Origin of the sequence: Pseudokineococcus sp. 5B2Z-1 (assembly GCF_037482305.1) — a bacterium.
Taxonomy (GTDB): domain Bacteria; phylum Actinomycetota; class Actinomycetes; order Actinomycetales; family Quadrisphaeraceae; genus Pseudokineococcus.
The window spans coordinates 675,361-716,398 of record NZ_JBBHZG010000002.1 but is presented as its reverse complement, the minus strand read 5'-3'; the positions used below and the strand labels follow the sequence as shown (position 1 = coordinate 716,398).

Annotated in this window: 36 protein-coding genes; 8 read left to right on the top strand and 28 right to left on the bottom strand. The window is 78.3% G+C overall.

Annotated features, from left to right (window positions below; genetic code table 11):
• The first annotated feature begins 92 nt into the window (after positions 1-92).
• Together WDV85_RS07390 and WDV85_RS07385 are read left to right on the top strand one after the other, a co-directional pair.
• Entirely contained in the window at positions 93-1,304 is a 1,212-nt protein-coding gene (locus tag WDV85_RS07390) for a cupin domain-containing protein (protein WP_445263259.1), read from the top strand.
• Positions 1,301-2,383: a sucrase ferredoxin gene (locus tag WDV85_RS07385; RefSeq protein ID WP_339570016.1), complete on the top strand. Its 1,083-nt coding sequence runs from the start codon at positions 1,301-1,303 to the stop codon at positions 2,381-2,383. The genes WDV85_RS07390 and WDV85_RS07385 overlap by 4 nt, the downstream gene beginning before the upstream one ends.
• A gap of 46 nt (positions 2,384-2,429) precedes the next feature.
• On the opposite strand, the gene ispF is transcribed toward WDV85_RS07385, so the two are convergent.
• From ispF to WDV85_RS07370, 3 genes are all read right to left on the bottom strand, one after another.
• The gene (gene ispF, locus WDV85_RS07380; protein WP_339570015.1) at positions 2,430-2,963 is read right to left on the bottom strand and encodes a 2-C-methyl-D-erythritol 2,4-cyclodiphosphate synthase; all 534 of its coding nucleotides are present in this window, start codon (positions 2,961-2,963) and stop codon (positions 2,430-2,432) included.
• Positions 2,960-3,649: a 2-C-methyl-D-erythritol 4-phosphate cytidylyltransferase gene (gene ispD / locus WDV85_RS07375; protein ID WP_445263258.1), complete on the bottom strand. Its 690-nt coding sequence runs from the start codon at positions 3,647-3,649 to the stop codon at positions 2,960-2,962. The genes ispF and ispD overlap by 4 nt, the downstream gene beginning before the upstream one ends.
• Positions 3,650-3,783: 134 nt before the next feature.
• Entirely contained in the window at positions 3,784-4,266 is a 483-nt protein-coding gene (locus tag WDV85_RS07370; protein ID WP_171203480.1) for a CarD family transcriptional regulator, read from the bottom strand.
• Between the two features lie 250 nt (positions 4,267-4,516).
• Between WDV85_RS07370 and WDV85_RS07365 the strand changes: the two genes are divergently transcribed.
• Positions 4,517-5,113, top strand: coding sequence for a hypothetical protein (locus tag WDV85_RS07365; protein ID WP_339570014.1), 597 nt, complete (start codon positions 4,517-4,519; stop codon positions 5,111-5,113).
• Positions 5,114-5,226: 113 nt separating this feature from the next.
• Here WDV85_RS07365 and WDV85_RS07360 read toward each other — a convergent pair whose 3' ends face one another.
• From WDV85_RS07360 to WDV85_RS07350, 3 genes are all read right to left on the bottom strand, one after another.
• Positions 5,227-5,658, bottom strand: coding sequence for a VOC family protein (locus tag WDV85_RS07360; protein ID WP_339570013.1), 432 nt, complete (start codon positions 5,656-5,658; stop codon positions 5,227-5,229).
• Between the two features lie 116 nt (positions 5,659-5,774).
• Positions 5,775-6,458, bottom strand: a complete 684-nt coding sequence (locus tag WDV85_RS07355) for a response regulator transcription factor (RefSeq protein ID WP_339570012.1) — start codon at positions 6,456-6,458, stop codon at positions 5,775-5,777.
• Positions 6,459-6,523: 65 nt separating this feature from the next.
• Complete coding sequence (locus tag WDV85_RS07350) at positions 6,524-7,717, bottom strand: sensor histidine kinase (RefSeq protein WP_339570011.1); 1,194 nt, start codon at positions 7,715-7,717, stop codon at positions 6,524-6,526.
• Between the two features lie 122 nt (positions 7,718-7,839).
• Here WDV85_RS07350 and phoU point away from each other — a divergent pair, with 122 nt between their 5' ends.
• The gene (phoU, locus tag WDV85_RS07345) at positions 7,840-8,505 is read left to right on the top strand and encodes a phosphate signaling complex protein PhoU (protein ID WP_171203484.1); all 666 of its coding nucleotides are present in this window, start codon (positions 7,840-7,842) and stop codon (positions 8,503-8,505) included.
• Between the two features lie 105 nt (positions 8,506-8,610).
• Here the strand turns inward: phoU and WDV85_RS07340 are convergent, their stop codons facing one another.
• Together WDV85_RS07340 and mshA are read right to left on the bottom strand one after the other, a co-directional pair.
• Positions 8,611-9,387: a phosphoglyceromutase gene (locus WDV85_RS07340; protein WP_171203485.1), complete on the bottom strand. Its 777-nt coding sequence runs from the start codon at positions 9,385-9,387 to the stop codon at positions 8,611-8,613.
• A gap of 28 nt (positions 9,388-9,415) precedes the next feature.
• On the bottom strand, positions 9,416-10,744 hold the full coding sequence (gene mshA, locus WDV85_RS07335) for a D-inositol-3-phosphate glycosyltransferase (RefSeq protein WP_339570010.1): 1,329 nt from the start codon (positions 10,742-10,744) through the stop codon (positions 9,416-9,418).
• A gap of 92 nt (positions 10,745-10,836) precedes the next feature.
• On the opposite strand from mshA, the gene WDV85_RS07330 reads away from it, so the two are divergent.
• Positions 10,837-11,688, top strand: coding sequence for a class I SAM-dependent methyltransferase (locus WDV85_RS07330; protein ID WP_445263257.1), 852 nt, complete (start codon positions 10,837-10,839; stop codon positions 11,686-11,688).
• 178 nt (positions 11,689-11,866) lie between these two features.
• Here the strand turns inward: WDV85_RS07330 and WDV85_RS07325 are convergent, their stop codons facing one another.
• The 3 genes from WDV85_RS07325 to WDV85_RS07315 all read right to left on the bottom strand — a co-directional run bounded on the left by WDV85_RS07325 (position 11,867) and on the right by WDV85_RS07315 (position 13,720).
• Positions 11,867-12,181, bottom strand: a complete 315-nt coding sequence (locus WDV85_RS07325; protein ID WP_339570008.1) for a DUF2516 family protein — start codon at positions 12,179-12,181, stop codon at positions 11,867-11,869.
• 91 nt (positions 12,182-12,272) lie between these two features.
• On the bottom strand, positions 12,273-12,707 hold the full coding sequence (dtd, locus tag WDV85_RS07320) for a D-aminoacyl-tRNA deacylase (protein WP_445263212.1): 435 nt from the start codon (positions 12,705-12,707) through the stop codon (positions 12,273-12,275).
• On the bottom strand, positions 12,704-13,720 hold the full coding sequence (locus WDV85_RS07315; protein ID WP_339570006.1) for an asparaginase: 1,017 nt from the start codon (positions 13,718-13,720) through the stop codon (positions 12,704-12,706). Before WDV85_RS07315 ends, dtd begins: the two co-directional genes overlap by 4 nt.
• 131 nt (positions 13,721-13,851) lie before the next feature.
• Between WDV85_RS07315 and WDV85_RS07310 the strand changes: the two genes are divergently transcribed.
• On the top strand, positions 13,852-14,676 hold the full coding sequence (locus WDV85_RS07310; protein WP_339570005.1) for an MOSC domain-containing protein: 825 nt from the start codon (positions 13,852-13,854) through the stop codon (positions 14,674-14,676).
• Between the two features lie 25 nt (positions 14,677-14,701).
• Here the strand turns inward: WDV85_RS07310 and hrpA are convergent, their stop codons facing one another.
• The 13 genes from hrpA to dacB all read right to left on the bottom strand — a co-directional run bounded on the left by hrpA (position 14,702) and on the right by dacB (position 34,190).
• On the bottom strand, positions 14,702-19,093 hold the full coding sequence (gene hrpA / locus WDV85_RS07305; RefSeq protein WP_339570004.1) for an ATP-dependent RNA helicase HrpA: 4,392 nt from the start codon (positions 19,091-19,093) through the stop codon (positions 14,702-14,704).
• Positions 19,094-19,131: 38 nt separating this feature from the next.
• Entirely contained in the window at positions 19,132-19,587 is a 456-nt protein-coding gene (locus WDV85_RS07300) for a hypothetical protein (RefSeq protein ID WP_339570003.1), read from the bottom strand.
• Between the two features lie 168 nt (positions 19,588-19,755).
• On the bottom strand, positions 19,756-20,889 hold the full coding sequence (locus tag WDV85_RS07295; RefSeq protein ID WP_339570002.1) for an ATP-binding protein: 1,134 nt from the start codon (positions 20,887-20,889) through the stop codon (positions 19,756-19,758).
• A gap of 72 nt (positions 20,890-20,961) precedes the next feature.
• Positions 20,962-21,441 carry a DUF3180 family protein gene (locus tag WDV85_RS07290; RefSeq protein WP_339570001.1) on the bottom strand — a complete coding sequence of 160 codons (480 nt, stop codon included), beginning with the start codon at positions 21,439-21,441 and terminating at the stop codon, positions 20,962-20,964.
• On the bottom strand, positions 21,438-22,454 hold the full coding sequence (gene folB, locus WDV85_RS07285; protein WP_339570000.1) for a dihydroneopterin aldolase: 1,017 nt from the start codon (positions 22,452-22,454) through the stop codon (positions 21,438-21,440). The genes WDV85_RS07290 and folB overlap by 4 nt, the downstream gene beginning before the upstream one ends.
• Positions 22,451-23,281: a dihydropteroate synthase gene (folP, locus tag WDV85_RS07280; RefSeq protein WP_445263256.1), complete on the bottom strand. Its 831-nt coding sequence runs from the start codon at positions 23,279-23,281 to the stop codon at positions 22,451-22,453. Before folP ends, folB begins: the two co-directional genes overlap by 4 nt.
• Positions 23,282-23,418: 137 nt before the next feature.
• On the bottom strand, positions 23,419-24,027 hold the full coding sequence (gene folE, locus WDV85_RS07275) for a GTP cyclohydrolase I FolE (protein ID WP_445263255.1): 609 nt from the start codon (positions 24,025-24,027) through the stop codon (positions 23,419-23,421).
• Between the two features lie 44 nt (positions 24,028-24,071).
• Complete coding sequence (gene ftsH / locus WDV85_RS07270) at positions 24,072-26,165, bottom strand: ATP-dependent zinc metalloprotease FtsH (protein ID WP_339569998.1); 2,094 nt, start codon at positions 26,163-26,165, stop codon at positions 24,072-24,074.
• 160 nt (positions 26,166-26,325) lie between these two features.
• Complete coding sequence (locus tag WDV85_RS07265) at positions 26,326-29,439, bottom strand: FAD-binding and (Fe-S)-binding domain-containing protein (protein WP_339569997.1); 3,114 nt, start codon at positions 29,437-29,439, stop codon at positions 26,326-26,328.
• Positions 29,440-29,512: 73 nt separating this feature from the next.
• Positions 29,513-30,067 (bottom strand): hypoxanthine phosphoribosyltransferase, encoded by a 555-nt coding sequence (gene hpt / locus WDV85_RS07260; RefSeq protein ID WP_298801168.1) that lies wholly within the window; start codon positions 30,065-30,067, stop codon positions 29,513-29,515.
• Between the two features lie 114 nt (positions 30,068-30,181).
• The gene (gene tilS / locus WDV85_RS07255) at positions 30,182-31,252 is read right to left on the bottom strand and encodes a tRNA lysidine(34) synthetase TilS (RefSeq protein WP_445263254.1); all 1,071 of its coding nucleotides are present in this window, start codon (positions 31,250-31,252) and stop codon (positions 30,182-30,184) included.
• A gap of 112 nt (positions 31,253-31,364) precedes the next feature.
• The gene (locus tag WDV85_RS07250; protein ID WP_339569995.1) at positions 31,365-32,549 is read right to left on the bottom strand and encodes a zinc-dependent metalloprotease; all 1,185 of its coding nucleotides are present in this window, start codon (positions 32,547-32,549) and stop codon (positions 31,365-31,367) included.
• Positions 32,550-32,696: 147 nt separating this feature from the next.
• Positions 32,697-34,190 carry a D-alanyl-D-alanine carboxypeptidase/D-alanyl-D-alanine endopeptidase gene (gene dacB / locus WDV85_RS07245; protein WP_339569994.1) on the bottom strand — a complete coding sequence of 498 codons (1,494 nt, stop codon included), beginning with the start codon at positions 34,188-34,190 and terminating at the stop codon, positions 32,697-32,699.
• Positions 34,191-34,561: 371 nt separating this feature from the next.
• On the opposite strand from dacB, the gene WDV85_RS07240 reads away from it, so the two are divergent.
• Positions 34,562-35,053, top strand: coding sequence for an inorganic diphosphatase (locus WDV85_RS07240; RefSeq protein WP_171203933.1), 492 nt, complete (start codon positions 34,562-34,564; stop codon positions 35,051-35,053).
• 150 nt (positions 35,054-35,203) lie between these two features.
• Here the strand turns inward: WDV85_RS07240 and WDV85_RS07235 are convergent, their stop codons facing one another.
• The gene (locus WDV85_RS07235; protein ID WP_339569993.1) at positions 35,204-35,695 is read right to left on the bottom strand and encodes a MarR family winged helix-turn-helix transcriptional regulator; all 492 of its coding nucleotides are present in this window, start codon (positions 35,693-35,695) and stop codon (positions 35,204-35,206) included.
• Between the two features lie 81 nt (positions 35,696-35,776).
• Positions 35,777-38,089: an HAD-IB family hydrolase gene (locus tag WDV85_RS07230; RefSeq protein WP_339569992.1), complete on the bottom strand. Its 2,313-nt coding sequence runs from the start codon at positions 38,087-38,089 to the stop codon at positions 35,777-35,779.
• A 237-nt stretch (positions 38,090-38,326) separates the two neighbouring features.
• Between WDV85_RS07230 and WDV85_RS07225 the strand changes: the two genes are divergently transcribed.
• Positions 38,327-38,881 carry a type 1 glutamine amidotransferase domain-containing protein gene (locus tag WDV85_RS07225; RefSeq protein WP_339569991.1) on the top strand — a complete coding sequence of 185 codons (555 nt, stop codon included), beginning with the start codon at positions 38,327-38,329 and terminating at the stop codon, positions 38,879-38,881.
• Between the two features lie 111 nt (positions 38,882-38,992).
• Here the strand turns inward: WDV85_RS07225 and WDV85_RS07220 are convergent, their stop codons facing one another.
• Entirely contained in the window at positions 38,993-39,637 is a 645-nt protein-coding gene (locus WDV85_RS07220; protein ID WP_339569990.1) for a hypothetical protein, read from the bottom strand.
• Positions 39,634-40,920, bottom strand: a complete 1,287-nt coding sequence (locus WDV85_RS07215) for an MFS transporter (protein ID WP_339569989.1) — start codon at positions 40,918-40,920, stop codon at positions 39,634-39,636. Before WDV85_RS07215 ends, WDV85_RS07220 begins: the two co-directional genes overlap by 4 nt.
• Positions 40,921-41,038: the final 118 nt, after the last annotated feature.

Here is a 41,038-nt window from a genome sequence, read left to right as displayed (position 1 = left end):
TGCGTCCTGCCGCCCCCCCCCCCCCCCCGGACCGGCACGACGGTCCCGCCCCCGACGGGGCGGCCGGTGACGACGCGCCGCGGCTCGCCGCGCTGCGACGACTGGTCGGCGCGGCGGCGGACGGCTTCGGCGCCACCTGGGGCGAGCGCCCCCTGCTCACACGGGCCGAGGACCTGCCGCGGGGCTTCGAGGACCTGCTGTCCGCGGGCGCCGTGGACGAGCTCGTCTCCACGCGGGGGCTGCGGACGCCGTTCCTGCGCGTGGCCAAGCAGGGCACCACGCTGCCCGACCGCTCGTTCACCGCGGGCGGCGGCGTCGGCGCGACCGTGGGCGACCAGGTGAGCGACGACAAGCTGGTCCGCCTCTTCTCCGACGGCTCGACCATGGTCCTGCAGGGCCTGCACCGGACGTGGCCCGCGCTCGTGGACTTCTCCCAGGCGCTGGCGGCCGACCTCGGCCACCCCGTCCAGGTCAACGCCTACGTCACGCCGCCGCAGTCGCGGGGCTTCGACGACCACTACGACGTCCACGACGTCTTCGTCCTCCAGGTGGAGGGTGAGAAGCGCTGGCGGCTGCACGAGCCCGTGCACCCCAGCCCGCTGCGCGACCAGCCCTGGACGGCGCGGCGCGCCGCGGTCGAGGCCGAGGCCGCCCGCGAGCCGCTGCTCGACGCCGTGCTGCGCCCCGGCGACTGCCTCTACCTGCCGCGCGGCTACCTCCACGCGGCGACGGCCCTCGGCGACGTCAGCACCCATCTCACCATCGGCGTGCACCCGTGGACGCGTCACGGCCTCGCCGAGCAGCTCCTGCGAGCCGCCCTGGCCGACCTCGGCGACGACGCCGACGTGCGCGCGTCCCTGCCCCTCGGCGTGCGCGTCGACGACCCGTCGTCGACCGCCGACGACCTCGAGCTCGTGCGCGAGCGGCTCCTCGCCGCCGTCCGGGCCGTCGACACCGAGCGCCTCGCCCGACCCCTCGCCGGTCAGGTGCGTGCCAACCAGCGCGCCGAGCCGGTGGGGCCCCTCACCCAGCTGCGCGCGGCGCAGGAGGTCGAGCGCACCGGCGACGCGTCGGGGCTGGTGCTCCGCCGTCACCTCGCCGCGGTGCTCGAGGAGCGCGCCGACGGTGCGGTCCTGCGCAGCCGCGCGGGCGACGTCGTCCTCGGCGCTGACGACGTCGACGCCGTGCGGGCGCTCCTCGCCGTGGGCGACGGCGGCTCCCCCGGCGCGGCCCTCCCCGACGCGGTCCCGTCCGCCGACCTCGCGCGCCGCCTCGTGCTCGCGGGGGTCCTCGTCCCCCGGTGAGCGCACCCCCGTCCCCCGGGCGCCCCGGCGTCGCCGTCCCCGCGCAGGTCGACCCGGGCAGCGCGGACGCCCCGCAGCGGCGCCGCGACCTGCCGCGGTGCTCCGACGACGCGCGCCGCCGGTGCGACCCCCTCGGCGCGACCGCGGCGTGGACGCGCCGCTGGCTGCTGGTCGAGCACCCCGGCCCCTGGGCGCCGGACGCGCTGGCCGGGTCGGGGCTGCCCGCCGCGCTCCACGAGCGGCTGCGCGACGCCGCCGCGGCCGCGGGCGGGCGGGTCCTGCTCGTGCGCCGGCCCGCCGTGCGGGGCGCCGCTGCGCCGGGGCAGGGCCCGAGCGCCGGCGCATCCTCCCCCGCGACGCGGGCCTGGGCCGTCGTCGACGAGCCGACGGGCCTCGTGCGCTGGGGCGCCTGGGACGCCGGGGCGGCGCACCCCGACGCGCTCGGCGCGGACGGGGAGGAGCGCGCTCGTCTCGACGCCGGCCTCGAGGAGGCCGCCCGCGCCCTCGGTGAGCCCCTCGTCGAGGGCGCGGGGGCCGAGCGGGACCCGCTGCTCCTCGTCTGCGCCCACGGGCGGCACGACGCGTGCTGCGCCGTCCGGGGGCGCCCCGTCGCCGCGGCCCTCGCCGCCCGCTGGCCGACGGCGACGTGGGAGTGCTCGCACGTCGGCGGGGACCGTTTCGCGCCCAACCTCCTCGTGCTGCCCGACGGCGCCTACTACGGCGACCTCGCCCCGGCGTCCGCCGAGGGCGTGGTCGAGGACCACCTGGCCGGGCGGGTCTCGACGCGCCACCTGCGCGGCACGAGCAGCGGCCCGCCCGCCGTCCAGGCGGCCGTCATCGGCGTCCTGGGCCGCTACGGGCCCGCGTCCGTGCGCGACGCGCGGGGTGGTCGGCCCGTGCCGGTGGGCCGCGACCGGTGGGAGGTCGAGGTGCGGGGCACCGGCCCGCTGCCGGCCCTCAGCGTCGTCACGGTCGAGCGGACCCGTCGCCCCCCGGCGCGGCTCACCTGCCGGGCGCCCGGCGAGGCCGTGGCCGCCGTCCACGAGGCCGTCGAGGTGCGCGTGCTCGACCGGGGCTGAGCCCCCGCACCCCTCGGACGTCCCCCCTCGACCGCCGGGTCGTCCCTCAGCGGGGGACGACGAGCGCCGTCGCGACGGCCGCGAGGCCCTCTCCGCGACCGGTGAGCCCGAGCCCGTCCGTCGTCGTCGCGGAGACCGCGACGGGCGCGCCCGCCGCCCGCGAGAGCGCCTCCTGCGCCTCGGCGCGCCGGGGCGAGAAGCGCGGCCGGTTGCCGAGCAGCTGCACGGAGACGTTGCCGACCTCGAAGCCGGCCTCCCGCACCCGGCGGGCCGTCTCCGCGAGGAGGGTCGCGCCGGACGCCCCGGCCCACTGCGGCTCGGCCGTGCCGAAGTGCTGCCCGAGGTCGCCGATCCCCGCGGCGGCCAGCAGGGCGTCGCAGGCCGCGTGCGCCACGACGTCGGCGTCGGAGTGGCCGTCGAGGCCGCGCTCGCCCGGCCACCGCAGGCCGGCGACCCACAGCTCGCGGTCGGAGCCCTCCGGCGCGAAGGCGTGCACGTCGACGCCCGTGCCCACCCGGGGCGGACCGGCGGTCGGTGACGGAGGACGGGCGGACGGCGTGGCCGCGTCGTCGGCGCTCACGCCGGCGCCCCGCCCACGGGCGACGCCGCGGCCGACGACGGTGCGGGGCCCGGGGAGGTCGCGCGTCGCGCGAGCACGGCCTCGGCGAGCAGGAGGTCGAGCGGGCCGGTGACCTTGAACGCCTCGGCGTCGCCCTCGACGAGGTGCACGCGCGCACCCGCCGCCTCGGCCAGGCCGGCGTCGTCGGTGGCGCCCTCCCCCACGGCCGCCGCGACGTGCGCCCGTCGCAGGACGTCGGCGGTGAAACCCTGCGGCGTCTGCACCCCCCGCAGGCGCGAGCGGTCGACGACGCCGCCCGAGACGTCGCGCAGCGTGTCGGCCACGGGCACCGCGGGCACGACGACCTCGTGGCCGCCCGGGCGGACCGCCGCGACCACGCGCCGCACGAGGTCGGCCGGGGCCAGGGCCCGGGCCGCGTCGTGGACGAGGACGACGTCGGCGCCCGCGGGGAGGGCGCCGAGGCCCGCGGCCACCGACGCCTGCCGGCTGGGACCGCCCTCGACGACGTCCGTCGGGGGCATCCCCGGCACCTCCGCCAGCAGGCGGCGCGCCTCGTCCTCCAGCCCGGCGGGGACGACGACGACGACCCGGTCGAGGGCGTCCGCCGCCGCGAGGCCCGCGGCGGCGTGGACGAGCAGCGGGGCGCCGCCCACGGCGACGAAGGCCTTCGGACGCCCCGCGGCCAGGCGGGTGCCGCTCCCGGCGGCGACGAGGACGCACGCGACGGCGCCCGCGCCACCCGCGACACCACCGGTGCCCCCGGGACGCGCGGAGCCCGTCGCCCCCCGGGGGGCGACGGGCTCCGTCTGCGGTGCGGTGCTCAGGACGCGAGGACCTCGTCGAGGATGGCCTCGGCCTTCGTCTCCTCGGTCTTCTCCGCGAGCGCGAGCTCGGAGACGAGGATCTGGCGGGCCTTGGCGAGCATGCGCTTCTCGCCGGCCGACAGGCCGCGGTCCTGGTCGCGGCGCCAGAGGTCGCGCACGACCTCGGCGACCTTGATGACGTCGCCGGAGGCGAGCTTCTCGAGGTTCGCCTTGTAGCGGCGCGACCAGTTGGTCGGCTCCTCGGTGTAGGGGGCGCGCAGGACCTCGAACACGCGGTCGAGGCCCTCCTTGCCGACGACGTCGCGGACGCCGACCAGGTCGCAGTTCTCCGCGGGGACCTCGATGGTCAGGTCTCCCTGGGCGACCTTGAGGCGGAGGTAGAGCTTCTCCTCCCCCTTGATCATCCGGGTCTTGATCTCCTCGATCAGGGCCGCCCCGTGATGGGGGTACACGACAGTCTCGCCGACAGTGAAAGCCATCTGCTCTATTCCCCTTTCGTGACCTCGAGGTTACCACGGCGAAGCAGTGCCCCCGGGCACTTGAGGGAGCATCGTCGCAGGTCAGAGGCCCGCGCGGCCCGAGAACGGCGCCCCGAAGGCCTTGACAGCGGCCCCCGCGGCGTGCTGCGGCACCCCCTCGGACGAGGGCCCGGCGAGCCCGCGGGCGCTGCCGCGACCCGCCACGGCTACGCTCCGCCCCAGACGTCGCGACCGACCCGAGGAGACGCCCGTGCCCCGCCCGACACGTCCCGCAGCGCGCCGCGCGGCCGCCGTGGTCCTCGCCGCCGCCGCGGTCTCGGCCAGCGCGGGGTGCGCCGTCTCGCCCGTCGTCAACCAGTTCTCGACGGAGCTGCAGTACGCGCCCTCCGACGGCGTCCAGGCGTACTTCCCGCTCTCGGAGACGGACGCCGACGGCCCGGGCACGGCGCTCCTCGTGCGCAACCTCCTGCTCATCGGCCCCGAGGAGGACGGCCCGGCGCGCCTCTACGGCGTCCTCGTCAACGAGAGCCTCGACGAGGTCTCCGTCGAGATCTCCGGCCCGGGCGGCCTGTCGGGCGAGGTGACCGTCCCGGCGCGCACCAGCGTCCCCCTCGGCGAGCAGCAGACGGAGGACACGGGCAGCCAGGAGCTCCCCGAGGGCGCCGAGGTCTCGGGCGACCTGCTCGCCGACCCGGTCGGCGCCGTCCCCGGCGAGCTCGTGCCCGTGACGATGGTCCTCGACGGCGCGGTGCTCGAGGTCGAGACGCCGCTCCTCAACGGCTCGCTGCCCGAGTACCAGACCCTCGTCCCCACGGCGGCCGCCACGACGCCGGGCGTCGCCCGGTAGCGGAGCCCGCCTCCGGCAGCTCCTCTCCCAGCAGCACAGCCCGGGCCGCGCAGCCCGAGCGGCAGGAGCCCCGACCACCGGTCGGGGCTCCTGCCTCATCCGGCGCCGAGGGCTCAGCCCGCGGCCCCGCCGGCCCCGTCGACGTCGACGAGCCAGCTGACACCCCAGCGGTCGCGCAGCGAGCCGAAGAGGCTGCCCCAGGGCGAGGGCTCGAGCGGCGCGAACACCTCGGCGCCCTCGGCCAGGACGTCCCAGGCCCCGCGCAGCGCCGCCTCGTCGTCACCGAAGAGGCACGCGACGCCCGCGGGCTCCTCCGTGCCCGGGGGCAGGTCGGAGACCATGAGCGGACCGCCGACGTCCGTCCGGAGCACGGCGTTGGCCACCATGTCGCGCACGCCCGGGTCGTCCATCCCCAGCGAGCCGTACGTCGTCACCACCGGCTCCGCGCCCCCCAGGGCGCGCCGGTAGGCCGCGAGCGCCTCCCGCGCGCTCCCGCGGGGGTGCAGGTAGGGGCACATCTCGGTCGTCATGGCGCCTCCGCTCACGGGGCCGACCACCGGCCCTCCCCCGTGACGACCGGCCCGGACGGCCGGGCTCATCGGTCGCACCTCTCCGGCCCGCCGCCCGCCGTCGGCCGCGCGGCGGGAGGCCCCCGTCGCCCTCAGCCCTCGAGCTTGTAGCCCAGCCCGCGCACCGTGACGAGCCGCCGGGGCGACGCCGGGTCCTCCTCGATCTTGGCGCGCAGCCGCTTGACGTGGACGTCGAGGGTCTTGGTGTCCCCCACGTAGTCGGCGCCCCAGACGCGGTCGATGAGCTGGCCGCGGGTGAGCACGCGGCCGGCGTTGCGCAGGAGCACCTCGAGCAGCTCGAACTCCTTGAGCGGCAGGGCCACCGGCTCCCCGTCGAGCGTCACGACGTGGCGCTCGACGTCCATGCGCACCGGGCCGGCGGCGAGGGCACCGGCGTCGTCGTCCTCCTCCGGCTCGCCGCGGCGGCGCAGCACCGCCCGGATGCGGGCGAGGAGCTCGCGCGAGGAGTACGGCTTGGTCACGTAGTCGTCCGCCCCGAGCTCGAGGCCCACGACGACGTCCACCTCGCTGTCCTTGGCCGTCAGCATGATGACGGGGACGGCGCTGCGGGCCCGCAGCTGCCGGCACACCTCGGTGCCGGGCAGTCCCGGGAGCATGAGGTCGAGGAGCACGAGGTCGGCTCCCGCGCGGTCGAACTCGGCCACCGCCGAGGGGCCGTCGGCGGCCACGGCCACCTCGTACCCCTCGCGGCCGAGCTGGTAGGCGAGGGGGTCGCTGAGGGACTCCTCGTCCTCGACGAGCAGGATGCGGGTCACGCGGGGTCCTCCCGGGTCGACGGTGGGCGCCGCACGGAGTGCGCGGGCGCCCGCGAGCAGGTGGGTCAGGTGCGGTCCCCGTCGTCCTCGGCGCGGCGCAGGGGGAAGCGGAGCGTGAAGGTCGACCCCTCGCCGGGGCTGCTCCACACGCCCACCTCGCCGCCGTGGGTGGCGGCGACGTGCTTGACGATCGACAGCCCGAGGCCCGTGCCGCCGGTGGCCCGCGAGCGGGCCGGGTCGAGGCGGTAGAAGCGCTCGAAGACCCGGCCGACCTCGGACTCGGGGATGCCGATGCCCTGGTCGCTGACGACGACCTCGACGCGCTCGTCGACGACCGTGACGACGACGGCCACGCGGGTGCCCGCGTCCGAGTAGGACACGCCGTTGTCGACGAGGTTGCGCACGGCGGTGACGACGAGCTCGCGGTCCCCCCAGACCTCGGCCGGCGGGGTGCCGCCGGGCCCGCCGCCGTCGTCCTCGCGCGCCAGGCGCGTGGTGATGCGGACGCCGCGGCCCTCGGCGACGAGCCGGGTGCGGTCGACCGCCTCGAGCACGGCCTCGTCGACGTCGACCGGCACCGGCTGGTGGCGGGAGTCGGCGTCCTGCAGGCGCGACAGCTGGACGATCTCCTGCACGAGCGCCGACAGGCGCTGCGACTCCCTCGTCATCCGCTGCGCGAAGCGCCGGACCGCGGTCGGGTCCTCGGCGGCGTCGTCCATCGTCTCGGCGAGCAGGGCGATGGCGCTGACCGGCGTCTTCAGCTCGTGGCTGACGTTGGCGACGAAGTCGCGGCGCACCTCCTCCAGGCGCTTGGCCTGCGTGCGGTCCTCGACGAGGACGAGCACGTGGAGGGAGCCGAGGGGGGCCACGCGCACGCCGACGACGAGGACGCCCGCGCCGTCGGCGCCCGGCGCCACGAAGGGCCCCCGCGGCAGCGACATCTCGGCGTCGCGGATCTCCCCGTCCCGCCGCACGCGCGTGACGAGCCCGGCGAGCTCGGGGTGCACGAGCTCGCGGTCGCGCACCAGCCCGAAGGCGTGCGCGGCGGCGCTGGCCCGCACGACGACGTCCGCCACGTCCACGACGACGACCGCCGAGGACAGCACCGCCAGCACGTCGGCGGCGCCCGTCGGCAGGTCGTCCTCCGGGGGCGGCTCCGGCTCCGGCCGGCGGGCGCCCCACCGGGGCGCGAGCACGCCGACGACCCCCACGAGCACCCCGACGAGGCCCGCGAGCGCAGGAGTCCAGGAGCCGTCCACGGCCCGCAGCGTAGGACCGGCCGCGGGGCGCCCGGAGCCCGCGGCGCGACCGGCACCGCCCGGTCGCCCGGCGTTCACCGGCGGGGTCGACTCCGTTCATCGACCGGTGCGAGGCTTCGGCCATGCGAGAGGTCTTCCACGACGAGCTGCGGTCCCTGGCCGAGCAGCTCACCCAGATGAGCGGTCTCGTCAGCGCGGCGATGGCGAACGCGACGCAGGCGCTGCTGGAGGGCGACCTCGCGCTGGCCGAGAGCGTCATCTCCGCCGACGCCCAGATCGACGCCCAGCAGCGCCACCTCGACGACCGGGCCGTCGCCCTCCTGGCGCGCGAGTCGCCCGTCGCCACCGACCTGCGGGTCGTCGTGTCGGCGCTGCGGATGTCGACGTCCATCGAGCGCATGGGCGACCTGGCGCGCCACGTCGCGAGCCAGGCGCGGCTGCGCCACCCGCACCTCGTCGTCCCCGAGTCGCTCGTGCCGACCATCTCCGCCATGGGCGACGCCGCCGCGAGCATCGCGACGACCGCCGGCACCGTCATCGCCACGCGCGACCTCGAGCTCGCCGCGCAGGTCGAGCGCGACGACGACCGCCTCGACGAGCTGCACCGCTCGGTCTTCGCCGCGATGCAGGCGCCGGAGTGGCAGGAGAGCGCCGAGCGCACCATCGACATCACGCTGTGCAGCCGCTACTTCGAGCGCTACGGCGACCACGCCGTCTCGGTCGTCCGCCGCGTCGGCTTCCTCGTGACGGGCGACTGGATGAAGCCGGTCCAGCCCGTCGCGAGCTGACGCCGCGCCGACGACGACACCTCGCACGACGACACCTCGCACGACGACCGAGGGCCCGCACCGCTGGAGCGGTGCGGGCCCTCGGTCGTCAGGAGCGGTGCCGGGTCAGCTCTTGCGGCCCTGCGCCGCGACGGCGGCGGCCGCCTCGGCCGCGGCGTCGGGGTCGAGGTAGCGCCCGCCCGGGGTGGTGGGGCGCAGGTCCTCGTCGAGCTCGTAGAGCAGCGGGATGCCGGTGGGGATGTTGAGGCCGGCGATGTCGTCGTCGCTGATCCCGTCGAGGTGCTTGACGAGCGCGCGCAGCGAGTTGCCGTGCGCCGCCACGAGGACGGTGCGGCCCGCCCGCAGGTCGGGGACGATCGCCGAGTCCCAGTACGGGAGCATCCGGCCGACGACGTCCTGCAGGCACTCGGTGCGCGGCATGTCGTCGCCGAGGTCGGCGTAGCGGGGGTCGCCGGCCTGGCTGAACTCGTCGCCCGCCTCGATCTCCGGGGGCGGCGTGCTGTACGAGCGGCGCCAGAGCATGAACTGCTCCTCGCCGTACGTCTCGAGCGTCTGGGCCTTGTCCTTGCCCTGCAGCGCGCCGTAGTGGCGCTCGTTGAGGCGCCACGAGCGCGTGACGGGCACCCAGTGCCGGTCGGCCGCGTCGAGGGCGAGGTTGGCGGTGGTGATCGCGCGGCGCAGGAGCGAGGTGTGCACGAGGTCGGGCAGGAGGCCCTCGGCGGCCAGCAGCTCGCCGCCGCGGCGGGCCTCCGCCTCGCCCTTCTCCGACAGGGGCACGTCGACCCAGCCGGTGAAGAGGTTCTTCGCGTTCCACTCGCTCTCGCCGTGGCGTAGCAGCACCAGGGTCATCGACGCGCCGCGCGCGCCCGTGGTGGTCGACATGCCGCCAACCCTAGGGGCGGCGCCGCGGTCAGCCGCAGGTGACGCGGGCGCGGGGCCGCCCCGCTGCGCCGCCTGCGCGCCGGGCCGCGGCCGCGCCGTAGAGGTCGAGCGTGCGCTCCGCCGTCCGCGCCCAGCTGAAGCCGGCCGCGTGCACGGCGGCGGCCTCCCCGAGGGCCCGCCGCCGCGGCTCGTCGTCGAGGAGCGCGCCGAGCGCCGTCGCCCACCGGCGCGGGTCGGCGTCCGGGACGAGCAGCCCCGTGCGCCCGTCCGCCACGGCCGTCCGCAGACCGCCGGTCGCCGTCGCGACGACGGGGGTGCCGCAGGCCTGCGCCTCGAGCGCCACGAGCCCGAAGGACTCCGTGCGCGAGGGGACGGCGACGACGTCGGCGGCGCGGTACCAGCGGGCCAGCTCGGGCGCCGGCAGCGGGTCGACGAGCCGCAGCACGTCGCCGCCCGGGCCGCCCACGAGCCCCAGCCCGGCGGCGAGCGAGCGCAGGTCCTCCCGGGCGCTGCGGCCCGCGCCGCGGCCGGAGGGTCCCCCGACGACCACGACGACGAGGCGACCGCCCTCGGCAGGGTCCGCCGCGGTGAGCTCCGCCGCCGCGCGCAGGAGCACGTCGGGGCCCTTGAGCGGCTGCAGGCGGCCCGCGAAGAGCAGGACCCGGTCGGCGGGGGCGAGGCCGAGGCCCTCCCGCTCGGCCGCCCGGGCCGCGGCGTCCGCCGGCGGGCCGAAGGCGGACAGGTCGACCCCGGGCGGCACGACGGCGACGCGGGCCGGGTCCGCGCCGTAGAGCTCCACGAGCTCGCGGGCCTCGTCGGCCGTGCTCGCGACGAGGCCGTCGGCCGCCGCGACGAGGCCCCGCTCGCCGCGCACGCGCTCCGCGGGCTCGAGGGGCTGGCCGGGCCCGCGGTGGGCGTCCTTGACGAGCGCCATCGTGTGCATGCTGTGGACCAGCGGCGCGCCCCAGGTGCCGGCGGCCCGACGGCCGACCTCGCCGGAGAGCCAGTAGTGGGTGTGGACGACGTCGTAGCCCCCCGGCGGCGCCGCGGCGACGAGGGCCTCGGCCATCTCACCCACGAGCGCCGGCAGCTCCTCCTTGTCGACCTCGCGCGGCGGGCCCGCGGCGAGGTGGACCACGCGCACGCCCGGGGACGCCGCGTGCACGGGCGGCTGGTCGGGCGACGTGGCGCGCGTGACGACGTCGACCTCCGCGCCCCGGGCGGCGAGCCCGCGCGCCAGGCCGACGACGTAGGTGTTGAGGCCGCCCGCGTCGCCCGTGCCCGCCTGCGCCAGGGGTGAGGTGTGCGCCGAGACCAGCGCGACCCGGCGCGGCCCCCGCGACGAGCTCGCGTCCACGGGCACGAACCTACGCCCTCACGCCCCCGCGCCCGAGCCGCGAGGATGGGCATGTGCCCGCGCCGTCCTCCGCCGCCGTGCCCGCGGGCGCGATCCGACTCGCCGGGGGGCGCCGGGGTCGCGCGCGGGGCCCCCTCGGCGTCCCGACGCGCGGGACGACGGGCGTGGACCGGCTGCGGCGCACCGACCGCTGGCTGGCGGGGCCGGGGGCGGCGCTCCTGCGGGGGGCCGAGGACCCCCTCGTCGTCGACCTCGGCTTCGGGTCGTCGGCCGTGACGACGCTGCACCTGGCGCGCGCGCTGCGCCGCGTCCGCCCCGACGTGGAGGTCGTGGGCCTCGAGGTCGACCCGGCCCGCGCCGCGCACGCCGCGGCGGCCCTGCGGGCGGTGCCGGCCGACCGGGCGCGCGGGGTGGCCTTCGGCGTCGGCGGCTTCGAGCTGGGCGGGCCCGTCGCGGGGCGGCGCCCGGTGCTCGTGCGCGCCGCCAACGTGCTGCGCCAGTACGCCGCGGCGGACGTGCCCGCCGCCTGGGCCGTCGTCACGGGTCGCCTGGCCCCCGGCGGGCTGCTCCTCGACGCGACGTGCGACGAGCTGGGGCGGCGCGCGGCGTGGGCGGTCGTCGGCGCGGCGGGGCCGGAGCAGCTCGTGCTGTCGGTGCGCCTGGCCGACCTGGCTCGCCCGTCCGAGGTGGCCGAGCGCCTGCCCAAGGCGCTCATCCACGACAACGTCGCCGGCTCGCGCGTCCACGCGCTGCTGGCGGCCCTCGACGCCGCCTGGGACCGGGCCGCCCCGCTGGCCCCCTGGGGCCCGCGGCAGCGGTGGCTCGCCACCTGCCGAGGCCTGCGCGACGCCGGGTGGCCCGTCCTCGACCGCGCGCCCCGGGGCGGGCCGCGCCGCTGGCGCCTCGGGGAGCTCGCCGTCGCCTGGTCGGCCGTCGCGGGCTGAGGAGGGCTCCGGAGGGATCGCTCGGGCAGGAGGAGGGGGCGCGCGGTCGGGTCCGCGTCCGGCGGCGCGGCGCTCCGGGCACTGGCTCGGCGCGACGTGGTCGCCTCGCGCTCGGGGCGGGGCGCCGGCTTGACGTGCCTCTCCGCGCCACCCCGCCGGACGCTCGCGAGGACCGGGGCTACCAGCCGACCGGGCCTGAGCCGCCACTGCGGCCGCCGCCCACCGAGCGCAGCGCGGGGCGGACGTCGGCGAGGTACACCGCGCCCGCGACGAGGGAGATGACGATGAGGCCGAGGCCGCCGAGCCCGGCGAAGCTGATGAGCGAGGCCACGGCGAGGATGGCGACCCACTTGTTCTTCGTGAGCTTGCCCGCCGCCGCGAAGGCGCCCGCCGGGCGGCGGACGGCGTCGACGAGGGCGAAGACGCACACCGCCAGCACCGCCAGCCCGAGGAGGAGCGTGACGTACCCCTGGGCCGCGAAGACACCGCTCATGGGAGGAGCCTAGGCGGGCGCGCGGGCGGGCGGCCCCCCGCCCGCCGGGGCGTCCACCGACCGGCCCCCTCCCCGGTCGGCCGCCGACGGCTCAGACGTCGAGTACGAGGGTGACGGGCCCGTCGTTCACGAGCTCGACCGCCATGTCCGCGCCGAAGCGCCCGGTCGCGACCTCGAGGCCGCGCTCGCGCAGGCCCGCGACGACGGCGTCGACGAGCGGCTCCGCGACGTCCCCCGGCGCGGCCGCCGACCAGCTGGGCCGGCGCCCCTTGCGGGTGTCGCCCTGGAGCGTGAACTGGCTGACGACGAGGACGGGCGCCCCGGCGTCCACCGCGGAGGCGTCCCCGCGCAGCACGCGCAGCTCCGCCGTCTTCCGCACGAGCGCGGCCACCTGCTCCGCGCCGTCGTCGCGCGCGACGCCGACGAGGAGCACGAGCGCCTGCCCGCCGGGCGGGTCGACCTCGCCGACGACCTCCCCGTCGACGACGACGCGCGCCCGGGTGGCGCGCTGGAGCACCGCCCTCACGGCAGCAGCGGGACGTCGACGCCGCGGACCTCGCCCACCGGCTCGCCGTGCCCGAGCACCGGCGCGGTCGCCTGCTCCGCGACGACGGGGGCGTCGACGCCGAGCGCCCGCAGGGCGGCCGCCATCGCGACGGGGCGGGCGCGGTCCCCGCCGTCGAGCACCTTGAGGGCGACGGCGCGCCCGTCCGGGAGCGCCGCCGCGTAGACCGCCTCCGCGCCGTCCTTCGCGATGAGCCCGGGGACCCCCCGCAGGAGCGCCGTGACGTCGCGGCGCGTGCCGCCGACCCACACGGGGAAGTCGCGGACGGCCTGCGCCAGGGCCTGCTCGGGCGTGCCGCGGTCCGCCGTCGCGAGGCGCGAGAAGGCGCGCGCGAGGCCGGAGAGGGGGACGGCGGGCAGCGGCGTGCCGCAGCCGTCCGTCGTCAGCAGCTCGCCCGTGCCCGCGGCGTCCGCGCCCGTCGTCTCCCGGACGGCGTCGAGGACGGCCCGCTGCAGCGGGTGGCCGGTGTCCAGGTAGTCCTCCGTCGACCAGCCCGCGGCGACGCAGGTGGCGAGCATCGCCGCGTGCTTGCCCGAGCAGTTCTGGGCGAGGCGCTCGGGCGCACGGCCCTCGGCCTGCCAGCGGGCGCGCAGCTCGGGGTCGGAGGGCAGGTCGGCGGTGTTCCGCAGCGCCCCCTCGTCGAGCCCCACCGAGGCGAGGACGCGCCGGGCGCCCTCGCGGTGGAAGTCCTCGCCGCTGTGGCTCGCCGTCCCCAGCGCCAGCAGGTCGCCGCCGAGGCGCAGGCCCGAGCGCAGCATCGCGAGGGCCTGGACGGGCTTGAGGGACGAGCGGGGCAGCACGAGCGCGTCGGGGTCGCCGAGGCCGCCGAGCACCGCGCCGTCGGGCCCGACGAGGACGACGTGGCCGAGGTGCACCGACTCCGCGACGTCGCCGCGCCGCACCGTGGCGATCGGGACGGCGCCCGCGAGGGGTCCGGGCGCGGCGGTGGGGCGGTCGGCAGGAGGCGTCGGCACGCGCCCGAGACTAGGCGGGAGGCCGCACCGGGCGCCGTCGCGGCAGCGGTGGACTCGAGGACGCCGTCCACCGCGTCGTGCGTCCACCGCTGCCGCAGGACGGACCGGCCGCGCGGTCTAGCGTCGCCGGCGTGGAGGGACGCGTGGCGCGGCTGGGGCTGACCCCGCTCAAGGGGGCGGCGCACGTCCGTCCCGAGCGGGTCGACGTGCTGGAGCACGGGGCGGTCGGCGACCGCGGCTGGTGCTGCGTCGAGCGCGAGACCGGTCGCGACCGCGGTGGGGAGGGTGCCGGGGAGCGCGGCGGCGGGCGCTGGGTGGTGGCGCGCACGGTGCGGACGCCGGCGCTCCTGCAGGTGCGCGCCACGGCGCGGCCCGGTCGCGGCCTGCACCTGCGGCTCCCGGGGGGCGCCTGGGACGTCCCCGCTCCGGGGACGGCCCCGCTCGTCGCCGACTACTGGGGTCGGCCCGCCCCCGTGGCGCTCGCGCCCGGGCCGTGGGACGCCGCCCTGTCGGACCTCGTCGGGCGCCCGGTGGCGCTGGCGCGGGTGCTGCGACCGGGCGCCGTCGTGTACGCCGAGCCGGTGGTGCTCCTCACGACGTCGACGCTGCGCGAGCTCGCCCGGCGCACGGGAGCGGAGGTCGACGACGAGCGCTTCCGCTCCCTCGTCCTCGTGGGCACGGGCGACGCGCGGCCCTTCGTCGAGGACTCCTGGCACGGGCGCGTGCTCGACGTGGGCGGCGCCCGCCTCGAGGTGACGGCGGGCGTGGCGCGCTGCGCCGTCGTCCAGCGGACGCCGGGCACCGGCGAGCGGGCGCCCGACGACCTCCTCGGCGCGCTCGCCCTCGACCGGGTCGTCGAGGGGCCGGGCGGGCGGGAGGTCGTCCTCGGCGTCGGGGCGCGCGTGCTGCGGCCCGGGCCGGTGGCCGTCGGCGACGCGGTGGTCCTGCGGACCTGAGCCGCGGGACGCTGGACCGGCGGCCTCAGACCTCGACGAGGGGCAGCTTCGCGAGGGCGCGCGCGACCCGCTGGGGCGAGGCGGACCCGCGCGTCGCGACCGCCCCCTGGGTGAAGAGGCTGACGCGCAGCTCCTCGAGCATCCAGCGGACCTCGCGGACGTCGTCGTCACCGCGGCGCACGGGCGGCAGGGCGGCGACGGCGCGCGCGTAGTCGGCGCTCGCGCGCTCGACGACGCCCGTGCGGTCGCGGTCGCGCGCGGCGTCGGCCGGCAGGGAGGCCAGGCGGCGCAAGAGCGCCTGGAGGTAGCGCTGCAGGTCGGGCAGCCGATCCCGCCCCGTCGCCGCGACGAACCCGGGGTGGACGAGGCCGGCCAGCTGGGCGCGGGCGTCCTCGAGCGCCGGGCGCACCGCCAGGGCCTGCAGCCCGGACCCGCCCGAGGAGGCGAGCCGGTCGAGGGCCGCCTCCACCTCGCCGGCGCTGCGGAGCACGCGCACGACGACGGCGACGACGTCGGCCACGGCCGCGGGCCCCTCGGCGCGGGCGCGCTCGCGCAGGGCGGCGTGGCCCTCGGGGTCGGTCGGCGGCCCGCCCGCGCGGCGCACGAGGTCGTCGAGGACGGCGTCCCAGCAGTCGTCGAGCAGCGCCGCGGTGCTGCCGTGGGGGCTGCGCGCCAGCACGAGGAGGTCGGCGTTCGACAGCCGCTGCACGACGTCCTTGCCCGGCGTCGGCAGCTCCAGCCGCAGGAGCCGGCGGGTCCCAGCGCGCTGGGCCACCCGCGCCTCCGCGGCGGTGGGGTGCACGCGGACGGCGACGGCATCGCCCTCGTCGGTGAGCGCGGGGAACCCGGCCACGCCCGCCGTGGAGACCTCCGGCGGCAGGGCGCCGCCCGCGAAGGCGGCCCCGGCGTCGCGGGCGCCGCCGCGCTCGAGGTCGGACGCGGCGGCCGAGACGGCCCGCCGGACGTCGGCGGTGAGCGCGCGGCGCAGCGTGAGGAGGTCGCGGCCGGCGCCGAGGACCGGGGACCCCTCGCGGCCGTCGTCGTCGCCGTCGTGGACGGCGAAGCGGACGCGCAGGTGGTCCGGCAGGGTGTCCGGATCCCAGTCGTCCACGGGCACCGCCGTGCCGGTGAGCCGCTCGAGCTCGCGGGAGAGCACGGGCAGCAGCGGACCGTCGTGCGGGCCGGCGACGGCGAGGACGGCGTCGGCGCGGTCGGGCGCCGGCGCCAGGTGGCGCCGCACCGCCTTGGGCAGCCCTCGCACGAGGGAGGTGACGAGCTCGTGCCGCAGCCCGGGCACCTGCCAGGCGAAGGGCTCCGGGTCCAGCTGCGCGAGCGCGCGGATCGGCACGTGCACCGTGGCGCCGTCGTCCTCCTCGCCCGGGGCGAAGCGGTAGGAGACGCGCAGGTCGAGGTCGCCGACCCGCCACGTGAGCGGGTAGTCGTCGACCTGGACCCCCGAGGCGGCGTCGGCGAGCAGCGCGGCGGGGTCGAAGGTCAGCAGGTCCGGGTGCCGGCGCCGCTCGCCCTTCCACCAGCGGTCGAAGTGGGCGCCGGAGACGACGTCGGCGGGCACCCGCGCGTCGTAGAAGGCGACGAGCGCCTCCTCGTCGACGACGAGACCGCGCGTGCGCGTGCGGTGCTCGAGGTCCTCGGCCTCCTCGAGCAGCGCGCGGTTGTCCTCGAGGAAGCGGTGGTGGTTCACCCAGTCGCCCTCGACGAGCGCGTGGCGGATGAAGAGGTCGCGGCTCGTCACGGGGTCGACGCGCCCGTAGGCCACCGTGCGCGCGGCCACGAGCGGCAGGCCGTGGAGCAGCACGCGCTCGGACGCCACGACGGACGCCCGCTTCTTGCTCCAGTGCGGCTCGGAGTACGTGCGCCGGACGAGGTGGCCGGCCAGCGCCTCGACCCACTCCGGCTGGATGGCGGCGACGCCGCGCGCCCACAGCCGCGAGGTCTCGACGAGCTCGGCCGCCATGACCCACGCCGGCGGCTTGCGCGCCAGCACCGAGCCCGGCCACAGCGCGAAGCGGGCGCCGCGCGCGCCGAGGTACTCGACGCCCCGGCGGTCGCGGCGCTCGGGCCGCTGGCCGTCCCGGCCCTGCTGGCCCCTCGCCCGCGGGTCCTTCGCCCGCTCCTCGCGCATCCCGATGCTCGAGAGGAAGCCCGCGAGGACGCTGGCGTGGACGCGGTCGGCGTCGACCTGCTGCTCGCTGCCGGGCAGGACCTCGTCGGCGGCCCCGCCCGGTCCGTCGTCGTCCGCCTCGGCGAGGGTGTCGGCCCCGTCCTCGGCCTCGTCCGGGGTCGACGAGGCGCTGGAGGAGGCGTCGACGCCGAGGGAGCGGGTGAGCTGGCGGAGCTGGCGGTGCACGTCCTGCCACTCGCGCACGCGCAGCCACGAGAGGAACTCGCGCTTGCACATCCGTCGGAAGGCGCTGCTGGACAGGGCGTCCTGCTGGGCGTGGAGGTAGCGCCAGAGGGCCAGGAGGGTGAGGAGGTCCGAGCGCTCGTCGCGGAAGCGGGCGTGCGCGGCGTCCGCCGCCTGCTGGTGCTCGACGGGGCGCTCGCGGGGGTCCTGCACCGACAGGGCGGCGGCGATGACGAGGACCTCGGCGACGCAGCTGTTCCGGTCGGCCTCGAGGACCATGCGGGCCAGGCGCGGGTCGAGCGGCAGGCGGGCCAGGCGGCGCCCGACCGGGGTCAGCCGCAGCTGCCGCTGCTCGGCGGGGCCGCGCTCGCGCCGGTCCCCGCCGTCGGCGCGCCCGACCGCCGCCAGGTCGTCCTCGATTGCGCCCAGCTCGGTGAGCAGGGCGAGACCGTCGGCGACCTGGCGGCGGTCGGGCGGGTCGACGAAGGGGAAGTCCTCGACCCGGCCGAGGCCGAGCGCCGCCATCTGGAGGATGACCGAGGCCAGCGACGTCCGAAGGACCTCGGGGTCGGTGAAGCGCGGTCGGCCGTCGTAGTCGGCCTCGCTGTAGAGGCGGATCGCGACGCCCTCGGCGACGCGGCCGCACCGGCCCGACCGCTGGTCCGCGCTGGCGCGGCTGACGGGCTCGACCGGCAGCCGCTGGACCTTGAGCCGGGCGCTGTAGCGGGAAACCCGGGCGAGCCCGGCGTCGACGACGTACCGGATGCCCGGGACGGTCAGCGACGTCTCGGCGACGTTGGTGGACAGGACGACCCGCCGCTGGACGCCCGGCCCGTGCGCGGAGAAGACCCGGTGCTGCTCGGCCCCCGACAGGCGGGCGTACAGGGGCAGCACCTCGGTGCCGCGCAGCTGCATCCGCGCGACGGCGTCGGACGCCTCGCGGATCTCCCGCTCGCCGGGCAGGAAGACGAGGACGTCGCCCGGGCCCGTGGCGGCGAGCTCGCGGACGGCGTCGCACACCCCCTGCACCGGGTCCTTGGCCGCCCGGGCCGGCTGGTCGTCCTCGCCGTCGTCCTCGGCGTCGTCGTCCTCGTCCCCCGCGGCGTCCTCGACGAGGGGCCGGTAGCGGACCTCGACCGGGTAGGTCCGCCCGGAGACCTCGATGACCGGGACCTCGCCGGCGACGTCGGCGAAGTGGTCGGCGAAGCGCTGCGGGTCGATGGTCGCCGAGGTGATGACGAGCTTGAGGTCGGGCCGCCGGGGCAGGAGCCGGTGGAGGATGCCGAGCAGGAAGTCGATGTTGAGCGAGCGCTCGTGCGCCTCGTCGATGATGACGGTGTCGTAGCGCGAGAGCAGCGGGTCGCGCTGCACCTCGGCCAGCAGGATGCCGTCGGTGACGACGGACACGAGCGTGCGGTCGCTCACGCGGTCGGTGAAGCGGACGGCGTAGCCGACCTGCTCCCCCAGCGGCACCGCCAGCTCCTCGGCGACGCGCTCGGCGACCGCCCGCGCGGCGATCCGCCGGGGCTGGGTGTGCCCGACCATGCCCCGCGCCCCGCGCCCGAGCTCGAGGCAGATCTTCGGCAGCTGGGTCGTCTTGCCGGAGCCGGTCTCGCCGGCGACGACGACGACCTGGTGGTCGCGGATGGCGGCGGCGATCTCCTCGCGCGCCCCCGAGACGGGCAGCTCGGGCGGGTACGAGAGCGCCGGGACGGACGCGCGGCGGGCGGCCAGGCGGCTTCGGGCCGCCTCGACCTCGGGCTCGAGCCGGTCGAGCGCCGGGTCGCGCTCGGGACCCGGCCGGCGCAGGGCCCCGTCGAGGCGCCGCTCGAGGCGCTGGGCGTCGGCGACGCCGACCTCCGCGAGCGCGGCCCGCAGCGCCGCGCTGCGGGGGGTGTCCTGCGGCGGGGGGCCGCCCGGGCGCTGCCCCTGCCCCCCGCCGCCACCCTGACCGCGACCGCCCTGGCCGCCACGACCCCTCTCACCCTGACGAGGGGGTCGGCCGGGCCCGCGGCGGGAGCCGCTCCGGGCGGAGGTGCGCTGGTCAGCCATGTCGGCGTCCAGGGTAGGCCTCCCCCGGCCCGGCGCCCTCAGCCCGGCGCCGGGGCCGCGCGCCGGACGAGCTCGCGCAGGCGCTCCCGCACGGCGTCGTCGACGTCGACGACCGCGAACGACGTCGCCCACATCGGCCCGTCGTCGAGGGCCGCGCCCTGCTGGAAGCCGACGGTGCCGTAGCGGGTGCCGAACTTCGACGCCGGCTGGTAGAAGACGACGACGTCGCCGTCGCGGGCGTAGGAGGGGAACCCGTACCAGGTCTTCGGCGCCAGGTGCGGCGCCTCCTCGGTGACGACGCGGTGCAGCTCCGTCGCCACGAGCCGGTCCGCCCCCTCCAGCGCGTCGACGGCCTCGAGGCACGCCTCGAGCTCCTTGGCGAGCCGCGCGGCCCCCTTGAGCCCCTTCGTGCTCCGCAGCTCCTCGGCGCGCTGGCGCACCGCCGCACGCTCGTCGTCGCTGAAGCCGCCCGCAGCCGCGTCCTCGCCGGCCATGCGCCCTCCTCCGTCCGCCCACGCGTCGTCGAGGCGGATCGTGCCGCTCGGGCGCCCCCGGCGCCAGAGCCCGTGCGGGCCGGGCCGGGCCGTCTGCCTCCCACCGGACCGGAGCCGATCGGCGACCAGACCGGCCGTCGGTCGGACGCGGCGCACCGGCCACGAGAGTCAACCGCGCGAACCGCCCCTGTCCTGCATCTCGTACCGGGCCGCGTGCTCGCGCAGGTACTCCCCGAGGTAGGGGACTGCGAACTCGACGAGCCCGTGCCCGGCCGGCCGGATGATGCCGGCTGCGATGAGCCTGTCCCGGTAGACGCTCTGGTACCGCATGTCGCGGTCGAGTCGCCGTGCCACCTCGACCGTCCGCGATGCACCCTCGTCCTGCGCCATGGCGACGAGGTAGGTCCGGTCGACGGCCGAGAGGGCGTTGAGGTTCGCCTCGTGGACGGTGCTCCCCAGGCGGACGCGGGCGGCGGCGACGCCCGTCGCCGCCGCCGCGAGGTCGACCACGCCCTCGTGGGCGGCACGCCACACGTGGTAGCCGACGAGCTGGACCATGAAGGGGTAGCCACCGGTCGCCGCCGTCGCCGCGTCCAGCGCCTCGGGGCGGATGCCGCGTCCGGAGCCGTCGAAGGTCTGCCCCAGCGACTGGCGCACCGCGGGCAGCGGCAGGTCGGCGAGAGTCACCCGCTCCGCGCGACGCAAGAAGGTGAGCACGTCATCGCCCAGGAGCGCGTCCACGGCGGACGGGAGGCCCGCCAGCGCGAGGGCGACGTCGCGGTCGCGCCGGACGAGGTGCTGGTGCACAGCGGCGAGCTGGCGGAGCTCCGGCATGCCCTTCCTGTGCACCTCGTCGACGGTGACGAGGAGGCCGACGCCGTGCGCTTCGAGGGCGTCGAGGAGCTGCTCGAGCGCCACCTGGAGTCCTGGACGATCCTGACGAGGCGCCGCCTCGAAGACCACCCCACCGACGCCGGCCACCGTGAGGCCCGACACCCGGCGCCCCCCGTGGGGAGTGGTGTCCAGGGAAGCGACCGCAGCCGCGGCGGCGTCGACGAGGCGGCCCAGGAGACCCGGCGTCACGGTCTCGTCCACCACCACCCACCCGCGAGCCCGGGCGCTCTCGCCCATCTCGGTCAGGAGGACCGTCTTGCCCACTCCTCGGGCGCCCGTGAGGAGGCTGAGACGCCCGGGGGCCCCGGGCCCGTCCTCCAGCGCCGTTCCGAACTCGTCGAGCACCTGCTGGCGACCGATGAGCAGCGGGGGGCGGGCGCCGGCCGTGGGTTTGAAGGGGTTGGGCATGGGTGACCTCCTCGCCGACGAAGATACCCGCACTCTTTAGATCCTTTAGACGACATGAGCTGCTCCTGCCCGTCAGCGCGAGCTCGCGGCCCCCGGTGGCGCGTCGTCCTCGTCGTCGTCCGGCAGCCGGCACCAGCGCTCGACGACGAGGCCGGCGACGAGCAGCAGCGCCGCGGCGCCGGCCGCGACGAGCAGCGCCAGCACGGACTGCCGCGGCAGCGGGTACGCGACGTCGGGCAGGAGGTGGACGACCTGCCCCACGTACCAGCCGAGCAGGGCCGCGCCCGCGAGCGCCGAGGCCTGCCCGAGCACCGCGGTGCGCGCCGCGCGCAGCGGGTCCAGCGGGCGGTCGCGGTGCCCGCGGTTCCACCGGCGCACCGGCCAGCCCAGGACGAGCACGACGACGGCGAGGAGCAGCACGGCCGCGACCGCCGTCCACGGCAGGCGCGTGAGGGTCAGCCCGAGCATCTCGAGCGGGCCGACGAGCGCGAAGCCGACGACGGCGGTGACGAGGGCGACCCCCACCGGAGTGGTCCAGCGGGTCGGCGTCACGGCGCTCCCCCGCCGGCGGCGGCGCCGCCGAGGACGGGCGGGGGCAGCGGCAGGTCGACGTCGCGGCGGACGACGACGGCGCCCGGCTCGGCGGCGTCGAGGGCCGCGGCCAGCTCCGCCACGGTGCCGCCCCCCGGCCCCGCCAGGTGCGCGGACGGGTCGACGAGCGACCACGGCACGAGCACGAACGCGCGCTCGTGGGCGCGCGGGTGCGGCAGCAGGAGCCGCTCGTCGTCGCGCGCCACCGCCCCGCCGAGGTCGACCACGTCGACGTCGAGCGTGCGCGGCCCCCACCGCTCGCGGCGCACGCGCCCGTGCCCGGCCTCGACCCGCCGGCACGCGGCGAGGAGGTCGAGCGGGGCGAGCGTCGTGCGCCCGACGACGACGGCGTTGAGGAAGGGCTGCTGGTCCTCGTCCGGCGCCTCGGCCGCCTGCGTGCCCGGCAGACGGACGGGGGCGGACTCGACGACGGGCGAGACGCCGGTCAGCACGAGGCCGGGGACGCGCGCCAGGGAGGCCACCGCCGAGCGCAGCACCTCGGCGCGGTCGCCGAGGTCGGAGCCGAGGGCCAGCACCACCGGGGTCCCCGTCGACCCCGCGTCGGCGAGGTGCTCCCCGCGCACGGGCGCCTCGCGGCGGACGCGGACGACGACGTCGTCGAAGGCCACGCCGATGGGCGCCTGGGGCTTGTGCACGGCCACCTCGACGGCGCGCACGCGCTCCCGGGCGAGGACGACGTCGGCCACCCGCTGCGCGAGGCGCTCGAGCAGGGCCACGGGCTCGCCGGCGACGACGACCGCGACCTCCTCGGCCACCTCGCCGTAGTGCACGGTGTCGACGACGTCGTCGCTCGCCGCCGCGTCGCGGGTGTCGAGCTCGAGGACGAGGTCGACGACGAAGACCTGCCCCAGCTCCCGCTCGGCGGCCAGCACCCCGTGGCGCCCGCGGACGCGCAGGCCGGAGAGCTCGATGCGGTCCACGGCGACCTGCGGGCCCGCCCCGGTGCCAGTCACCGGACGCCCTCCGCGCGGCGGGCGGTCGCCACGCGGGCCGCGGCGACGCGCGCGGCGACGCGGACGGCGTCGGCGCTCGGGCGCACGGCGTGGACGCGCACGCACCAGGCGCCCGCGGCGGCGGCCAGGGCGGTCAGGGCCGTCGTCGCGTCGTCGCGCTGCCCGGCCGGGCGCGGGGCGCCGTCGTCGCCGGCGAGCAGCGCGCCGAGCATGCCCTTGCGCGAGGCCCCCACGAGCAGCGGGCGGCCGAGGCCGACGAGGGCGTCCAGGCCGGCGAGCAGCTCCCAGCCCTGCTCGGCCGTCTTGGCGAAGCCGAGGCCCGGGTCGAGCACGAGGCGGTCCTCGCGGATGCCGGCCGCCAGGAGGGCGTCAGCCCGGCGCGCGAGCTCGTCGCGGACCTCCGCGACGACGTCGCCGTACTCGGCGAGGCCGGTCATGACGTCGGCGTGCCCGCGCCAGTGCATCGCCACGAACGGGACCCCGCGCTCGGCCACGAGCGGCGCCATCGCGGGGTCGGCGAGGCCGCCACTGACGTCGTTGACGAGGGCGGCCCCCGCCTCGAGCGCCGCCGCGGCGGTCGAGGCCCGCATGGTGTCGACGCTGACGGCCACGCCCTCGTCGGCGAGCGCGCGCACCACGGGCAGCACGCGCCGCTGCTCCTCCTCCGGCTCGACCCGTGCGGCGCCGGGCCGGGTGGACTCCCCGCCGACGTCGACGAGGTCGGCGCCGTGGGCGGCCATGGCGAGGCCGTGCAGGACGGCCGCAGCCGGGTCCAGCCAGGAGCCGCCGTCGCTGAAGGAGTCGGGCGTGGTGTTGAGCACGCCCATGACGAGCGCGCGGCCGGCCGGCGGGCCGGTGAGGCCGGGCACGGGCGGCGGGTCGACGGCCGCGAGCGGCACGGCGGTGGCAGGGGGCGGGGCGGCGGTGGGGTCCGCCGGCCCGGCGGCGGGCTCGCTCACGGCCGTCACCGGCCGTGGATGAGCGAGAGGGCCTCGGCGCGCGTCGCCGGGTCGCGCAGCTGGCCGCGCATCGCCGAGGTGGTGGTGCGCGCCCCCGCCTTGCGGACGCCGCGCATCGACATGCACAGGTGCTCGCACTCGACGACGACGATGACCCCGCGCGGCTGCAGGTGCGCCACGAGGGCGTCGGCCACCTGCGTCGTCAGCCGCTCCTGCACCTGGGGGCGGCGCGCGAAGACGTCGACGAGGCGCGCCAGCTTGGACAGGCCGGTGATGCGGCCGTCGGCCGCGGGCACGTAGCCGACGTGCGCGGCGCCGTGGAAGGGCACGAGGTGGTGCTCGCACAGCGAGTACACCTCGATGTCGCGCACGAGGACGAGCTCGTCGTGGCCCAGGTCGAAGGACGTCGAGAGGACGTCGGCGGCGTCCTCGTGCAGCCCGCCGAGCACCTCGGCGTACATCCGCGCCACCCGGGCGGGCGTGTCCCGCAGGCCGTCGCGCTCCGGGTCTTCCCCCACCGCGGCGAGCAGCTCGCGCACGGCCGCCTCGGCCCGCGGGGCGTCGAAGGGCCGCGGCGAGGGCGCCGTCAGCGCCTCGGTCTCGAGGCGGCCGATGCGGGACCCGCTGGCCCCAGGCGCCTCGCCGCGGTCGCCGACGCTCAGCCCTGCGCCCCGGGGTCGACCTGACCGCCCTCGGGCACCTCGCCGACGCCCTGCGCCGGGTGCTCGGGGCGGGCGCCCGCGGCCTGGTCCTGCGGCGCCGGCGCGCCGTGGCCGTTGCTCCCGCTCCGGCCGTTGCCGTTGACGGAGCCGTTGGCCGACCCGTTGAGGCGGCGACGCTCGGCGGGGGTGAGGATCGGCGGCTGGTCGGAGACGGCGCGGCGCTCGCTGGAGAGCCACACCGGCCGCAGCGGCCGCTTCTGCACCGGGGCGAAGACCTCCGCCAGCTCCTCGCGGTCGATCGTCTCCTTCTCGAGCAGGCGGCGGACGAGCTCGTCCAGCACGGGGCGGTGCTCGACGATGACCTCCCAGGCCTCGTCGTGCGCCGCCTCGATGAGCCGGCGGACCTCGTCGTCGACCACGGAGGCGAGGCCCTCGCCGTAGCCGCGGTCGTGGGCCATGTCGCGGCCCATGAAGGGCTCGCCGGCGCCGGAGCCGAGCTTGATGGCGCCCACGCGCTCGCTCATGCCGTACTCGGTGACCATCTTGCGGGCCATGCCGGTGGCCTTCTCGATGTCGTTGCTCGCGCCCGTCGTCGGGTCGTGGAAGACCATCTCCTCGGCGACGCGACCGCCCAGCGCGTAGGCCAGCTGGTCGAGCAGCTCGTTGCGCGTCGTCGAGTACTTGTCCTCGCTCGGCATGACCATCGTGTAGCCCAGCGCCCGGCCGCGCGGGAGGATCGTCACCTTCGTCACCGGGTCGGTGTGCCGCATCGCGGCGGCCACGAGGGCGTGCCCGCCCTCGTGGTAGGCGGTGATCTTCTTCTCGCTGTCGTTCATCAGCCGGGTGCGCTTCTGCGGGCCGGCGATGACGCGGTCGATCGCCTCGTCGAGCGCGGCGCTGTCGATGACCTTGGCGTGCGTGCGCGCCGTGAGCAGCGCGGCCTCGTTGAGGACGTTGGCGAGGTCGGCACCGCTGAAGCCCGGGGTGCGGCGCGCGACGGCGAGCAGGTCGACGTCGGGCGCGAGGGGCTTGCCCTTGCCGTGCACCTGCAGGATCCGCTCGCGGCCCTTCATGTCCGGCGGCTCGACGGCGATCTGCCGGTCGAAGCGGCCGGGGCGCAGCAGGGCCGGGTCCAGGATGTCGGGGCGGTTGGTCGCCGCGATGAGGATGACGTTGGTCTTGACGTCGAACCCGTCCATCTCGACGAGGAGCTGGTTGAGCGTCTGCTCGCGCTCGTCGTGGCCGCCGCCCATGCCCGCGCCGCGGTGGCGGCCGACGGCGTCGATCTCGTCGACGAAGATGATGGCCGGCGAGTTGTTCTTCGCCTGCTCGAAGAGGTCGCGCACGCGGCTGGCGCCGACGCCGACGAACATCTCGACGAAGTCCGAGCCGGAGATGGAGAAGAAGGGGACGCCCGCCTCGCCCGCCACGGCGCGCGCGAGCAGCGTCTTGCCGGTGCCGGGCGAGCCGTAGAGCAGGACGCCCTTGGGGATCTTCGCGCCGACCTCCTGGAAGCGGGTCGGGTCGGCGAGGAAGTCCTTGATCTCCTGGAGCTCCTCGACCGCCTCGTCGGCGCCCGCGACGTCGGCGAAGGTGACCTTGGGGGTCTCCTTGGAGACCATCTTGGCCTTCGACTTCCCGAACTGGGCGATGCGCCCGCCGCCGCCCTGCATGCGGGACAGGACGAACCAGAAGATCGCGACGAGGAGGATCAGCGGCAGCAGCGTGGACAGCAGCGACCCGAGGAAGGACGGCTGGGGCACCTCGTCGTCGACGGAGGCGACCTGCGCGTCGCTCAGGGCCTGCACGACCTCGTCGCCGCGCGGGGTGACGTAGTAGAACTCCACCTGCCGCGTCTCGGCGCCGCCGGCCTCCGGCTCGTAGGGCTCGGACAGCCCCAGCTGCACCCGCTGCTCGCCGTCGACCACCTGGGCGTTGTCCACCGTGCCGCCGCCGATGAGCGCCAGGCCCTCGGAGGTGCTGATCTTCGTCGCCCCGCCGGAACCGAGGAGCTGCGTCGCGAGCAGCAGGATGGCGAGGGCGAGGACGACCCAGAGGATCGGCCCGCGGGCGAGTCGTTTGAGGTTCATCGGTGTGCGAGGGGCTCGCGCCCCGTCCCTCCTGGTCGCAGAAGCCGTGGATCGACGGTACACCGGGGCTCCCGGCGGCCTGCGGCCGTCGCCTCCCCCGTCCCGCCCGCTGAACGGGCGACGCCCGGGCGCTGTTCCGGCGCCGCGGCGGCGTTCGCCGTCAGCGGACCCGGCGGTCCGCCCCTGCCTCGTCCGCGCCCGGCAGCCCGCGGGCCAGGAGCTCGGCGAGGTGGAGGCCGCGGCGGTCGGCCAGCTCGGCGAGCTGGGTCCGGCAGGAGAAGCCGTCGGCCAGGACGACAGCGTCCGGCGGGGCGGCCTCGACCGCCGGGAGGAGCGCCGTCCGGGCGACGGCGACGGAGACGTCGTAGTGCCCCTCCTCCACGCCGAAGTTGCCGGCGAGACCGCAGCACCCGCCCAGCGCCTTGACGGCGACGCCGTTGCCCTGCAGCAGGTCGAGGTCGGCCTCGAAGCCGAGGACGGCGTGCTGGTGGCAGTGCGGCTGCGCGACGGCCTCGAGCCCGGCCAGGTGCGGCCAGGGGACGTCGGAGGCGTGGGCGGCCAGCACCTCGGCGAGGGTCCGCGAGCGCGCCGCGAGCTCGGTGACGAGCTCCTCGGGCACCGCCTCGTCACCGGACAGCAGCGCCGAGGCGTCGTGCCGCAGCACCGCGAGGCACGAGGGCTCGAGGACGACGAGCGGCACCGGCGGCCCGTCGGGGCCGCCCGCCGTCACGGCGGCGAGGCGCCGCACCGTCCGGCGCAGCTGGCGCCGCGCGAGGTCGAGCTGGCCGGTGGAGACGAGCGTGAGCCCGCAGCAGACGTCCCGCGGTGCGAGCTCGACGTCGAAGCCGGCGTGCTCGAGGACCCGGACGGCCGCGTGGCCGACCTCGGGCGAGAAGTGCTCGGTGAAGCTGTCGGCCCACAGGACGACCTTCTGCCCGCCCGCACCCGGACCGGGGCGCGCGCCCTCCCCGGCGCGGCGCTCGGCGTCCCGCCGGGCGCCGGCGAGCACCGCCGGGGCCGACGCGCTGAAGCGCCGCCGGGCGAAGCGGGGCAGCGCGCGGCGCTGGTCGATGCCGCCGACCCGCTTGAGGAGGCGGGCCAGCGGGCCGAAGGACAGCGAGCCGTTGGCCAGGCGCGGCACGAGGCTCGCGACGCGCGACAGGTACGGCAGCCAACCGAGGACGTAGTGGTTCATCGGCCGCAGCCGGCCCTTGTAGGCCTGGTGGGTCGCCTCGGCCTTGTAGGTCGCCATGTCGACGCCCGTGGGGCAGTCCGACAGGCAGCCCTTGCACGACAGGCACAGGTCGAGCGCCTCGTGGACCTCCGGCGAGCGCCAGCCGCGGTCGACGGTCGTCGGGGCGCCGAGGGAGCCCGCCACCATCTCCTGCAGGACCCGCGAGCGCCCGCGCGTGGAGTCCTTCTCGTCCTTCGTCGCGAGGTAGGAGGGGCACATGACGCCGCCGGAGCCCGTCATGTCGGCGCGGCACTTGCCGACGCCCACGCAGCGGTGGACGGCCGCGGCGAAGCTGCCGCCGTCGGCGCGGTAGCCGAAGGCCAGCGGCGTCGGCCCCGGGCCCGTGCGCGCCTGACCCGTGCGCGCCTGACCCGTGCGTCCCTGGCCGGTGCGCTCGGGCGCGGGCCACGGCTGCGGCCGGAGGTCGGCGTCGAGCGAGCGGGGCCGCACGAGCACACCGGGGTTGAGGACGTCGAGGGGGTCGAAGACGCCCTTGACCTGCGCGAAGAGGTCGAGCACGCGCGGGGAGTACATGTGGTGCAGCAGCTCGCTGCGGGCGCGGCCGTCCCCGTGCTCGCCCGACATCGAGCCGCCGTGCGAGGCGACGAGCGCCGCCGCGGCCTCGACGAACTCCCGGTAGACGCCCTCGCGGCCTGGCTGCTCCAGCGGGTAGTCGATGCGGACGTGGAGGCAGCCGTCGCCGAAGTGCCCGTAGGGGATGGCGGTGAGGCCGTAGGAGTCCATGAGCGCGTCGAAGTCGCGCAGGTAGGCGGCCAGGCGCTCCGGCGGGACGGCGGTGTCCTCCCACCCGGCGTGCCCGGGCCGGCCCGAGGGGGCCCGCGTGGCCAGGCCGGCGCCGTCCTCGCGGATGCGCCACAGCGTGCGCGCCTCCACCGGGTCCTCGACGAGGCGCGTCGCGCTCGTCCCGGCGTCGGCGACGACCGCGCGGGCCCGGGCGGCGAGGTCGGCGAGCCCGTCCGGCGTCGCCCCGCGCTCGTCGGTGCCGAGCTCCACGAGCAGCCAGCCGCCGCCCGCGGGCAGCTGCGGGACGGGCGAGCGCAGGCGCTGCTCGACGGCGTCGACGAGCCGCGCGTCGAGGCCCTCGCAGGCGACCGGGCCGTGCCGCAGGATCGCGGGGACCGCCTCGGCGGCCTCGACCATGTCGCGGTAGCCGAGGACGACGAGGACCGTGCGCTCCGGGGACCGCACGAGGCGCAGCTCGGCCCGGGTGAGCAGCGCGAGGGTGCCCTCGCTGCCGACGAGCAGGCGGGCGACGTCGAAGCCCTTCTCCGGCAGCAGGTGCTCCAGCGCGTACCCCGACACCTGGCGGCCGAAGCGGCCCAGCTCGGTGCGGACGGTCCCGAGGTCCCCGGCGACGACGTCGCGCAGCCGCGCGAGGACGGGCGAGGTCTCGGGCGTCGAGAGGGCCGGCGTGGTCTGCGGGCGGTCGGGCGCCTCGCCGCCGCGGCTGCGCAGGACGAGGCGTTCCCCCGTGCCCGTGACGGCGTGGACGCCGAGGACGTTGGCGTCGGTGCGGCCGTAGCCGAGGGCGCGCGACCCGCAGGCGTTGTTGCCGATCATGCCGCCGATCGCCGCGCGGCTGCCCGAGGACGGGTCGGGGCCGAAGCGCAGCCCGTGCGGAGCCAGCCGGCGCTGCAGGTCGCCGAGGACGAGGCCCGGCTCGACCACCGCGGTGCGCGCCTCGGGGTCCACCTCGAGGAGCCGGTCGAGGTGCCGGGAGGTGTCGAGCACGACGCCGGTGCTGACGGCGTTGCCCGCGATCGACGTCCCCCCGCCCCGGGCGACGACGGGCACCCCGGTCTCGCGGGCGACCTCGACCGCGGCCGCCACCTCGTCGGCCGAGCGCGGGAAGGCGACGACCTGCGGCACGACGCGGTAGAGCGAGGCGTCGGTGGAGTACTCCGCGCGGCGGCGCGGGGAGGCGTCGACGTCGGTGAGCCCGGCGCGGCGCAGCGCCGCCTCGACGTCGCGCGGCGACGGGCCCGCGGGGGCGGCGGGCGCGGGGGCGGTGGTCGTCACGGGGCGCTCCCTCGGGGCGGGGCGGTCGCGGCACCGGCCCGGGCGGGGCGTCAGGGCCCGGGCGGCTCGCGCCTCAGCTGCGGTAGACGTGCGGCGCGAGCGTGCCCACGAAGGGCAGCCCGCGGTAGCGCTCGGCGAAGTCGAGGCCGTAGCCCACGACGAACTCGTTGGGGATCTCGAAGCCCGTGTAGCGCACGTCCACGTGCACCTTGGCGGCCTCGGGCTTGCGCAGCAGCGTGAGGATCTCGACCGAGGCGGCGCCGCGGCTGCTGAGGTTGGCCACGAGCCAGGACAGGGTCAGGCCCGAGTCGATGATGTCCTCGACGATGAGCACGTGCCGGCCCGTGATGTCGGTGTCGAGGTCCTTGACGATGCGCACGACGCCGGAGGACTTGGTGCCCGACCCGTAGCTCGAGATGGCCATCCAGTCCATCTGCGCCGGCACGTGCAGCGCCCGCACGAAGTCGGACATGACGAGCGCCGCGCCCTTGAGCACTCCGAGCAGGAGCACGTCCTTGCCCGCGTAGTCCTCGTCCACGCGCGCGGCCAGCTCGGCGAGCTTGTCGCGGATCTCGTCGGCGCTGATGAGGACCTTCTCGAGGTCCGCTCCCATGTCGGCGGCGTCCACGCGGGTGGTGCTCCTTCCGGCGCTCTGGCGCGGCCGGGGGGCCGGCGCGGGGCTGCGGTGGTGCGGGTCGCGGGCCGGTGGGACCCCTCCGGGGGGACTGCCGGGCCGCGGGCCTCAGCGGGGGGCTGGCGCCAGGAGCAGCCTGCCACAGGCGCGGCGCCCCTCGACCGCGCCGGGCAGCCGGACGGGTCCCTGGCCGCGCCAGGCGGTGACGAGGGCGTCGAGCGCCGCGGCGTGCGCCGCGGAGACGTCCCCCGCCGGCGCGCCGGCCCGCACCGCGGCCGCCCGGAGCGCCCGCCGCCGCAGCGCCGCCGGGGCCGCTGCGAGCACGTCGGCGTCGAGGGCGACGGAGGCGGCGCCAGCGGAGGGCTCGGCGGCGGGGTCGGCGCCGGCGGCCGCACCCGGAGCGACGTCGCGAGCGGCCCGGGCGGCGCGGGCCAGCAGCTCGTCGGCGAGGTGCTCGAGCAGGTCGGCGTCCTCGCGCAGCAGGTCCGCGGACCGGGCGAGCGCCGCCGCGACGCCCGGGCCGAGGTCGGCCTCCAGGGCGGGCAGCAGGTGCGCGCGCACCAGGGCCCGGCGCTGGTGGCCCGCTCCCCCGCTCGGGTCCGTGCGCCCGCCGTGCCGCGGGTCCGCGTTCGTGGGGTCGTGCCAGGGCTCGAGGCCGAGGGCCGCGCAGGCGGCCAGCGTCGTCGCGCGCGGCAGGCCCAGCAGCGGCCGGCGCAGCAGCCCCCGGCGCGGCGGGATGCCCGCGAGCGAGCGGGCCCCCGAGCCGCGGGCGAGCGCCAGGAGCACCTGCTCGGCCTGGTCGTCGCGCGTGTGCCCGAGCAGCACGGCCGCGGCGCCCTCCGCCGCGGCGCCCTCGAGGAGAGCGGCGTGGCGCCCGTCCCGGGCCCGGGCCTCGGGGCCGCCGCCCCCGCGCGCGGGGCCGGGGTCGAGCGTCGCCACCCGCACGGGCGCCAGCCCCAGGGCCCGGCAGACGTCCGCGGCGCGCGCGGCCACGGCGTGGCTGCGGGGCTGCAGGCCGTGGTCGACGACGAGCGCCCCGCCCCGCCCGCGCGCACCCCCGCGGCGTCCGGGCCGGGCCCACCAGGCGAGGCCGGCGGCGAGCGCGAGGGAGTCCGGGCCGCCGCTGCAGCCCACGAGCACGAGCGCCCCCGGCGGCACGTCCGCGAGCGCGGCCTCCACCGCGCGGCGGACGTCGGCGACCGCCGGGTCGGGGCCCCGGCGCCGCGGGCCCGGCGCCGATGACCCCGCGACGGCCGCCGAGGGGTCGGCGGAGGGGGCGCCCACGACGGTCCTAGCCGTGCACCCGGCGCACCCAGGCGCGCGGGTCGGCGATCTCCGCGGGCCGCGGCAGCTGCTCCGGCCCCGTCCAGACGGCGTTGAGGCCGTCCACGGCGACGTCGGCGAGGACGCCGCGCACGAAGGCCGCGCCGTCGCGGTACTGGCGCATCTTCGCGTCGAGGCCGAGGAGGCGGCGGACCACCCGGTCGAGGCCCGGCCGCCCGCCGCGGCGGGTGGTGAAGCGCTCGCGGATGGTCGCCACGCTCGGCACCACCGACGGGCCGACCTCGTCCATGACGACGTCGGCGTGCCCCTCGAGGAGCGACATCACGGCGGTCACCTCGGCCACGACCGCCTGCTGCTCGGGGGTCGCCATGATGCCGACGAGGCCGTCGCCGCCCTCGGAGACGGCGTCGGGCAGGCGCTGCGCCGCGGCCCGCAGCCGCGCGAGGAGCTGCCCCGGCTCGCCCACGACGTCGCCGACGAGCCCCTCGGTGCGGGCGCGCAGGTGCCCGGCCAGCCACGGCGCCGCGGTGAACTGCACCCGGTGGGTCTCCTCGTGGAGGCATACCCACAGGCGGAAGTCGCGCGGCCGCAGCCGCAGCTCGCGCTCGACGGCCACGACGTTGGGGGCGACGAGCAGCAGGCGCCCCGGCTCCCCCGGCGCCCGGGCGGCGGCCCCTGCCGGGTCCGGGCCGAAGGGGTCGTACTGGCCGAGCACGCGCGGCGCCAGGTAGGCCAGCAGCGCCCCCACCTCCGCGCCCGTCGCGCGCCGCCCGAGGGCCACGGCGGCCGCCGCGCCCGGGCCGTCCTCGCGGCGGCGGCGCCCGTCGCGCTCGTCCTTCTCCCGCCGCGCGTCGCGGGCGCGCACCACGGGGGCCTCGAGGAGCTCCCGGAAGGCGGCGGCGTTGGCCCGCGCCCACCCGGTGCGGTCCACGACGACGGCCCCCGTGTCCGGCGGCACGTCCAGGCCCGTCGTCTCGGCGACGTGCCCCGTGGCCCGCTCGGCGAGGCGCCGCAGCTGGGTGACCGCCCGGTCGGCCTCCGCCCGCGTGACCTGCGGCCCGGGAGGCGCGAGGCGGCCGGCGACGCGCACGGCCAGCTCCCAGTCGACGAGCTGGTCGACGAGCGGGGCCCCGCCCGGCGTCGTCGCCCCGCCCGACGTCGTCCCGGCCGGCCCCGCCTGCGTGGTGCTCACGCCGCCACCGTAGGCGGCGTCCCCGGCACCGACCCGACGCCTGGTCCACCCGGGCCTCCCCCGCCGCGGGGGTGAGGCCGTCTCCACCCCGTGCGGCCCCGCCGGCGCGACGGTGACGCCCCCGTCGCACCCCGAGGGCCCCCGGGGTCAGCGGCAGCCGCAGGCGGCGAGGGCCGCCGCGACGTCGTCGACGGCGGCGCGCGCCGGCTCGGTGGCCGGGACGGCGTCGGCGAGCACGGCGAAGGCGAGCAGGCGCCCGTCGGCGTCCACGACGACGCCGGCGAGCGCCGTGACGCCGGTGAGCGTGCCCGTCTTGGCGCGCACGACCCCGCGGGCGGCGGGCTCGTCGCCGAGCCGGGCGGCGAGCGAGCCCGTGAGCCCGGCCACGGGCAGGCCCTCGAGGAGCGGGCGCAGCTCCTCCTCGCGCGCGGCCCGGCCGAGGACGTCCACGAGCGCCCGTGCGGTGAGCGCGCTGCCGTCGCCGAGCCCGCTGGAGTCCGTCAGCGCGACGCCGTCGACGGCGACGCCCCGCTCCGCCACGGCGGCGCGCACGGCCGACGTGGCGCCCTCCGGCGTCACCGGGGCGCCGGTCGCGCGCGCCACCAGGAGACCGAGCACCTCCGCCCCCGTGTTGTCGCTGACGCGCAGGACGTGCTCGACGACGTCGGCCACGGGCGCCGAGCGCACCTCGCCGAGGACGGGGGCGCCCGCGGGCACGAGCGCCGGGTCGGTGCGTCGGGCCTCCCCGACGACGTCCACGCCCCGCGCGCGCAGGAGGTCGGCCAGCGCGTCGGCGGCGGCGAGGGCGGGGTCCGGGGCGCGCGGGGCGTACTCGTCCGGCGCGAGCCGCCCCGCGTCGACGGCGACGCCGGTGACGTCCGCGGCGAACCCGAGGGCGACGTCGCCCGGCGTCCAGGTCGAGGGGCGCACCGGGCCGGTGGGCGCGAGGGGGTCGGCCACGCGCAGGCGCACGGCCGGGGCTCCGGCCGGGGCTCCGGCCGTGCCGCCGCCCGCGCCGCCGGCGAGGGTCGCCGCGACCTCGTCGGCGAGGTCGGCGAGCCCCGCGCGCCCCACGACGGCGGCGGGGTCGCCGGCGCCCGCCCCCAGCAGCACGTCCCCGCCCGCGACGAGGACGGCCACGGGCGCGGCGCCCCCGTCACCGCCGCCCTCCGCGTCGCCCTGCGCGTCCCCCGGCCCGCCCTCCGGGGCGCCGAGGACGACCGACGTCGGCAGGGTCGTGGCGCCGCCGAGGACGGACAGGGCGGCCGCGGCCGTGAGCAGCTTCGCCGTCGAGGCCGGCTGGTGCGCCTCGCCCGCGCGCTCGTCGAGCAGCACCTCCCCCGTCAGGGCGTCCGCGACGACGGCCGACCGGGACGGCCCCAGGGCGGGGGCCGCGAGCAGCGGCCCGAGGACCTCCCGCAGCCGCCCCGGGTCCGGGGCGGGGGCCTGCCGGCCGGCGGCGGGCAGGACGGGACCGGGGGGCGAGGCGGGCACGACCGCGCCGGGGGCGTCGGGCCACGGGTCGGCGACCGGCGGCGGCGCCGTGGTGAGGGGGCCGGGGACGACGTCGGCGGCGTCGGCCGTCGCGTAGCCGCCGGCGAGCGCCAGCACGAGCAGCGTCGCCCCCGCCGCCCGTCCCACGCGCCGACGGCCGCGGCGGGGCACGGGCCCAGAGGTCGGCCCGGAGGTCGGCCCGGTGGTCGGCCCAGGACCCGGCTCGCCCCCGGGTGCGCTGCGACGACCTGCCACCGGACCTCCGCCCCGCCCTCTCACCGTCCGACGCGCCCGCTGCCGGGTCGGCCCGGGCGCGACGGCGGTGCGGCACCGGTCCGGCGCCCATGCCGTCAGCGGCTCGGCCACCCCGGGCTCGACCACCCGGGCGGGCACCGACCGACGGGCCCGGCCCTCGCGTGCGCCACACTACGCAGCGGAGCACCAGCACACGACGACCGCGGGACCGGCGCACGCGCCGGTCTCCCGGCGCGCCGGACCTGCCGATGGAGGGCATGCACGTGGAGTTCGACGTCACGATCGAGATCCCCAAGGGGAACCGCAACAAGTACGAGGTGGACCACGAGACGGGGCGGATCCGGCTGGACCGCACGCTCTTCACGGCCACGCGGTACCCCGCGGACTACGGCTTCATCGACGGCACGCTCGGTGACGACGGCGACCCGCTCGACGCGCTCGTGATGCTCGACGAGCCCACCTTCCCGGGCTGCGTCGTGCGCGCCCGCGCGGTCGGCATGTTCCACATGCGCGACGAGGCGGGCGGCGACGACAAGGTCCTCTGCGTCCCTGCGGGCGACCCGCGCCTCGAGCACATCCAGGACCTGGGCGACGTCGGCGAGTTCTACCGGCAGGAGATCGACCACTTCTTCCGGATCTACAAGGACCTCGAGCCCGGCAAGTCCGTCGAGGGCTCCCACTGGGTCGGCCGCGCCGACGCCGAGAAGGAGATCGAGGCCTCCCGCGAGCGCCTCGCGGAGTCCGGCGGGCACTGACCCCCGCGCTCGGCGAGCGCTGACGACGAGAGCCCCGCACCGCCTGGCGGTGCGGGGCTCTCGTCGTCAGGTCAGGACGGCGGCGCCCGGTCGGCCGCCCCCCCGGTCGGCCGCGCCCGAGGTCTGCCGCGCCCGAGGTCTGCCGCGCCCTCAGTCGGCCGCGCGCTCCTGCTGCGGGTCGGGGCGCCCCGCGCCCAGGTCGTTGAAGCGCTCGAGCAGGCGGGCGAGCGACTCGACGTCCTCGTCCGCCCAGGGCGCGAGCTGCCGGCGCAGGTTGGCCCGGCGGTCCTCGCGGACCCGGGCGAAGCGCCGGGAGCCGTCGGCCGTCAGCCGCACGAGGGAGGCCCGCCCGTCCGTCGGGTCGCTGGTGCGCTCCACGAGCCCCAGCTCGACGAGCTGGGAGAGCTGGCGCGACGTGGTCGGCTTGCCGACGCCGAGGAAGGCGGCCAGGTCGGTGGTGCGCTCCGCGCCCACCGTGGCCAGGCGCTGGAGGATCCCGTAGGCCGAGTGATCGAGGTCGGGGTGCACCTCGGCGGCCACCGACGTCGAGAAGGCCCGCGCCCGGCGCACGAGCAGCCCGACCTGCGTCTCCAGGGCGGCGACGGCGGTCTCGTGGGCGTCCTGGGCGCCGTCGCCGGTCACGGCCGCTCCCCTGCCCGCGTCGTCCGCGTCGTCCCCCGCACGTCGTCCGCGCTCACGTCGTCCCCCTCGTGCCGTCGGCGCTCACGCCGTCACCGCCCGCGGCGTGCGCAGCCGGCGCGGCAGCGTGGTGCGGGCCGCCCACACCTCGACGGGCCACCCGGCGCCGCGGGCCGCGCGCAGCAGCGGCACGTCGGGCGAGACGGCCGTCGGCAGGCCGACGGCCCGCAGCAGCGGCAGGTCGGAGTGGCTGTCGGCGTAGGCGTAGCTCTTCGCCAGGTCGAAGCCGTGGACCTCGGCGTACCGCACGACCCAGGCCGCGCGGCCCTCGCCCACCAGCGGCGGGGCGGTGAGGTGCCCGGTCGCCCGGCCGTCGGCGTCGACGGCGAGCCGCGCCGTCACGACCTCGTCGAAGAGCGGCGCGAGCGGGCGGGCCAGCTGCTCGACGGCGCCCGACAGGAGCACCGTGCGGTGCCCCGCCGCGCGGTGGGCCGCGACGCGCTGCAGGGCGGCGTCGCTCGCGCGCTCCAGCAGCGCGGGGGCCAGCACGGTGTCCGCGAGCTCGTCGAGGAGCCGCAGGTCGGCCCCGCGGTAGCGCCGGTACACCTGGCGCAGGAAGTCCCCGCGGTCGCGGCGCTCGGTGAGGAGCATCGAGGGCAGGCTCCGCGCCAGGGACAGCACCTCGCGCGCCTGCCCCGCCGTGCCGAGCCCGGGCAGCCGCGTCCACAGGTAGGTCTCGACGACGTTCGCCGTCAGCAGCGTGCCGTCGAGGTCGAAGACGGCCAGCACGTCCGAGGGCTCGGCGCCCGGCTCGGCGGGCACGAGGGGGCGGCGCACGCCCGCGGGGCCCCGGCGCGCCCGCATCCGCCGCAGCTCGTCCTGCTTGCGCACCGGCTTGGTCACGCTCGGGGCGTGCACGTCCCGGATGTAGTGGGGCCAGTCGACGACGGCCGTGTCGAACCCGAGGGCCGGCACGTCCTGCGGGTCGAGCGCCCGGTGCAGCGCGAGGGTCGCGTCGTCGACGAAGTGCAGCTCGGACTGCGTGTACGGCTGGTACAGGTCGGAGTACTGGCGCAGCAGCGCGAGCCGGCGGCCCAGGCGGTCGAGGTCGCGGCTCCAGCCGCGCACCCGCTCAGAGCGCGGCACGTACGTGAGCGCGCGCTCCGCGGTGGCGTGCACGCGCTCGCCGAGCGCCAGCCGGCGCTCGACCGGGGCGGCGCCCGGGAAGTCCCACACCGGCAGGTCCACCGGGCCCTCGCCCGTGTCGAAGGGGTGGGCGAGGAAGTGCTCGCGGACGAGCTCGTACAGCCGCCGGAAGGTGAGCGGGTTGCGCGCCCCGGACGAGACGTGGAAGTACTGCGGCGAGCCCGGCTCCGGCGTCGTCGCGCACACGGCGACGAGCGCGTTGACGACGTGGTCGACGGGCACGATGTCGATGGTCGAGTCGGGCGCCGCCGGCACCTCGGGGAGCTCGCCGCGCCCGTAGGCCATGATCAGCGGCTCGGCCATCTTGAAGCCCTCGATCCACCCGGGGTGCGGGTGCTCGAGCGCGGACTCGACGATGGACGGGCGCACGACGCTGACGGGCAGCGGCGCGCCCACCTCCTCGACGACGCGCTCGCCGAGGGCCTTGGTGAACGTGTAGACGTCGGTCCACCCCAGGCTGTGGCCGCGCTGGCGCCCGGCCTCGCGCTGCTCGGCGAGCACCCACTCGCGGCGGCGGCGCTCGGCGTCGGCCGCGGCGGTCAGGGGCCCCGCTCGGCCGTGGAGGGCCTGCGCCTCGGCGTTGAAGCGGGCGAGGACCTCGGGCGTGCGCGAGTCCTCCTCGATGCGGGCGGCGAGGCGGACGGCGGCGTCGAGCTCCGCGCGCCAGTCGACGGCGTGCTCGACGGACGCCTCGGGCACGGGCCCGCGTCGGCGGCCGCCGACGTAGGCCGTGGACACGTGCACGTAGTGGACGGGTCCGCGCCCGCCCCGGTCGGGGCCGGGGGCGCTGGCCTCGAGGACCCGCTCGAGGAGGTGCCGGGTGCCGACGACGTTGACGGCGAAGGCCTCCTGCAGCGGCGGGGCGAAGCCGACCTCGCCCGCGCAGTGGACGACGACGTCGAGGTCCCGCGGCAGGGCGGGCACGTCCTCGAGGTCGCCCTCGACCACCTCGACGCGCTCGAGCAGCCGCTCGGGCCCGCCCGCGGCCTCGGCGGCCGGGGCGAAGGTGCGGCGGCGCAGCAGCCGGGCGACGCGGTCGGCGGCCGGCTGCCCGGCCTTGGGTCGCACGAGCACCACCGGGCGGGCCTGCGGCGCCTCGACGAGCAGGGTCCGCAGCAGCGCCTCGCCGATGAAGCCCGTGACCCCCGTCACGAGCACGCGGCGGTCCGCCAGGGCCTCCCTCAGCCGCACCTGTCCAGCACCTCCGGCCTCCTCCCGCCGCGGGCGACCACCGCCCGGGCCCGAACCCGCCGCGAGCGGCGACGGCCCCGCGCACGTGCGCGCGACCCGGTCGGTCGGCGCAGACCCTACGGGAGCCGCCGGGGCGGTGCCTAGCGTGGCGGGACGAGGGGCCCGCACCCCGCCGTCCGGCGGGAGCGCCCGCGGGCCCCGCGCCGCGCGCGGCGCACCCGATCCGAGGAGGTCCCCATGGCAGGCAGGCTGGACGGTCTCACCGTCGCGTTCCTCGCGGCCGACGGCGTCGAGCAGGTGGAGTACGTGGAGCCGCGGAAGGCCCTGGAGGCGGAGGGCGCGAGCGTCCACCTCCTCTCCCCCGGCACCGACCCGATCCAGGCGATGAACGGCGACATCGAGCCCGCCGACACCTTCACCCCCGACCGGGCCGTCGGCTCGGTCGACGGGGCCGACTACGACGCGCTCGTGCTGCCCGGCGGCACGGTCAACCCCGACAAGCTCCGCGTCGACGACGGCGCCGTCTCCTTCGTGCGCGACTTCGTCGCGTCGGGCAAGCCCGTCGGCGCCATCTGCCACGGGCCCTGGACGCTCGTCGAGGCCGACGTCGTCCGCGGCCGCACGCTGACGTCCTACCCGAGCCTCACCACGGACATCCGCAACGCGGGTGGCCACCGGGTCGACGAGGAGGTCGTCGTCGACAGCGGTCTCGTGACGAGCCGCAACCCCGGGGACCTCGACGTCTTCTGCTCGACGCTCGTCGACGTCTTCGCGGGGGCCCGCCGGCACTGAGAGCCCCTCCGCCGGCCCGGCGACCCCGGTCCGACGACCCGGACGACGACGGCGCGCCACCCCGCTCGGGGTGGCGCGCCGTCGTCGTCGGAGGCCGCCCCGGCCGACGCCTCAGGCGTCGGGCGCCTCGACGGTCGAGACGACGCGCACGAGGGACGGCGCGGGCGGGGTCGAGCCGAAGCCGAAGCGCACGGGGGGCTCGACGGGTGCGAGCGGGCCGAGGTCGCGCCCGTCCCACGAGGTCGTCGCGTCGACGAGCGCGCGGACGTCGCGGGCGCCGTACCACTCGCGGCGGCCGCCACCGGCGCTGCCGCGGGTGCTCACGCCGCGCAGGACCCGCCGGGCCACCGGGTCGACCGCCGTCGCCCACGCGGGCGCGGACGCCACGGGCCCGGGCACGAGGCGCAGCAGCGCCCCGAGCGGGGTGCGGCGCCCCACGACGAGGCGCAGGCGCAGCGGCCCCGCCTCGACCTCCCACACCGCCCCGGGGCGCACGGGCGACGTGCGCAGGCGCACGTCGACGGCGCGGACCTCGTCGAAGCGGTAGACCCCGCTGACGTACTCGCCGACCTCGCGGGTGGGCGCGAGCAGCACCCGGTGCCCGTCCGCCCGCTCGACCATCGCGTCGGTGAAGGCGCCCGCCGCGCCCGCGCCGAAGGGCGAGCGCCGCCAGTGCCCGAGGACGACGCGGGTGCCCTCCGCCGTCCCCACGCCCGCGATGGCGCCCTCGAAGCGCTCCCGGCGCCGCGCGGTCACGGCACGCCCCCGGCGGCGGCGGGCGCGGGCGGCAGCAGCGACCGGGTGCGGCGCAGCAGCAGCGCCACGACGAGCGCGGCGGCGGTGCTCGCGGTGACGAGGACGACGACGCCGGGCCACCGAGCGGCCCCCCAGGCCGCCCCCGCGAGCGTCCCGCCCACGGACGAGCCCGCGTAGTAGGCCACGAGGTAGGCCGACGCCGCCTGCGCGGTGGCCCGCCCGCCGGCGCCGGCCCGGGCGGCCACCCAGCCGCTCGCGACGCCGTGCGCGGCGAAGAACCCCGCCGTGAGGACGGCCAGGCCCGCGACCACCACCCACAGGGGGCGGGCCAGCGTGGCGCCCGCGCCGACGAGCACGACGAGGACCGCGACGGGCACGACGGCGCGCCGCCCGACGGCGTCCGCGAGCCGGCCCGCCGTCGTCGAGGCGACCGACCCCAGCGCGTAGACGAGGAAGACGAGCCCCGCCAGGCCCGGGCCGAGGCCGTAGGGCGCGGCGGCGAGGCGGAAGCCCATGGCGTTGTAGACGGCCACGAAGGCGCCCATGAGGAGGAAGGCCAGCGCGTAGAGCGCCAGCAGCGCCGGGTCCGTGAGCACCCCGCGCGTGCGCCGGGCCAGCTGGCGCAGCCCCGCGGGCGCCGGCACGAATCGGCGCGAGGCGGGCAGGAGCCGCCGCACGGCCACCGCCGCGGCGAGGGCGAGGAGCGCGGTGGCGCTCGCGGCGAGCCGCCAGCCGCCGAGCTCGGCGAGGCCCGCCGCGACGAGGCGCCCCACCATCCCCCCGACGGCGTTGCCGCCCACGTAGAGGCCGGTCGCCCAGCCGGCCGCGCTCGGGTGCACCTCCTCGCGCAGGTAGGCCACCGCGACCGCCGGCAGGCCCGCCAGCGCCAGCCCCTGCAGGGCGCGCAGGGTGACGAGCGCGGGCCACGACGGCACCAGCGCCCAGGCGAGGCCGAGCACCGCCGAGGCGAGCAGGGACGTGTGCACGAGGCGGGTCCGGCCGACGCGCTCGGACAGCGGAGCGGCCACGAGCAGGCCCACGGCGAGCCCCGCCGTCGCGGCGGACACCGCGAGCGTGGACGCGCCGGCCGAGACGCCGACGTCCTCGGCGAGCAGCGGCAGCAGCGGCTGGGGCGCGTAGAGCAGGGCGAAGGTGACGAGGCCGGCGAGGAAGAGGGCCACCGAGGACCGCCGCAGCCCCGGCTCGCCGGGGCGGTAGCCCTCCGGGAGCACCGGGGACGCGGCCGCCGGGCCCCCGCGCGCGGCGGCGTCGCGGCTCGGCATGGCGCGACGCTAACCCCAGCGCGCCGCCGTCACCCGGTCGGGCGGTCGCGGTGCCCCCGGGCGCCGAGGAGGGCGCGCTGCTAGCGCGGGCCGCCCGGGCGTCCGGCGCGGGACCGGG

Coding starts and splice junctions, on each gene's coding strand:
- WDV85_RS07325 (WP_339570008.1), bottom strand. CDS start 12,181: ATGAGCGGTGTCTTCGCGGCCCAGGGGTACGTCACGCTCCTCCTCGGG.
- WDV85_RS07295 (WP_339570002.1), bottom strand. CDS start 20,889: ATGCCCAACCCCTTCAAACCCACGGCCGGCGCCCGCCCCCCGCTGCTC.
- WDV85_RS07370 (WP_171203480.1), bottom strand. CDS start 4,266: ATGGCTTTCACTGTCGGCGAGACTGTCGTGTACCCCCATCACGGGGCG.
- WDV85_RS07340 (WP_171203485.1), bottom strand. CDS start 9,387: ATGTCGACCACCACGGGCGCGCGCGGCGCGTCGATGACCCTGGTGCTG.
- hrpA (WP_339570004.1), bottom strand. CDS start 19,093: ATGGCTGACCAGCGCACCTCCGCCCGGAGCGGCTCCCGCCGCGGGCCC.
- ftsH (WP_339569998.1), bottom strand. CDS start 26,165: ATGAACCTCAAACGACTCGCCCGCGGGCCGATCCTCTGGGTCGTCCTC.
- WDV85_RS07215 (WP_339569989.1), bottom strand. CDS start 40,920: ATGCCGAGCCGCGACGCCGCCGCGCGCGGGGGCCCGGCGGCCGCGTCC.
- folP (WP_445263256.1), bottom strand. CDS start 23,281: ATGGGCGTGCTCAACACCACGCCCGACTCCTTCAGCGACGGCGGCTCC.
- WDV85_RS07300 (WP_339570003.1), bottom strand. CDS start 19,587: ATGGCCGGCGAGGACGCGGCTGCGGGCGGCTTCAGCGACGACGAGCGT.
- phoU (WP_171203484.1), top strand. CDS start 7,840: ATGCGAGAGGTCTTCCACGACGAGCTGCGGTCCCTGGCCGAGCAGCTC.
- WDV85_RS07225 (WP_339569991.1), top strand. CDS start 38,327: ATGGCAGGCAGGCTGGACGGTCTCACCGTCGCGTTCCTCGCGGCCGAC.